Raw genomic sequence first — 57,671 nt, 5'->3', positions numbered from 1 at the left:
GGCATCCCCGCAGCCGTGCCGGGCGAGCGGCTCGGCACGGAGGTCCTGCAGTACCTGCGGACCGGAGTGGAGGCGGGCATGGTGGTCCCGGACGCGGCGGATCCCGGGGTCAAGAGCGTCAAGGTGGTCGTTCGGCCGACCGAGGATCGCTGAGCCACGGGCCGGACCGGGGCCGGGCCGGAACTCGCCACGGGCTGTGTACGATACGCCCGCACAATTGCGCGAATTCGAAGGGCGCCGCCATGCCTGGCCCGCAGACCACCCCGGCACCGTCCGACCCGCCGCACGACCCGGAGGACGCATCCCGGCAGCGCACCCCATGGTCGAAGCGCCGGAAGATCGTCACGGCGGTCGCCGCCGTGGCCGTACTGGGCGCCGTCCTGCCCGACCTGTCCGATCAACAGAAGGAAACCGCTCGGGACACCGCGGCGGACGCGAAGGCGGTCGGCACAAAGCAGTCCCGCGGAACGCAGCACGGTGCGGCGGCCGCCTCCGCCTCCGCCGCGCCGGGCACCGCGGAGCCGACGCGACCGCCGGCCGCCGACTACCGCGGCCAGAACCTGGACGTCGCGTACGGAAAGGCCCGTAAGGCCGGTTTCGTCGTGAACTCTCACGACGCATCCGAGAAGAACAAGTTCATCCGGGGCCGTACGTCGTGGACGGTCTGCTTCCAGGAGACCGGCCGGCCGATCGGCACGAAGCCGACGCTCGACTTCGGCGTCGTGCCGAAGGACGCCCCGTGCCCGAAGGAGGACGGCCGGCCCATACCGTGGCCCACGATGCCCGAACTGGTGTGGAAGACGTGGCGGACGGCCCGCGCCGAGGCCATCGCCCTGGGGGTCCCCGCCGGACGCATCGAGGCACGCAAGGCGTACCGCAACGACAAGCTGCCCGGCGAAGGCGAGTACGACGACTGGCGGGTGTGCGCGCACGACCCGGCCGAGGGCGCGAAGGTCGAGAGCGGCACACGGGTGACGCTCTACCTGTCGTCCAAGGGCAACGGCTGCCCGGAGCCCGACCGGGGCAACGGCACGTCCGTCGACCTGCCCGACCGGGACCGCGACGGCGATCCGGACTACCGTGACCCCTTCCCCGGCGATCGCAACCGCAACACCGCCTTCCCGGACGGGATTCCCCGCCTGGACGACTCCGGCGGCTCCGGCGGCTCATCCGGCGGTTCCCACGGCGGCGGCCGGATCATCTGCCGCCACACCCGTTTGTGCTGAGGGGCGGAGAGGGCACAGACCGCGGTGTCCCTCAGTAGGCCGCGTGGGGCCGGGTGAAGTAGTCCGAGTCCTTGGGGCGGGAGACGTCGCGGCCGGCGGGGCGGGGGGCCGGTATCAGGTGGGGTATGTACTTGGAGCAGTGGATATAGGCCTCCTCTACGGTGAGGTGCACCCACATTTCCGGACTGCGGCCGGGCGCGACGTCGGTGGGCAGGCCGGGGCGGAGACGGCGGAGGTCGCTGTCGTGGTAGAGGTGGGCGACGCCGTTGACGTGGAGCCCCACGTGATGGTGGGTGAAGTCCACGAAGAGCATGCCGAGATGAGGGTTCTCGATCATGTTGCCTGCGCTGGCCAGCACACCATTGCCGCGGAATTCGGGGTAGGCGAGCGTCTGGGCGTCGATCACGTGGACGAAACCCGGCGGCCCGGCCCGGAAGCTGGCGTCGCACTCCCCGTGGGAGTCCGCGGTGGCCAGGAAGACCATGGCCTGGCGACCGATGAATTCCTGCATCTCCGGCGTGAGATGGCGACGCACCTGCTGATCGTAGAACCGGGCGGCGCGGTCCGCAGTGCCCATGTGCTGCTGCAGCTGGTGTTCACCCGCTGATCCGAAGGGCGGCGGAGGCATGGTCACGAAGGGGTCTCCTGGCAGGTGACAGATCGGATTGGAAGGGGGGAGGGGGAGGCGCGGCTCAGGGAGCGGACAGGACGGGGGTCTCGAAGGGGTCGTGATGAATGCGGTCGGGCCGGGTGCCGCTGAGGGTGAGCATCTCCTTGGCGGAGGCGACCATCTGGGCCGGGCCGCTGAGAAAGACGTCGTGCTCGTACCACGGCCCGTATTCGGCCAGTACGTCCGGCAGGGATCCACGGATTCCGGGAATGTACTCGTCGGAGACCGCGCCCCTGATGGTCAGCCAATGGTGCCGCTGGGCCATCCGGAGCATGTCGTCGACCCCGTACAGCTCGGCCCCGGTCCGGGCGCCGAGGAACAGGTGCACTTGCCGGTATCCCCCACGGCGGGCGACCTCTTCGATGAGTGCGCGGACCGGGGCGAGACCGGTGCCGCCGGCCACGAAGACCAGTTCGCCCTGGTCGGCCGCGTCCAGGACCATGTCGCCCATCGGAGGCCCGAGCCGGATGACGTCCCCCACCACCGCCCGGTGCACCAGCGCCTCGCTGACCGAGCCGCCGGGCACGGCGCGCACGTGAAAGGTGAGGGTGCCGTCCTCGCGAGGCGCGTTGGCGACGGAGTAGTAGCGCCACCGCTTGGGCCACCACGGAGTCTCGACGCTCACGTACTGGCCTGCGGCGTACTCATAGGGAATATGGGGACGTACGGTGATTTCGGCGATGCCGTGGCCGCGCGAGATGCGGTGCACGACCGTGGCGGGCCACACGGCGGGCCGTAGCGCCTCGTCCTCCTCGGCTGCACTGATCATGACTTGCGCGACCGCGCCGTACGCCTTCGCCCAGGCCGCGGAGATCTCCGGGGTCCACGCGGAACCCGCGTACCGGGCCAGCGCGGCGAGGAGGCATTCGCCCACGGCCGGGAAATGCGCGGCGGCGGTGCCGAACTTACGGTGATCGCGGCCGAGATGCCCGCAGAAGCGGACGAGGTTTTCGGGGTCGTCGACCAGATCCACGATGCGCAGCAGCGCGCGCAGGAGGCGATCGCGCTGGGCGTCCATGCCGTGCGGGAACATCGGACGGACTTCGGGGTAGCGGGCGAACAGGACCGCGTAGAAGTAGACCGTTATCTCCCCTGCGAGGGGTTCGACCACCGAGAGGGATGTCCTGATGAGGGCTATCTCGTGGTCCGACAACGGCGCTTCGACGGTCTCCGGTCCTCCGGAATGCACAGCATGGACGCCATGGTCGGCGTGGCCGGTATGGACGCCATGGACCGGCGCCGGGTATTCCGAGTATTCCGGGTACTCCGGGTACTCCGGGTACTCCGGGTACTCCGGAGCCGTGCGTGCGGGCGTGCTGCTCGGGCGACCGATCCGGAATCTCAACGGTCCAGCGCTCCCCCAGCGGATCTCGGTCGAGAGCGAGCGGCAAGGAAGTCGAGTGGGGCCGGCATAAGTCCTCATCGGAGTGGGAAGTCGATGAAGCGGACCAGCCGCTTCCGGATGCCCCCCGATCTTGAGGGAGGTTCACGAGGTGAGGAAGAGCCGCATCCGATAGAAGTCGGTGCGAGATCTTGTGGAACCACGCTGGCTGAAAATGATCGGTGTGATGACTTGAAGGCACATATCGAACCGCCCCCGGCGGCACCGGGGTCGCTCGGCGCACCGGTCCGCATCAGCGAAAGGTGCACCCGTGCCCCGGTCTGATCACGAACGCGTGGTCCTGCCCTTTTGCACCTGCTCGCTCCGGCTGGCAGGGAGGGCTGCGGCGGCGCACCATGGGACGGGTGGGTCGGAGGTCCGGCGGGAGGAGCCCGAAGGTGCCGAACGGAGCGGATGACAGGCCGACCACGCCGGCGTGGGTGGTCGACCGCACGGCACCGGCTGCCGAGCGTCCGCTGCGGTATGTGGAACGCCCCCTCGAACCGCTGGGGCCCACAGGCATTCTCGTAGGGGTACGGGCCTGCGGCGTGTGCCGCACCGACCTGCACCTCGCCGAGGGCGACCTGGCGCCACGGGTTCCGCGATGCACCCCGGGCCACGAGATCGTGGGCCGGGTGCTGTCCACGGGGCCCGGGGCCGAGGGCTTCGCGCCGGGCGACCGGGTGGGCGCCGCCTGGCTGGCGGGTACGTGCGGCACCTGCCGGTACTGCCGGGCGGGCCGGGAGAACCTGTGCCCGTACTCGCGCTACACGGGATGGGACGTCCACGGCGGCTACGCACGGCACGCCGTCGTCGACGCCCGCTACGCCTATCACCTGCCCGAGGGCCCGCCGGACGAGGAGCTCGCGCCCCTGCTGTGCGCGGGGATCATCGGCTACCGGGCCCTGGAGCGTGCCGCGCTGCCACCCGGCGGGCGCCTGGGCGTCTACGGGTTCGGCGCCTCCGCCCACCTCACCGCCCAGCTCGCCCTGGCCAGGGGCGCCACCGTCCACGTGATGACCCGAGCGGAGGAAGCGCGCCGCCTGGCGCTCGACCTCGGGGCCGCTTCCGCGACGGGGGCGTACGACGCTCCGCCCGAGCCGCTCGACGCGGCGATCCTCTTCGCACCGGTCGGCGACCTCGTTCCCGTCGCGCTGGCAGCCCTCGACCGCGGTGGCACGCTCGCCGTGGCCGGTATCCACCTGACGGACGTCCCGCCCCTGAACTATCAGCGGCACCTCTTCCAGGAGCGCGCATTGCGCAGCGTCACCGCCAATACCCGTGCCGACGGACGCGCGTACCTTGCCGAGGCGGCGCAGCACCGCCCCGTGGTGCACGTACAGCGCTATCCGTTGAGCAGAGCCGATGACGCGCTCGCGGACTTGGCCGCAGACCGTGTCACCGGAGTAGCGGTCCTCGTCGAGGACTGAGTACTTCCTCCGTCGGAACGTGCGCGCCACCGACCGGCAGCCTCCGGTTGACCGCCCAGACGATCAGCCCGCAGGCCGCGAAGCCGGCCCCGAGGAGGCTGGAGCCCGCCCAGCCGTGGGAGGTGTAGAGGGAGGTGGTCGCGGCCGCGCCGAGGGCGGAGCCGAGCGAGTAGAAGACCATGTAGCTGCCGATGACGGTGCTGAGGCGGTCCGGGTGCGCGGAGGTGAGCATGTGCTGGTTGCTCACGTGCACGGCCTGGACGGCGAAGTCGAGGGCGATGATTCCGATGACGAGGAGCCACAGCGCCCACGTCAGCTGCCCGATCGCCGCCCAGGAGGCGACCAGCAGGACGAGCGCGCAACCGCTGACCGGGATCGCCCGCCCCGCGTCCGCCCACCGTCCCGCGCGGGCCGCGCCGAGCCCACCGGCGAGGCCCGCGATGCCGAAGAGACCGATCTGACTCTCGTTCAGGTGCCACGGCGCGTCCGCCAGCGGCAGGGCCACTCCGCTCCACAGGGTTCCGAACGACGCGAAGAGGAAGAACGTGATGAGCCCGCGCGTCAGGAAGAGGCGCTCCGTGAACAGCCCGCCGAGTGAGGCGAGGGCCTTCTTGTACCCCGGACCCGCGTGTCCGTCGGGGCGCTCGTCGGGCGGCAGTACGGCGAGGACGAGGGCCGCGAGCCCGACCGACAGCGCCGCGAGCACGGCGTAGACGCTCCGCCAGCTCCACACGTCGGCGAGCGCGCCGGTGACGACCCGCGCGCCCAGGATGCCGATCACGACGCCCGAGGTCACGACACCGATATTCCGTCCGCGTTCGGCGGGCGGCGAGATCGACGCGGCGTAGGCCACCGTGGTCTGCACCACCACCGCGAACACCCCGGCCACCGCGAGCCCCAGGAACGCCGTCCACGCGGCCGACGCCGTGGCCGTGAGGGTCATGCCCGCCGCGGTGACCGCCAGGTGCACGGCGATGAGCCGGCGCCTGTCGGCCACCACATCGCCGAGCGGCACCAGCAGCAACAGCCCTGCGATGTAGCCGAACTGGCCGGTCGAGACGATCCACCCGGAGAGATCCGCCGACAGGCCGAGATCGTGTCCCATCGGCTCCAGAACCGGCTGCGCGGCATAGATGCTCGCCACCGCGACACCGCATACCACCGCGAGCAGCAAACGCCGCCACACGTTCATTGCGCCCCATCCCAATCAGTAGCAGATTGCAACCGTTTTGACGGTACGGCATGATGGTTTCAATCTGCAACCCATCGGGAGGTGTCATGCCGCGTACCACCGCGTGCGCCCCGAACTCCGGCTGGACCGACCCCGACTGTCCCGTCGCCCGTACGCTCGACCTCGTCGGCGACAGGTGGAGCCTGCTGGTCGTCCGTGACGCGATGAACGGGGCACGGTCGTTCACCGAGTTCCAGCGACGCACCGGCATCGCCCGCAACATCCTCACGGACCGGCTCCGCAAGCTCGCCGCTCACGGGCTCCTCGTCCAGCGCACCGCGCCGTCGGGCCGCCGCCGGGAATACGTGCTCACCGACGCCGGACGCGACCTCTTCGCGGTCATCCTCACCCTGCGGCAGTGGGGGGAACGCCACGCCTTCGACCCGGGCGAGACCCACTCCACCCTTGTCGACCAGGACGGCAACCCCGTGCCGGGCCTCGCGCCGACCGGCGCCGACGGCGCCCTCGTCGACGCCGACAGCACCCATGTGCGGAAGGCCCGCTAGAAACCGAGAGCTCAACGCACTCTCAAAGGTCGTAAGCTCCGCGAATGCATGTAGTTGCGATCCTCGCGCCCGACGACGTGGCAGCCTTCGACCTGACCATTCCGTGCGAGGTGTTCGCACTCGCGCGGCGGCCCGACGGCACCCCGGCCTATGAGCTCAGGGTCTGTGCCGAGCGGACGGTCACGGCGTCCGCGGGCGCTCAGCAGCCCTTCCGGATCTCGTCGCGCTATCGCCTGGACGACGCGCGCGACGCCGACACGGTGATCGTTCCCGGGGTCAGGCCGGACCGGGCGCCGAGCCCCCGGATCCTGGGGCTGATACGCGACGCGGCCGCCAGGGGCGCGCGCGTGGCGTCGATCTGCACCGGGGCGTTCGTCCTCGCGGCGGCGGGCCTGCTCGACGGGCGCAGGGCGACCACGCACTGGATGTTCGCCGACCGGCTGGCAGGGGACTTCCCGGACGTGGAGGTGGATCCTTCCGTCCTGTTCGTCGACAACGGCCGGATCCTCACCTCCGCCGGCATCGCCGCCGGGCTCGACCTGTGTCTGCACATGGTGCGCAGCGACCTCGGCGCGGCCGCGGCGGCCCGTACCGCACGGATGATCGTCATGGCGCCGCAGCGTGCCGGCGGTCAGGCTCAGTTCATCGAGTACAGCGACCCCGTCGGCGACGCCGACGACCTCGGCCCGACCATGCAGTGGATGCAGGACAACCTCGACAGGCCGCTGACCGTCGCCGACATCGCCGCACAGGCCGTCATGAGCCCCCGCACCCTCGCACGGCGATTCCGCGCCCACACCGGCACGACGCCGCTGCAGTGGCTGCTCAACCGGCGCCTGCAACGGGCGAGAGAGCTGCTGGAGACCACCGACCTGCCGATGGACCGGGTCGCCGCCGCAGCGGGCTTCGGGTCGACCGAGACCCTGCGGCACCACTTCACCCGGCACATCGGCACCACGCCGAAGTCGTACCGAGCGACCTTCAAGGTGGCCGTATCTTACGCCTGACAGTCATTCCTGCCACTGTTCGCCGACTCCGCCCCGCACCAGACTGATCGGCATGCACAGAAGGAATCTTCTACGTTCCGGAATGGCCGCAGCGACCGGTATGGGACTCGGCCTCGGCGCTGCCGCCGCCGGCCCGGCGGCGGCTGCCGCCCCGCACCGCACGCCGCTTCGCGTACACACCGTCCTGTACGACGGTGTGGAGGAGCAGGACTTCGCGGGCCCGGTCGAGGTGTTCGGCATCACCGGAGACCAGCGTGAGATCAAACAGAGCTTCGTCACCGCCGACGGCCCGCGCACGGTGATCACATCGGCCGGCATGCGGATCGACGTGCGGGACCGGTGGGCACCGCGGTCCGCCGATGTGATTGTGGTGCCCGGCGGCGGCTACGGGAAGGGTTCGGGGCTGGACGAGGAGATCCGCCGTGGCGTCCTGCCGAAGGCTCTGGCCGCCGCGAAGCGCCCCGGCCTGATCCTGTCAGGGGTGTGCAGCGGGACGATGCTGCTCTCCGCTGCCGGTATCACCAGGGGCAGGCCTTGCACGACCCACCACATCGCCAAGAAGGACCTGGAGGCGCAGGGCGGAAGGATGGTCCCCGGCCGGGTCGTCGACGACGGTGACCTGGTCACCTGCGGCGGCGTCACCTCCGGCATCGATCTCGCGCTGTGGCTCTTCGAGCGCCTCTACGGACCCGAGGCCGCCTTGTTCGCCGAAGAGGTACTCGAGTACGAACGCCGCGGCACCGTCTGGCGAGCCGCGTAGACCACTCGCAGAGCGCGCCGAACGCTGCGCCCCGCCGGCGCCGGGGCCCGCCGAGCACACGCCCATCGGCCCCAGTTGCACACCCCTTCCCTCCCCGGAGCCCGGAGTGACCGAATTCCTGCTGTCCATCCACGTGCTCGCGGCGATCCTGGTCCTCGGACCGGTCGCGGTGGCCGCCTCGTTGTTCCCCCGCTACGCGCGGCAGGCCGCGTCCGGCAGCGAGGACGAGGGAGTACGCGCCGGCGGAATCGCCGCTCTCCTGCACCGGATCTGCCGCGGCTACGCCGTCGTCGGAATCGCCGTGCCGGTCTTCGGGATCGCCACCGCAGCCCAGCTCGGCGTCCTGGCCGACGCCTGGCTGATCGCATCGCTCATCCTGACCGCGATCGCTGCGGCCATCCTGACGCTGGCCGTGCTGCCGGGCCAGGCGAACCTCCTGGCCCGGTGCCGGGGCACGGCGGAGACCCGGCCGCCCACCTCCGCGCCACGTCTGAGCATGCTCACCGGCGTCTTCAATCTCCTGTGGGCCGTCGTGGTCGTCCTCATGATCGTCCGACCCGGCTCCACGACGGGGGCCTGATCACTCGTGCGTACACTACGGATCGCCGCCCTCGTCGAAGCCGTCTCCCTGTCTGCGCTCCTGGTCAACCTGCTCACTTGGCACGTGCGGGAGATCACCGCGCTGGGTGGACCGACACATGGGATGGCCTACCTGGTCGTCATCGCGACCACCTGGCAGATGGCGAAGTCCTCGCCGGCGGGTGCCCGTCGGCGGGCCCTCATCCCGGGGCTGGGCGGGCTGCTCGTGCTGCGGCACATCGGCGACCGGCTTCCCGCTCACCAACGTGGTCCAGGGGCTTGACAGATGCCCCGGGCCGCCCTGGACACGGTCCGGTTCACGCCGAAACGGGGAGTCCTGGTCCTGGCCGTCCGCGCGGGTGTCACCCTTCCCTGGAAGGACCGCGCGCTGGAGCGTCCCCTGGCTCTGCCCTACTACGCACTGGGCAACCTCCTCCGCCCCCGGCACCGACGTCAGCACCACGCCCTCATCGTCGCCGCGGTCGAGCGTTTCGCCCCCGGCGCGTACACCGACCAGCCGTGGCGGCCACGCAAGGCCCGGGAACGGTCCATCAACCCCGGTCAGTGGTGGCGGTTCGACGCCGCTCCGCACTGCTCCTGCTAGGAGCGCACCACTCCTGCCAGGAACCACCCGGCGCCCGGCCGGGACTGTGACAAGGGCCGGCCCCCACCAGGGGGTCGGCCCGCGTCAGTGGGGCCTCTGATGAGGATCAACCGCATCGTCGGTCGGCACCCCGCGTCCGTGGACGCCGCCCGGCTCACGGCGAACCCCTCCAGGGGCCCGGCACCGTGGTGCCGGGCCCCTGGCCACTTCGGCTCGCTACGCGGCGGCGGGCCCGAGCCTCTTCCAGGGCTTGCCGCCGTTGGACTCGGCCTCGCCCGGGGCGACGGTGGTGTACCACTGGGCGTACCAGTACCAGCCGTCGTGCTTCACGAACGCGGCCGTCGAGGCGGCCGGGTCGCCGCTCACGATGTGGGTCTCCCGGGCCGTCGCGCCGTTGGCGACCTCGACGTCGTGGTCGCCGGTGGCGGAGCGGAGCTTGAACAGCCCGTTGTGCCGGGGGCCGCCGGGTGCCCCCTCGCTGCCGTTGTCGGCGATCGGGACGAGCCTCCACTTCGGTTCGGCGCGTCCGTCACAGCCGACCGAGGCGACGTCCTGGCGGGAGTCGGCCGCGGTCATGCAGCGGTCGCCGCCGGCGATCGTAAAGAGGCCGTCTCCGGCCGGGCGGATCCGCCAGTACTGGTTGGGGTTGGACTCACCGAGCTCCACCAAGTGGACACGGGACTGGTCGGGGTTGTTGTCGATCATCATCGGCCGGCCCGAGGGGCTGTCGCCGTACTCGAACATCCAGCCCTTGTCCCCCTTGTCGTACATCCGCCAGAGCCGTCCGCCGTCGGGCCGGTAGACCTGGCCCTTCGTGTAGTCGGCCGCCTGGCAGCGGTCCCCGGAGGCGGGGGCCGGCGGATCGACGACGCCGACATCGCGGCGCCGGTCACCCGTGCTGCCGAACTCCTTGTCCCCGATCTTGAACGTGACGTTCGCGGGGCCGGTGATCGGCAGGTAGTACTTGAGGTCGATGTCCCGGTACGTGCCCGGCGGCAGGTCCTCGCAGTAGCCGAGCTTGAACGTGAGCCGGTGGAAGTCGCCCTTGAGACCACCGGCGTTGGGGCCGGTGTGCCCGGGCGTGAGTCCCTTGATCTCCTTGTAGTCGTTGTCCTTCACGACCGGCGGAGTCGAGGTCGGGAGGTCGAACGAGATCTCCGTTCCCCGGCCGAGGGGCACCTTGCTGTCATTGGTGATCCGCAGCTTGGGCTGCACCGGGTAGAAGTCGTCCTTCCCGGTCGGGAATTCCACCAGCTCCGCCCTGACGTCGATCACCTCCCTCGGCTGCGCCCGTCCCCCAGCCCTGGCGTTGCCGTACGCACCCGCGCCCTTGAAGGCGTTGTCCAGGCGGGTGGTGAGGTCATAGCCCATGCCCCACTCGCCGTTGGACCGCTTGCCGTAGTCACCGGCGAGCTCCCAGACCATCGCGCCGCCGATGCCCTTGTCCGCGATGTACTTCGCCTTGGCGTCGACGGACCGCTCGTTCTCGGTCGAGAGGAACACCTTCTTGGCGTCGTTCCACAGCCAGGGCGACTCGAGTGCGTCCGAGTACTTCTCGGCGTAGGTGCCGGTCAGCTTCCCGTCCTTCACCCCGTAGGACCCCAGATATCCCGGCGTGACACCGTCCTGGAGGTTCTTGGTGTGCCACAGCGGGTTGGACCCGGCGCCGACCTCGCGGCCGTCCTCGGTGTCGTGCCAGAGGTTGTCGATCCCGACCGCGCCCAGGCCGCAGGACTGCGCGTTGGCGGGCCCCCGGCCCCCGGTGCCCTCGGGGCACTTGGATTGGTCCGGCATCGCAGCGGTCCCCCACAGCCCGTCCGAGCCGCCCTGCACGTCCCGCCAGCCGCGGGAATAGTACGGGATGCCGAGGTTGATGCGGCCGGCCGGGAGGGCGCCGCGGTAGTAGTGGTAGGCCCAGTCGGTGTTGAAGTAGCCGTGCTTCTGGAAGTCCTTGGTGTCGGCCTTCTTGTCGTCGTAGATGCCGGCGTCGGCCAGTTCGTTGTCCTTTCCGTCGTCGTAGAGCGGTGCCTGCGGGCCGACGAACTTGTTCCACGAGCCGTGCAGGTCGTACGTCATGACGTTGACGAAGTCCTGGTACTGCAGCGCCTGCCCGGCGTCGAGCCCGCGCACCAGGTAGCCGGACGAGGACCCGGCGGAGGTGAGCTGGTAGTAGCGCCCCTTGTCGGAGCCGGCCTTGTCGAGCTTCTCGCGCAGCGTCCTGATCAGTGCGTTGTAGCCCTGCTGGAGACCCTTCCGGCGGGGGTTGGAAACGTCCCAGTCCTTGGGGTTGCCCGTGTTGGGCAGGGCCGTCGGGTACTCGTAGTCGATGTCCACACCGTTGAACCCGTACCGGTCCAGGAACCCGGTCACGGAGTCGGCGAACGTGTCGATGCCTGCCTGGTTCACCGAGCCGTCGCCGTTGGTCGTCATGGTGTAGAAGTTCCGCGTGTCCGCCCAGCCGCCGACGGAGATCAGCGTCTTCACGGCCGGGTGCTTCTTCTTGTAGGTGTTCAGCAGGTTGAAGTGCCCCTTGTACGGGAGCGAGGGATCCATGGCGTTCTTCGCGCCGTCCCAGGTCATGCCGGTCGCCGGATTCTTGGCGTCGGACGGGTCGCCGATGGAGATCCGGTCGTCGTCGACACGGGCGAAGGCGTAGTTGATGTGCGACACCTTCGACCAGGGGATGTTGGAGACCAGGTACTTGGGATCCCCGTTCGTGCCCGCCCGCCATCCGGTGAAGTACCCGACGACGCGCCGGGTACGGTCCTTGCCGACCCACTCACGGCCCGAACCGTCGTAGACATCGCAGTAGCGGGCCGATACGCCCTTGGTCGGGGTCATGCCCTCGGGGCGGCAGTCACCGGAGGAGGCGGGTTTGGTACCACGGTCGTCGGCGGAGTCGTCGAAGGGGTCACCGGCGTCGCCGCCGTTCCTGGGCTCGTCCTCACGCGACGGCGTGTCGAGCACCCACTTCTGGGCGTCGCTCCCGTTGCAGCCCCAGAGCTGCAACTGCCGCCCGTCGTCGGACACGGAGCCGGGTACGTCCAGGCACAGGTCGGCGTTGACGTTCTTCAGCTCGTGGGCGTCGGTGCGGGTCCACTTCTGGGCTTCGCTGCCGTTGCAACCCCACAGCTGCACCTTGGTGCCGTACTCCTTCCCGGAGTGGTCCGCGTCCAGGCAGAGGCCCAGCGCCCGGACCGTTCCGTCGCCGGGAAGCGACCAGTTCTGGGCGCTGCTGCCGTTGCAGTCGTGGAGCCGGACGGCGGTGCCGTTGTCGCGGGAACCGTCCCTGACGTCCAGGCACTTGCCCGCCAGGCCCTCGAACTGGCCGGAGGAGATTTCCTTGGGCGGGCGGCGCATGCTGGTCGGGATGCGCAGGGCACCCTCTCCGGCCGAGAAGACCGACCGCCGCACGTCGCCCCAGTCCGTGTCGATCTGTCCGGCAGCGTCGAGGCTCTCGTCGTCCACCGTGCCAGGATTGACCTTCATGGTGACGTAGGCGCCGTTCTTGATGAACACCGTCCCCATGGTCGGCTCCGGAAGCGTATCCGTTGGACCCCGCCATCTGATCTCGGGAACGGGCGCGTAGAACGCCGCATCGAGATCCTTCAAGAAATCGACGCTCCGCAGGGCCGACCAGTTGTCGGCGATCTTCTTCGGACCGTTGATGAGCTTGTCCCCGGTCCCGTCGATGTCGATGCCGACCAAGGCGTACTGGTCCCCCTTGAAGATGTAGGCGTTGTTCCCGTCGACAGCGACTCCGGTGTCCAAGCCGTCGGCGAAGACGGTCCCGCTGAGCGGGCGGAACGCCTCGGAGATCTTCATCGGGCCGGTGGCGACGGTGCCGCCCAGGAGCCCCTGCCTTGCGGCGGCCTTATCGAGCGACAGACGAAGGTATTGGTCACCTCTGAAGAGGAGCAGGTCGTTGGGATGGCCTGGGAGCCGGATCGCGGCGTCGATGCCGTTGACGAACACGGTCCCCCGCAACGCGGGGACGTCCTCGGAGATGCTCCTCACCGCGTCCGGTGCCCCGGACAGCCTCCACGAGGGGCGGCTCTTGCCGCCGATCGTCACGGTCGAATGCCACAGCCGCTGGTAGTTCGGGCCGTTGAAGAGCAGGACGTCGGCGTAGTCGTTGATGGCGACGGCCGCCTGGATAGGTTTGCGTGCCGTCGGACACTGCTCGGAGGAGGACTCCATCGACCGTGGCCCCCGGAGACCGAGGCCGTCACAACCACGGTGCAGGACCGCGAGCCGGAGCCGGTTTTCGTCGTACAGGGGGTCGGTCAGCTGGGCGAAGCGATCGGGATCCTCGGCATTGGCCCGGGCCACCAGGGTGCTGTTTCTGTTCCAGCGGCGAATGGCCGACTCGTCGTTCTGCGAAATGGGATCCTGAGAATTCCCATCGCGGTCAGGCTCCCCTTCGAGTGCTTGGATGACCCTGGTCCTGATGGCATAGTCACGGAACGCCTCCGCGATCATCACGGCCATCACCATCACCCCACCCCCCGCCTCCGTAACTGTCCTATGTGCGGGGGCGGTGGGCACGCCACGGAATTGGGCGATGGCCAGGTTGATGTTGGCCTGGTTGACCAGGGGCCAGTTGTATTCCGTTCCGTTGCCCCCCATCTGGTAATTCTCCGTCCGACCGCGCAGTTCGTTGTAGTTGCTGTTGTAATCGAGCCGCCACGTGCAACCTTCTCCCTGGGTGAAGCGGTCAATCCACCTGCTTTCCTCCTGGGTGTACTGCTCGTTGAGATACCAGACGTCCCGCCTGGTGCCTCTCTCCACGTAGAAGCCCATGATGTATGCGTTTCCCGGCCGGATGATCACCCCGATATCCGTGGTGCGGTCACCCCGTGGCCTCGGCTCCGTATCGAGGGCGAGAATGCTCTCCGCCCCCAGCGGCTGGCCGCCCACGTTCGGCCTGGTGATCCGGAACGGACCCCGGTACGGAGCCGAGTAGAGCCGGTCCAAACGTGCCATCAAGGCCCGGTATGCGGCACTTTGGTCATCCTGTGCGGCAGCCGGCGGCGCCTGGAGAAGCCCCGCGGTCAACGCGAGGACCACCAAGGTCACCACCGCAGCCGCCCAGCCGGCCGGCCCACGCCCCCGTCTTCGCCGGCAGCCCACTGCACCGTTCATCGTCTGTCTCACTCTCCCGCACGGTCGTTCCGGTGGCGGTGGTCGTCCCCGCGCGCAGACGTCCACCACCGTCACCAAGCCTGCGAACGCGAATCGACAGGAGATACACAGCGGATGGATCGTCACAGCGGTGGGCTCAACCGCCCACCGCTGCCGGCCCCCGTACCGCAGTGCTATGTCGCCCACCTGCCGCGTACCTCCGAGCGCGGAAACCAGCACGGCCCGGGGGCCGGGCGGATCAGCCGACGAAGTCCTGCGCCCACCAGTAGTTGCCGTTCGCGTCGATCGTGACGCCGATGCCGGTGTACCGGTGCTGGTCGTTGAGGATGATCTGCTCGTGCGTCGGTTCCTTGATCCAGGCGTCGACCACCGACGGGGCGTCCTTCCAGAAGCCGCGGGCGCCCGCCGCGTTCTCGGCGGTCTCCCTGACCGGGCGGGAGTAGCCGTACTTGCGGAGCGAGGCTCCCGTGTCGACGTAGTGGCCCTGCTGCTGCCGGCGGGCCTGTTCGTCGGCGGAGTCCTGGGCGGCGCGCTCGACGACCGGGTCGTACTCCAGCCGCGCCTTGCCGTGCTGCGCACGGTAGTCGTTGACGAGATCGAAGACCTGGCGCTGCAGCGACTTGGCGTCCGGGTTCGGATTCGGGTTCGGGTTCTGGCCGCCGTCGGAGAACTTCCAGACCTGGGACGCGGTGTAGTTGCAGCTGTAGATCTGCACCGGGGTGCCGTCGTTCACGTTGCCGCCGCGCACGTCCAGGCACTTGTTGGACTGCGGGTTGACCAGGACGTCACCCTGGTAGCGCACCCACTTCTGGGCACCCGAGCCGTTGCAGTCCCACAGCTGGACGGGCGTCCCGTCGGCGGTGCCGCTGGACGCGACGTCCAGGCACTTGCCGAACGCCGTCATCGTGGCGCCGAACTCACCGGGCTGCTCCACGTACATCCACTGCTGGGACTCCGTGCCGTTGCACCCGTAGAGCTGCACCGGGGTGCCGCTGTCCCGGACACCACCGCGGACGTCCAAGCACTTGCCGGCGAGCCCGACGAGCGGACCCGCCTGCGCGGCCGCCTGCGCCGAAGCCGGCAGGGCGGCGACGCCGAGCGCGGCCAGGGCGAGTGTGCCCCATATATGCGACTTCTTCGGGGGCTTGGTGAACGACTTCTTGGTCGACGCCTGCATGGCGGCCCGCTCCTCTGCTTCGAGTGGCCCCGGGGATGTGGCGTGCCCGGGGGGATTACCTCGAGGAGGCTAGGAACGTGCAATAGACAGTCGGTCAACGCCCGACTGACGGTCCGTCGACCGGATCAGGAAGGATCAGCCGGATCGGGCCGGATGGCGGGAGAAGAAGGTGGATGGCAGCGGAATATTCCATTTCTCAGCGGAGAGACGGGTCATCTCGCCTGTGCAGCGAAGGCATCGTACGCGCGCTCATCGAACAGCACGAAGCGGATTTCCTCCACCTTCGTCTCGGCCTGCCGCACCGTCTCCACCGCGATGCGCGCCGCGTCGTCCATCGGCCACCCGTAGGCACCCGTGGAGATGGCCGGGAACGCCACTGTCCGCGCCCCCAGCTCGTCCGCGACCCGCAAGGACTCCCGGTAACAAGAGGCCAGCAGCGATTCGTCGCTGCCGGAAACCTGAAACACAGGGCCCACGGTGTTGAGCGTTTACCCACCCATGTTCAGGCTGCCAGCGCTACGCCCCGAGCCCCCATGGGGAGAGGGAACGTGGTGACGCCCCCTCCGTGTGTCACCAGCTCCGCGGTGCGGGCATCTGCGTCGAAACGGAGCTCTGCCATCTGCACCGTCGCCGGGAAACCCTCGCCGCACTCGAACCGGATTCCCGCCGTGGTCACGTAGACCTCCACGCCCCAGCTGATCAGCTTCTCCCGGCGTTCCACCTCCGTGGACGTGTCCCACCAGCCAGGACAGACGGACATGAACGACAACGAGATCCCGGCCGTCGATGCCGTCGAGGACAAGCTGGTGGATGAGGTCGTCGAGCGGCTGATGGACCGTGCCGACGCCTCGGGAGCGGCTCTGCTGGGCGAGGGCGGGCTGCTGACGGAGGTGACCCGGGCCGTGCTGGAACGGGCCCTGGACGCCGAGATGACCGAGCACCTCGGCTACGAGAGGCACGATCCCGCGGGCCGTGGCTCCGGCAACAGCCGCAACGACACCTCACCGAAGACGGTGCTGACCGACGCCGATGCCGTCACGCTGGCGGCGCCACGGGACCGTGACGGTTTCTTCGAACCGCAGCTGGTGCCCAAGCACGCCCGGCGGCTGGCCGGGTTCAACGAGCAGGTCCTGTCGCTGTACGCGCGCGGCATGAGCGTGCGCGACATCCGCTCCCACCTGGCCGGCACGTACGGGGTCGAGGTCTCGCCGGACCTGATCAGCAAGGTCACCGACGCCGCCGCCGACGAGCTCGACACCTGGCAGAACAGGCCGCTGGACCCGCTCTGGCCGATCATCTACATCGACGCGCTGTGGGTGAAGATCCGCTCCGGATCGGTGGCCTCCAGAGATGACGGTGCTCTCCGAGCTCCGCAACCGCGGGGTCGAGGACGTGTGCATCGTCGCCTGCGACGGCCTGAAGGGCCTGCCCGACGCGATCACCGCGACCTGGCCCAAGGCCACGGTCCGGACCTGTGTGATCCACTTGATCCTTGCGTCGCTGAGATTTGCCTCCAAGCAGCACCACGCAAAGCTGGTCACGGAGTTGAAGGCGATCTACACCGCGCCGAGGAACAGGCCGCCGAGCAGGCACTGGCCGACTTCACCGCAGGTGAGCTTGGTCAGCGGTATCCCGCGATCGTGCGGACCTGGCAGGCCGCCTGGAGCGAGTTCACTCCCTACCTGGCCTTCCCGCCGGATATCAGGGAAGGTTGTCTACTCGACGAACCTGATCGAGTCGATCAATGCACGGCTGCGGAAGGCCACCCGCAACCGCGGGTACTTCCCCTCGGAACAAGCGGCGTTGGAAGTGCTCTACCTCGCCGTCTTCGAGGACCGGCTCAACGCCAGGTGAAATCCGAAGACTTACACAAAGTTCCGTACACGCCCCGGCCGGGCGGGTCAGCCCGCGGGGCTGGGGGACGGAGCGTCGATGCGGTGTGCCGGACGGGCATTGGTGAGTACCAGGGCTGCGCTGGCCTGGCGGTTGAGCGGGGGGACGGAGGCCGTGAGGTGGAGGAAGGCGCGGGAGCAGTCCTTCTTCGGCACTCTGACGAAGGTCACTTCGGTGATGGACGGAAGCATGGCGGCAAGGGCGTCCCGCGTGTCCTTGTCGAGCGAGGTACCGAGGGATTCGGCCAGGTCCAGCAGGGCGATACCGCTGTCTCCCTTCCAGCGCAGGATCAGTGCGGATTCCGGTCCCTTGACGAATTCGACGGTGAGGTCGATGCTGCGTTGCCGTTGGTCCTTGAGGGCGTAGGTGAGGGTCGCGGTGCTGGAGAAAGCCCAGGTGCCCCCCGCCTTGTTCGCGACGAGGTAGAGCGTGAACTCCCCGTTACCGGCCGGCACCACGAGGTCGAAACCCGCTGCCACGCGGTGGGGCGCTCCCGTCCTGATGCCGAACCAGACCCGTTCGACGATCGGTGCCGCGACGGCCGGGGGAAGAGGTGCGACCCGGAGCCGCTGGAGCAGGGCATTGCAGTCCTCGCCGCTGAAGGGGCCCGCGCTGAAGGCGAACTGCCACGCCTTGCCCACTCGTTGTCCGCTGACCGTGACGTGGGCCTTCCCGGTGTCGAAGGTGCCGACGAGGGACAGCGCCGGTGGCTCCTTGGGGAAGAAGTCCGCCTGGGAGACGACTCCGCCGAGGGTGATGCGGGGTTCGTCGAGGACGGTGACGTCGCGGCGCTGGGCGACGCCGAGCGAGTAGTGACGGGCCCGGAGATTGCCGCTGGCGTAGATGTAGCCGATACCGGCGTCGGGGATCGCCCCTCCGGGGAACGCGGTACCGTCCCACACCCCTCCCTTGGGCCCCTTCTTCGCGGCTTCGAGCCGGGCGGTGAAGTCGGTGCTCGGGAGGGATACCTCCGCGTGGAGCCCCACGCCGGATACGGTCAGCGTCGCGGTGGCGGTGATCTGGAGTTCCTCCGTGCTCATCACGCACCTCAGGACCACCTTCTCCAGGGTGAGCGGGCTCTCATCGGGCCCGGGGGCCGTCAGCCGGCCGGCGACGGTGCCCTCGACGGTCAGGGCGAAGGGTCTTTCCTTCCGGTCGGGGACTCGGGCGTCGATGGCGGCGGCAACGCGCGTCACCGAAACGTCGGTCTGTTGTCCGGTCGCGGCGCGCAGCGCTTCCAGGCATCCGTCCAGTGTCTTGCCCCGCTCCTTGACGGCCGGGATGTCAGTGAGCCGTCTCGGTGCCTTCTCCGACGAGAGCCGATAGCGCCCGCCACCGAGGTCGGCGACCAGGTAGGACACGGCCCCGTCCCGCGAGACGAGCCTCAAGGTCTTCGCGGTGTCGCCGGCGAGAGCGGCCTCGTCCGGGGCATCGGGGCCCTCTTTCTCCTCCAGGTCGCTGCCCAGCTTGCGCCGTGCCAGGGCGAGAGCCTCCGGTTCGATGGCCATGGCCCTCACCCCCAGCCCTGGGGGTAGGCGAAGCCGGCTTCGGGAAACCAGTCGCACCACCAGTAGTCGAAGGAAAGCCGTGACGTGTAGTTGCGATGCGGGACCGTTTCCAGCCCCTTGATGTCGCCCACGACGATCCGCGCGATATTGGCGAGCGAGTCGCTCTTCTCATCGAAATAGTGTTTGTGGTTCGCCATCAGGGTGTCCTGGGGGGCGAGCTTGCACGTCGTCTTGAACCTCCGGCCGCCGAACTTCTTGTGCGCCGGGTCGGTCCCGTAGGCCGCGAGCAGGCTGATGGGATCCCAGTCGACGGACCCGACGAAGACGCTGTCGTTGAAGCCCAGGCCGTTGGCCGTGGTGGCCCCGGCACCAGGGCTCCCCAGGAGGACCAGCGCGTCGCACCACTGCGCCCCCGACCTCCCTCCGGTCAGGGATTCCGACCACTTCTGACGTGCCGCGAACCCGACCACCACGCTCCCGTAGCTGTGACCGCTCAGGGTCAGGCGGGGCATCGGCTTCTTGTTGTCCGTGAACAGCTTCTTGAGGAAGTCCACGTCCGCGATCAGGTGCTTGCAGCCGTCTGTCGCCATGAGCTGGGTCGTGCATCCGGGGGAAGACTTGCGGGCCGGCGCCTTGTACCCCATCCATGCCAGCACGCAGACCTTCTTCGTTCCCTTCCTCGGGTTCTGCTTGCACTCCTCGTACAGGTGGAGGGCCGCCTTCGTCACCTGAGAGATGGTGCCGATCCAGTGCGTCGTGCCGGGCACGACGAAGGCGACGCACTCGGCGTCCTCCAGGTTCGTGCCCACTGTGATGACTGCCCGGCCGTACTGGCTGAAGACCTCGGAGTCGTAGTGGAACAGGCGTGGTTCGAGTCTTTTGTCCCTGGCCAGCTTCAGGGCGTCCTGCACATATTCCGCGTTCTTCTTGACGGTGGACTTCGGACTCCCCAGGTCTTTGATCAGCTTTGCGCTGTTCGCCCGGTAGCGCTCTTCGAGAGATGCGATCACGTCTTCTCCCTACACGGTGAGGTGTTCGAGTGCGCCGGTGCCGATCGGACGCCACTCCGCGTTCAGCCGGCAGCCGAGGGTCGTCTTCTTGCGGTCCAGGCGGTGGCCGGTCGCACTGAGGGCGATCCGGTGGCGGTGGGGAACGGGAAGCATGACATGGGCGTGGTCCTCCGCCTCCCGGCCCGTGAGGTCGAGGACGTGGAGTCCGGTGTCGCCGTCCGGTGGCAGGAGTTCGATGCGCATGGCGGTTGCCGTGCCCGGCGTCAGGTGGTGCACACGGGCGGTCAGGAACCCGTCGGTTGCGGCCCGGAAGACGCGCCGGTCCGCCAGCTTGACCGAGTCGCTCCTGCTGAAAGTGGCCGACCGCTGGGTGTACGCCTCGAAGCCGGGCACGTCGTCGTGCCGGTTGGCGAAGAGGCGTGCGGCGTGGTGCACGGAGAGGCCGGTGGCCGTCAGGAGGGGCCAGGCGACGGTGACGAACGTGTTGAGCGTATGCGTGAGCGGACGGCCGCCGGGGCCGGGCAGCTTGGCCGCCAGTTGGAACGCGGTGTCGCGGATGACGGCGACGGAGGCGCTGGCGTCGTCGGACACCGGACGGCTCTCGATGGCACCGGTGGCGTTGGCCCACGTGAGCCTGACGTCGGGCCTCTGCCCCGCCTTGTCGATGTACCAGCGCAGTTCGGCGTTCTTGTCCAGGTCCCGTTTGAGGTCGACCAGGTACCGCGTAGGACGGAAGTCCTTGAAGACGAACCCGGCCGCGAACTTCGACAGGGGGATCCTGTGCTGCCGTGATCCGTTGTTCGTCTTTTCGGTGATGACGATGTCCGGGTGGCCGGTCTTCTTGTTGACGCGAACGCTGTCCAGCCTGAGCACGAGCTTCATGCCCTTGCTCAGTTCGATGCGGGTGCGCTCGCCGGTGGCCACTACGTAGCGTCCGCGCGGGGTACGGGCCTTGGTGAAGGTGACGGTGTCGGTGGGGTCCTTGATGACCTGGGGGACGATGGAACCCGGTTCGTTCGTCAGGTCGTTCGTTCCCTCTCCCACGGGGAGATCCACAGTGATCTCCTGGATCGACGACACGTCGGCGGGAGCCTCGATGGTGAGGGCGAGGTTGACGCTCGTCCCGATCGACAGCGCGGGGGAAGGAACGGTGTAGACCAGCAGGGTCTTGGGGGGCGGTGACATGGCAGCCTATTTCCGGGGCTTGACGCCGAGCCGTCCATTGCCCTCGGCTGTCCGGCAGCCGAAGGGGAACCACGTCGCGTACAGCGTGGCGGTCGGTCCGCCGTTCTCGACGCCGACGCTGATGCCGACGACGTCACCGTCACGGACGGCGGCGGTCAGATGGCCCTCCCGGTCGCCCGGGAGGGAAAGGGTGTTCGGCGCGGCGCTGGATGCGGTGGTCACCCTGAGGGTGGCCTTGCCCGAGGGGTTCTTCGCGGTGGTCGTCCGCAAGGTGGCCAGCAGCAGGCCGCTCGTCGGTGCCGGATCCGTCGTCCAGGAGCATCCCCCCGGCGGGGTGACGACGGGGTTTTTCTCGGGGAAGAGGTTCTGGGGGCTGCCGATGAGCTTCGCCGTGCCGTTGAGTGTGAGCTCGCCGACCCGGAGATCGCCCTGTTCCACGGTCACCAGCACGGCCTGAGTGTCGTGCTTGGGGGCTCTTTCGGCAGTGAGGACGAAGACCGTCTGCTCGAGCATCTGATTCGTGAGGTAGGAGCAGTCACCCGTAGCGGCGTTGCGCCGGTAGCGCGAGTTCTTGCCGTCCTCGCTCAGCCCGTGCTTCATCCGCTCCCCCTTGACGGCCCAGGACATCTGGTAAGAGGGTGCGGTACCACCGCCGTCGTTCCAGTGGAGGGTCGCGGTCTGCCCGCGGCCGACGTGGTAAGGGGCAGCCCGCAGGCCGTGGATGATCCGGTCGTCGGGAGGCGGGCCGAGTACGTGGTCCTCGGCACCGGTCGTCACGGGCCGACCCCCTGCCGAACCGGTGACGGTGGTGGTGACGCACAGGCTGGACGGCGCCGGCCCGGCGAGGGACAGGGCGAAGCCGACGCTCTCACCGCTCACGAGCGTGCCGTCGCCGGACCCGGGCACGGCGGTGAACCGGGTGCCGCCGTCCTCGGCGGTGACGGTCCAGGCTGCGGTGGCGGTGTGCTCCTGGACTTCGAAGGCGGCCGTGCCGCCGGAGTCCGCTCCGTCGCCGGTGAGCGCGAGCGTGATCCGCTCGCAGGTGAAGGGCTCGTTCTCGTAGTTGGTGAAGGTGACGTCGTAGCCGCGGGTCCATGTGCCGGCCCGGGGGGCGGGGGCGAGGTCGCAGAGGACCCGGGCGGGTGCGGTCGTCGTGGTCATGGGCGGATCTCCTGCCGGTCCCCGGAAGGGGGTTTCGAGGGCAGCGGGGGTGTGTGGGTGAGGTAGCCGCTGGTGGCGACGGGCGGGGTGTCGCCGTAGGACACCCGGGCGTCCGCGGGTACCAGCGGCCGGCGCGTCCAGTCGTCCCGCGGCCGGTCCGCGGGGTCCGTGCGCTCGTACCAGTCCCACGTGCCGAGCCAGCCCGTCGGGGCCGGCAGTACGACGGGGAGCGGGCCCGCCTCGCGCCGCTCGGGCGGGGCGGGGCGGCCGGTGAGGAGCAACGGCCCGGCGGGGATGCCGATGCGCAGGTGGGAGAGGATGGCGGAGACCAGGGCCGGGGGCAGCCGCAGCTCCGCCGTGGGCAGGATGCCGGTGCGGGCACTGATCTTGGCGAAGGGGTCCATGAGGAGGACGGGGTAGGCGGCCGCGCTCGGGTCGGCCTCGTCGCGCACGGTCACGGGGGCCGGGCGGGCGGCGAGGGTGAGCGGTCCCTTCTCGATCCACGTGAGCCACGCCGCGGACTTCGGCGGCTCGTGCGCCACGTAGAGGCGCTCGTAGGAGGGCACGGTGCGCGGCTTGCCGTCGACAGCGGTGTAGTAGCCGATGAGACCGTCCAGGCGGTCCCAGGCGGCGCCGAGCGGCACGGGCCACGCGGCGCTCCACAAGGGGTGCTGGTCGCCGGGTGCCGGTCTCTTGAGCGCGGCCTTCCAGTCGTCGCGCAACACGTCGTCCGGTGGGGGACCGTAGACCTCCAGATGGATCCGGGTGCGGACGAGGGCGAGGGGGCGTCCGGCCAGGACGCAGAGGGTACGGTCGCGGTCGGCGACGGGCGGTGCGATGGAGTGCAGGCCGCGGTCGACGGCGGCCATGACCTCGCGGAACCTGCGGGGCTTGGCCCGTTCCTCCGGCTCGGCCCGGCCGGCGCGCTGGTCGGCGTCCTGGTCGACCAGCGCGCGCAGGAACCCGGCCAGGTGGGGGTATGCCGTACCGAAGCGCTCGCCGAACACGTCGCCCGGTGTGAGCCAGGGGGACCCGGGCAGTGGCAGCCAGGTGACGGCCTGCCGCTTGGGTTCCCGCACGGGGCCGATGAGCCGGACCTCCCCCAGCCCTTTCCCGTGCGGGTCGTGGACGAGGAGCGAGTGGGGGGCGGCCGTGTGGGGGTCCCTGTGGGCCAGCAGCCAACCGCACACCGGGGTGTCCCGGGTGAGATCGGGGTCGGTGTACAGGTCGAGGACAGGTTTGGGCTCGGTCGAACGGTGGGGCATGAAGTCGAAGGCGAGACGGGCGGGCTGCACGAGGCGTGGGGGTTGCTGGACGTACGGAGGCCGCCTGCCCCCCTCCACGGGGTGGCGGGGGGTCAGACCGGGCGAGCGGCGCGGTGGAGTCTGTTCCGGTTTCTGCCCCTCCCCCGCGATGACGTCCAGCGCGTGTCCGAAGCGGTCGCTCACGGCCAGCCGGCTCAGGACGAACTGACCGGCGCGGACGGGCTGGAAGTGCGCGGCGTCGGCATCCGGGACCACGGCGTTGTGGGGCCGGAGCAGGTCCTTGAGCTCCGCGGGGAGCGGGTCGCCGGTGAGGCCCGGCCGGCGCTGGGCGGACCAGGCGTGCAGGCCGTCGAGGGCCTGGGTGAGCAGGTCCCACCCCGCCACATGCCCGTTGACCTTCTTCAGTTGCTCGTGCGGGGCTGTGGGGTGGGTTTCGCGATGGTCCTGGACGCGCCTGTGCCAGGTGAACAGCGGCACGGAGGCGAGCAGGGTCCTGCCCCTGGCCGGTTCCTGGAGTTTCACCGGCTTGCGCGTACCGGGGCGCTGGTGGTGGTGGACGCCCTCGAGTGCCCAGTAGTCCTTGTCGTGCGGCTGGGGGTAGAAGTCGACCTGCCAGTGCAGGTGCAGCGGCCGCCAGGGCTGCTGCCACACATGGCTCAGCGCCGGCCACTGGGTGCCCGCGGGGATCGTGGCCCTGTGCTCCTTCATCACGGCCGGCAGCGCGCGGGCCTCGCGGTCAAGGGGGCGTTGCGGAGGTGAGGTGCCGAACGCGGCCAGGGTACGGCTGATCGTCCAGAATTCCGTCAGCACGCGTAGCAGCACGGAGAACGGGATGCGGACGGAGGGGGAATCGAGCGCCTGCTTCAGCTTGGCGAAGTCCGGCGGTTCGGGCGCGGGTTGCGGGCTCGCCTCGCGGTTGTTGACGGTGATCTTGGGGATGAGCTGGGCCGGCATCCGGCAGGGCAGCCACGCGTCGGCGGTGGGCGGCGTGTCCTTCTCCATGGCCGCACCGTGGAGAAGCAACACAGGTTCGGCGGCCTCGAAGAACGGGGGGCGTGGTACGCGCCTGGCGGCCCAGCCGCGGCGCAGCCATACGAGGCGGTCCTTGTCCTTCTCGTCCTTTCGCAGTATGTCTTCCACGCTCTTGCGGGCCGCGGCCACGGCGAGGGCCGCGTCCCGGGTCCGCTGTGCCAGGCTGTCCTTCCGCCCGATGTCCAGCTGCTGCTTACAGGCGGCGGCGAACGCCTCGGGCGGGTCCTGCAGACCGCCCATCCACCACAGGTCGTAGAGGTGCCCGCGCAGCGCCGCCTGCCGGCGCTCCGCCCGGTCCAGGGTCTCCTGGCACTGGTTGAGCTTCTCCAAGGCCTGGCGTTCCCGCGAGGTCGGGCCGCCGTGTCCGTCGCCCGGGGGTGGCACGATCTGCCAGGCGTATCCGCCGCATGTGCTGTGGAACCACGTCCGGTGCTCGGCTTCGTCCAGGGCGCGGGCGCCGAGGGTCATGTCGCCGTCGAGGGCCTCGAGCTCACCGCTCTGGAAGGCGTTCATCAGGAGCACGGCCTCGTCGAGCTTCCTGCCTTCCCAGCGGTCCGAGGACACATCGTCCGCCGCCCTGCTCTCGTTGCCAGGGCCTTCCTTCCGGACGCTGTCCCTGACCAGGGCCGCGGTCGCGTCCGCGGGGCCGTGGCCGATGGCCAGCTTGACCTCCGCGCCGCCGGCGGGTCTGCGGGAGACCGGGGCGGCCTTCAGGCCCCAACGCAGCCCCAGCACCGCGCCGGTGTAGACGGATCGCTGCGGCACCGGGCCGTCCGGTGCGCGCCAGCGCAGCAGCTTGAGCGTCTCGGCATAGCGGTCCCGTGGTTCGGTGAGCTGTTGCCACGCCGCTGTACAAGGGTCATGGGATCCGTAGAAGAACTCCAGGAGGTCGGCGGCCTGCTTCTGGTGCAGCGGATCGTCCTGCGGGTTGTTGTGCCAGCCGAAGACGAGATAGTCCAGGGTTCCGTTCGGCAGGGTGTCCTTCCGGTCGGTGCCGACGCGGTCGTGCATCGAGAAGACGTCGGCGTTGTAGGGCTGGTACGCGGCGAATTCGGGGATGCCGGGGCCGGCCGCGGTCAGCCGCACCCGGTCGGCGTGCGGGTCCTCGGCCCAGGGGCCGCCGGCCAGGTCGTGCCGGCGGCCGATGTAGAGGCCGGGCCCGAACGGCGAGGTGCCGCCCTTCTGGCCGGGCTTGGTCCGCCGGGTGCTCGCGAAGTCGCTTTCGATGACCCAGCCCGCGGCCTTGGGGGCACTGTCGCGGTCGCTGTCGGGGCGGAAGTAGCGGATCACCAGCCAGCGATTGGGAGCCACCGGGTGGACGGGGGTGGTGGCCGTGCCGTCCTTGGCGTGGGCGCGGGCGGCCATCAGGGCGTCGGGGAGCTGCCAGTGGACGTAGACCCCGAGCTGTTTCTGGTGGGTCTTGAAGGGGACCTGTCCGGGGTCGGAGCGGGGCGCGAAAAGCAGCGGGGCGCTGTAGAAGAGTTCCTGGCCGACTGTTTCGCTCATGACGAGCGCTTCGACGTCGACAGGTACGACGAGTGGGTCGGGGTGGTCAGCCATGGCGGTCTCCGAGGACGGGCTGGACGGTCAGCCGGTGCGCGCTGTTGAAGAGCTGGGCCGCGAGGGTGGCGGGGGTGAGCTTGATGCCCTGTTGCGGGGCGCCGGTGTCGCGGAGTGTCTTCTCCAGTGCCTGCACCAGTGTTCTGACGCCGGTGCGGTCGTCGATGTTGAGCACTTCCGCGGCGCGGGGGAAGGCTTTGCCGTTCTTGCCGGCCGGTGCGCGGGTCAGCGCGTAGACACCGGTGAGCCGGCCGGCCGGGGAACCGATCCTCTTGCCCGGCGCGGCCGTGATGCGGCGGAGTCCCAGAGTGCCGTTGTCGGCCCGGGAGTCGAGCCCGAAGTTCAGGGCCTGGGGCGGCTCGCAGAGGGTGACCTTGGCGGGGACGCCCGTGAACAGCAGCAGGAGGGTGTCCGGTGCCGGGCGGCGGGCAAGGACCTTCATAGCCGGTGTCGCCTCGTACGTCAGGTCGGGCCAGTCCCTGATCAGGGCCGAGCGGACGAGCAGGCCCAGGACGGGGGGCGGCGCCTCCCCATCCCCCGTCGTCTCCAGCAGGCGGGCGGTGAATTCCCGGTCGAGGGTGGTGGCGGTCCCGAGGGCCGCGGCTCCGGCGTACAGCGCGTCCAGCCAGTACCGGTCCACGTGGAACAGCCGAAGGCTTTCCGGCGGGAGCATGCGCATGTCCGGGACGAGGAAGGGGAAGGGCAGGGAGTCCAGCAGCTTGGTCCGGTCGAGACCGGCCGCGGCGAGTTCGTCCGCGCACGCCCGCGCAGTCTCCGACAGGGTGGCGGTGAACAGCTCGTGTGCTGTCGCCTCCGCGTCTTCGGAGAGGAACGCGGACAGGGCGGCCTGCCAGCCCTCCTCACTGCCGGGGGACGCCGGTGCGTGGTCGCCGCCCTCCCCCGTGACCGGTTTCTTCTTGAGGCCTTGCGTGATCCTGGTCCCGATATCGTGATTCTTGACGAGGTCGTTGAAGCGGGCGACGGCCGGACCGCCGTTCGTCTGCCCGCCGGCGCCCTGCACGGCGACGAGGTCCTGAAGTGCGGTCATGGCCCTGCTCCGCGAGCGGCCCAGTCCCTTCGCCAGGTCGTAGTTCGCCAGGGCCAGGAGCCGGCCGGCTTCGAACGCCGCGGCGTAGCTGACGTCGAAGACGGCGTCGTCCTTCAGGTGGATCAGGGACGCCGCCGCGGAGCCGAACGAGGGCGAGCCCGCACGGGGGTCCTGGGCCGGGTGGGCGGTGAATGGTCCGCGGTACCAGCAGATGCTCTGTTCGCCCGAGGGCAGCCGGTGCCGCAGCGCCACGTACCCGTGGGTGCGGCGCTGCCGCACCCGCTCCCGTACGGGGTCGCCCCCCGTGACGGGCGGAGTGGGCAGCCGCAGCACAGGCTCCTTCTGTGCGTTCTCCGCCAGCCGTTCGGCCAGCGCGTGGAAGTCGGCCGGGTTCTCCGTGCAGACGAACGACCAGGACCACAGGGATACGAAGCGCACTGCCGCGAACCGCTTGCTGTCGACGGGCCCGCCGAGGAAGTCGTACGTGCCGTGTCCGTCGAGCGAGACCAGGTGCGCGGTGTACGGCACGCCCTGGCTGCGGGGAAAGCGGTTGCCGAGCACCACGGCGAACCGGCCCCTCCGCAGACCGCGTTCGGCCGCCTGTACGTCGGCGCCACGGGGGACGGGGACGATGTCCACGTCGCGTGCGTGCGCGAGGAACGGCAGCTCCCGGCGGCGGGGCAGCAGCTCGAGCAGCGCCTCGCGCCGCACGTCGAGGGTGCGGCAGGACGTCGCGGCCACCGCCGGCGGCACGTCGTCCAGCAGCGGGAGCAGGACGGGACCCTGCTGGTCGCTCTTGCCGGCGACCTCGGAGACCTGCCGTACAGGGGCGTACTCCCCCCGGACGTCGTCCTTGCGCAGGTCGTGGTCGGTGACCAGCAACAGGGCGAGCCAGGGAAGCCGTGGGGCGTCCTCCTTCGTGCTCCCGCCCAGGAGCCGGGCCCAGGGCAGGGACGACTGGTTCACGGTGATGTGCGGCAGCGCTCCCCGGTAGTCGCCCATGGTGTCGGGCGGCGGGTAGACGCCGAGGACGCATGCCGGGTCGAGGGTGAACCGGGGGGCGTCCACGACGACTTGCCGGGTGGCCTCCGGCAGGGCGTTCTTCGCACCACTCGCGTCCTCCACCGTGTGGGTGACGTGCAGGGTGTAGGTGCCTGCCGTCATGACCGGCGTCAGGTCGTCCCGCAGGTGGAGCTGGTGCTGGGGGACCGGAGGGGTCTGGGTCACGTGGTCACCTCGCGCCGTTCACGAGAGCGGGGTCGTCCTGGAGGTACGACCACAGGCGGCCGGCGTAGCCGTCGAGCTTTCCGGGCCTGGGCGGGCTTCCGGTGCCGGGCGGTGTCATGCCCTCGTGAGCGAGTGCCGTCACGAGTGCCTCGCGGGCCTTGAGGGCGGATGGGGTGGCCAGCTCGGTGGCCAGGTCGGCGCGGCTGCCGCGAACCGGGGAGTTCCACTGCGGTCCGGCGGTGGGGGCCCGCACCGGTCCTGCGATCTCCTTGCTGAGCAGGTCCTGTTCGGCCACCGGCCCGAGCGAGGTGCCGCGTAGTTTGGGCCCGGGCACGACGACCCGTACGCCCAGCAGCCGGTCGGACAGCAATTCCTCGGTCCGCCCGTCGGGAACGGGCGGCTTGGTGTCGGGCTTGTCGAGGGGTTTGTCCCACAGGCTGGCCGGAACGCTGCCTGTCACCGCGGTGATGTCCCAGGCTGCCAGGTTCTCGGTCTCGGTGCCGCCTCCGCCGGTATGACGGCGGACGGTCACGGTGTGCTCGGACTGCCGGCCTCTGAGGTTCATGGGCCGGATGGAGACCGGGTCGCGGGTCAGCCTCCGGTCGTCAGCGACACCGTCGGTGGTGATGTCGGTGGCCGGGGTGCCGCCTCGGTGGACCTTGCTGATCGGCACCTTCGAGGAAGTGGCGAAGGTGAAACCTTCGGTGGAGGCCGTCCAGACCGCTTTCCCCTCCGGGCCGCCGGACTGCGACGCCGCCGCTCCCGGCGCCGGCAGCAGGCCGGTCACCGCCCGTACCTCGAGCGGTTTCGCCCCGAGCACGGTGTCCGTGAACTGAGGCCACTTCAGCCAGTCGGGCCGGCCCGGACGGTCCTCCCCGAACCGCATCCGTACCGTTCCCACCCCTGCGGGGAGCCTGAGCTCGGCGACGCCCCCGGTCGGCGGGCCCCAGACGAACAGATCGACCTCGAGTTTCAGCCGGAGCGTCTTGAGCCACAGGTCGGCCTCCACCTGGACGGTCACGCCCACACTGAGGTCGAAGAAGAACGGCTGCCATTGGATCACCGCGTTGACCCGGGCCCGGAACCACGCCTTGACCCGGCCCGCGTGGAAGTCCGCCTGCCACAGGCCCCCGACCATGAAGGCCGACGGCGTCAGCGCGGCATAGCACTCACCCCGGACGGACAGGGACGAGGAGACCCCCCACTGGTAGCCGATCCGCTGCACCTCCGGGTAGTGGGCCCGCTTCGCGTAGCCGGGGTGGTAGCCCCCCAGCGACACGACGAAGTCCCCGGCATGCGGTGAGGGGGCGAGCCAGGTGCAGTAGGCGAAACCGCCCTTCGGCTTGCACTCCGGGGAGATGATGAACGAACTCCGGTCGAGTTCGCCCTCCAGCGACAGTTCCCCGCGGCGCGCCGCGTACTCGGCCTTGAGAGCCAGGGTCGCCCGGGCGTACACCGTACGTCCCGCGCCTTTCGGGAACTGGGCGGTGGCCGTTCCCAGCAGGCTGAGCACGAATTGGTCGCCGGCCTGGAGGAGCAGCAGTGCCCGTGCGTCGACGAGGCCGAAACAGGTGAAGGTCAGGCCGGCCGCCAGACAGATCCGCCCCGGCGCGGGGTGGACGACCTTGGCGAGGTCGGCGAGTACCGCGGCGGGGTCCCGGGGTTTGTCACTGTCCTTGCGGTCCAGGCCCGCGACGAGCGGGAACGAGGAGACCTCCGAGAGCGCGGGACGGTCCACCCTCATGTTGTAGCCGAAGCCACCCATCAGCCCGGTGACCTGGAACGGCGGAGGTCCCACGCGCAGCCCGCCCAGCTCACCGTAGACGAAGAGCGCCACGCTGCGGTCCTTCTTCTGGGCATAGAAACCCGCGGCCGCGATGGACAGGTGGGGCAGCTTCGTACCGACGCCGGTGATGGTGGCCGTGACCAGGCCGCCCACCTTGAGCTCGTACTCCTTCGGCGGCGGCAGGCGCAGGAAAGCCCCCGAGAGGCTCACCGGACCGGCCGAGAAGTCCAGACCCAGCCCGTCCAGACAGCCGACCGCACTGTAACGGCCGTCGAGGCTGACCCCCACCCCCAGCCCCAGCGACTGCAGCGAAACAACCGACAGGCTCACCCCGCCGTCGACCAGCAGCCACGCCCGGCCGCGCGCTGCGGCAAGCCCGATCCGCCGCAGGCGCAGTGGGCCCAGTGAGGCGTCGACGTTCCGCCAGCGGGCACCGGCGGTCGGGGCGGGCTCCAGGCCGGCGGTGCCGGGGCCTGCGCCGTCCGGCTGCCAGGGCTCGACGGCGGTGCGCTTCCCGTCGAGAGGAGCGTTCAAGGCATGGCTGCGGCCTAGAAGCCTGACGGTCGCGCCGATACCGCCACGGCCGGACAGCCCGTTCTTGGGCAGCAGCAGTGCCTTCGCCCCGGGTCCCGGGGCGAACTTCTCGATCAGCGCGTTGATCTCCTGGGCGTCCTTCCCGTTCACCCCCGTGGCCGAGGAACACAGCTGGAGCTGAATTCCTTCCAGCCCGGCCGTGCCACGGGGAATCTCGGCTCCCACCACGGGGAGGTCCGTGAGTCCTTTGTCCACGGGGATGTCGGCGAGCAGCACCCACTGGGACGTGCTTGGTTTGTCGGTCATTCACCCGCTCCCGCTGCAGCGGCGGGGGTCGGAACGACCTCAGCCGGTCGGACGATTCATGTGTGTCTATGAGCACTCAAGAGCGGCCAGGCTGGCATGGACGGAGTCGCCTGGGATCTGATGCCTCGCCGGAGGGAAGGGCTGTTTCATGCGGACGGCGCACATGCCGTCGCCTCATGTCACCCCGATGCGCCGCCGATAGTGCTCTCCCTCCCGCCGCGGGACATGCTGAGCAGATGACGACCGAAGACGCCGGGCCCCCGGCCACCGCCCCCCTCGCGGACGACACGCCACGCCCCAGGGGATGCGTCCTGCGCATTCCACCGACCTCCCAGGAGAAGGAGTACGGCAGCCCTGTCTGCTTCGCCGAGGTGATCGGCCAGCGCGTGGGCTTCTGGTATCAGAAGGTCGTCGGCAAAAACGCCGTCTGGCTGACCGACGGGGAGCAGTACGTCGACGGGGACGGAGAGAAACAGCGCACGGTCGTCCCGCCGTACAAGGACTTCTGGTGGAATCTGTGGCCACGCGTCGCCCGGACCCTGCCGGACGAGAAGGCCGCGGCCGCCTTCCTCCTCCAACAGAAGGCCCACATCGTCTTCTGGGACGAGCGGCTGAAGAACCACGCATACGTCTCGATCGACCCCCACAAACTGCGCTACCGCGGCGACGACCTCGATCGCAAGCCCCTGAGCGAACTGATCGGGAGAAGTGTGGCCGAAGGCCACCAGGAGGTGAGAGGACCCACGAGCATCTTCATGGTCGAGAAGGACGACGACAGCGACTGGGTCTTCCTGATCAGCAGGTTCTACATGAGAGGCGAACCGGGTCGGTATCTCGCCACGTGCCACAACACACGGACGAAACACAGAAAGGACTCGGACATCGGCCTGGCGGACACCACAGTCACCACGGCCTTCCGGGACGCTTCCGGAACCATCGTCGTACACACCCTGTCGGGCACGTACACGGGGACCGTCACCGGCAACGACAGCAGTGGTTACGAGCTCGCACTGACGAAAAGGCCCGCAGCATGACCACCGACGCGCCCACCGGCCTGGCAGAGTCGGGCCAGATGCTCCTCTGGGGCTGGAACGGGATCAATCTGATCGAGGGCTTCGACACGCTCACACCCGACAGCACCCCTCCCCCACAACTCCCGGCCCGGTGGACACAGCGGTACGACAACATCGTCAGGGGCACGCCGGTGGGCGGCCCCGCCTTCGACAACCGGTCCGGCCTGCTCTACCGAGTCGAAGGCGGGCTGGAACAGATCCTGTCGCTCATCGAGTACCGTCTGGACAGGCCGACCGGAACGTTGGCGCGAGCGGGGGAAATCAGCCGCCTCGGAGCCTTCACGCCCCGATGTGCAGCGACGTACTCCCGTGCCACCGACGCCCTTTGCGTGGCCAACGCCCTCATGGGGACGCGTGCAGAGCCCTTCAGGGACTACCGTGCACAACTGGGCACGCGCAAGGGGGTCACCCCTCTCGAGAAGAAGATCGGCGACGAACCGGTGTGGGCCTTCGACACCAGATACGACCCCGGTCCCCCCGCGGTGAACCACGTCTATGCGGCGACCGCCCGCAGCCTCGTCACCTTCAGGATCCAGCGCGAAGCGCCCTCTCTCGACCGGGAGCCGGCGGACGACACGGTGATCACGGAGTCGTACGAGCTCGGCGGCGGCTGCGCGGTGGGAGTGAGCCCACTGCACAGCCGGGTCTTCCTGGCTCGTGACACGGCCTCCGACACCAAGAGGACCTGGCCCGCCACGGACACCATCACCAGGCTCGTCTACACCGAGGAGATCGAGCCCCAGATCAAGTCCTTCCCCATTCCCTCTCCCTGGGTGGGGGTCGGATACATGGGATCACCCAGGTTCTGCTTCGTCCGCCGCGGCAGCGTGGAGTACGTCTGCTACCCCGTGTTCCAGACGGACAAGAATCGATACGGCGTTCTCTGCTTCGATACGACCGCAGACACCCTCTCCAGCAGCGATGTCATCCAAATCCCTCTGCTGACCGCCGGAGTGGGCGGCCGGCCGACCTACCCCGTCCTTCTCTCTCCGCACGTGGAACCCGGGCTCCTGTGTATCGCGGTCACCGGCGAGGACGCACCCGACCTCTGGGTCGGCACGGTGAGCCCGGCAACGCGCAAGGCCGTCGTGGCCAGGACAGCCATCTGGGGAGGAAGAGAGCAACCACTCTGGGTCAGCGGCGGTACATGGGTGGACGACTGACGCGATTGTCCCGTCTCATTGGATCTAGCTCTCGGTCAGTGCTCTGAGCAGGCATGACGCATTGTGCGGTGAGACGGATCGGGGCCGGTGTCTCAGTTCATCGTGCCCGCGAAGGTCATTTCGTGAGCTGTGCTGCTGTTCGTGCCATCTCGGCAGTGATGGCCCATCGCTCGTGGTCCCTCCACTCGCCGTTGATGTACTGGAAGGCAGCCGAGTAGCCCTCGCGCTGGAAGCCCAGGCGTTTGACGAGGTTCAGCGAGGAGGTGTTGTCCGGTTGGATGTTCGCCTCCAGCCGGTGCAGTTCCAGCGGGCCGAAGGCGAGCTGGACCACGAGCCTCAGCCCTTCGGTCATATAGCCACGGCCGGTCGTAGGGGCATAGGAGGTATAGCCCAGGGTTCCGCTCTGGAGGGTGCCCCTGACGATGTTGTTGATGTTGATGCCGCCGACGATCGTGCCGGTGTCGCGCCGGCAGATCACGAAGCCCTCATGGGTGGGCTGCTCGAACCGCTCAAGGTAGCTCTCGAACGCTTCCACTGTGTTCTCGCGGGCGCCCAGCCAGCGGCGAAGCATCTCGGCGCTCTCCTGGGCCAGCGCTGTGAGCTCGTCGTAGTCCTGGCGGCGGACGTGGCGTATGACCACCCGCGGCCCTCGCAGGAGGTAACTGGTGATTGCCATCCAGGGATCCTATGCGGCCTGTTCGTGCACGCGTCCGAGGGCTCGTGCACCCTCCATGTGAGAAAGAGGACAGGCCTCCTGCGGGCCGACCCTGACGCCCAGCCGGTCCAACTCAACCGCTCAAGGGCAAGCTCAAGGGCTCAGTCACGTTTGGGTGTGATGCCGTCCGCCGGTCTTGCCGCGGGCGCGGGCGGCGGCCAGGCCGTCGTTGGTGGCGGCGCGTACGAACTCGTGGTGCAGGGCGGCGAAGACGGACATCATGCTGAAGAAGTCGCGTCCTTCGAGGGTGTTGCTGTCGATGTCCTGCTCGACGGCATGGAGCCGGATGCCACGTTCTCGCAGGTCGGTACCGACGCCGTGGCGCAGACGGCCACTGTCCACCATCAGCCCGCGTCTGTCCCCCGGCAGGAGCGGACTCCCGACACCTCTCCCAGGGCCGGGGATATGCCGATCGCCGTCTACCGGCTCGAAGGCCCCCTCCTCTTCACCACCGCTCAACGCCTGCTCGACCACTGACGCCACCGGGCTCCTCGGCCTCAGCCAGACCATCGACACCCACCGCCGCCGCAGCGCCCACCTCCTGTTCTCCGGCCTTTCCCAGCCCCTGCACCGCCAGCTCGCCCCCCTCGTCGCTCCCGACACACTCCACCCACAACCGCGCCTTCACCTCGCTCACAGCGGCGACCGGCCGACTACGCGCATCGCCGTTATCGCCTCCGCCCTGGACCGCATCCGCGAGGAAAGCCAGACATGGGAGGCGATCAAGGCATCCGGCCGCCACAGCGACGGAAGCCCTCTGACAGCCGGCGGACTACCCGGCGCCGAAGCGGCGTTCGCCAACCTTTCCTGGTACGCGTTCCGCAACGTGCTACGCCATGCCGCGGCCGTGCTGGAGCGCTGTCGGCCTGCTGATCCCGTCGAGCCGCAGGACGCTGTCGCCCTCGACCGTCTCGCGGGCGCCCTGGCCCTCGGGGAGGAGGTCCTCCTGACCCCCGGCCCACCCCAACGCCCCGTGCGCCACGATCTGGCCGAGCGCCGCAGCCGGATCGCGCAGGCCGCCGCCACGCATTCACCCCAGCAGTCCCAGGCCCTTGGCGCCTCACCCCCGGGTATCCGGCCGATCCCGCCCCGGCCCACCTACGCCCCGGGCCGAGCAGGTGGGCATGAGCAGTGATCCGATCCGCATCACCCGCGGGCCCGGCGGTGAGGTCGAAGTCGACGGCGTCCTGGAGGAGTCCGCCGCCGCCATCCTATCCCGGGCCGGGTTCGACTCCTGGCCCACGTTGCGCGGCTCCTGGATCCGGTTGCCGTTCGACATGGGTCATTCCGGGGAGAACGAACACGCCAGCTGGGCCGCGGACATGCTCAGCGCCGGTCGGCGACCTTCCGGACCCCGAACCCATCGACCAGGCCTACCTCTCGCGGGCCTTCGGCTACGCCGAGGAAGCGCTCCCCGCATACCCCGTGTCGTAGATTGCGTCCCGCACGGTCCAGGTGGTCCACATCTTGACCTTGGTGGTCTCCGGCGGTCGGCCGCGGTCTGCGGCGGGGGCTACCGGGGCCGCCCCTTCGCCATATTCCGGTAGCCGGGGTGGACGCCGGGCGTGAGGCCCTGTTGGTTACGGCGGTCCTCGGTGCTGCGCCGCCGCTCGACGAGCCCCTTGCCGTCCAGGTGGTCGACCAGCGTCACGACCCGGCTGGGCACCACGCCCAGGTCCGCGGCGAGCGCCCGCCGGCTGAGGCCGGGACGGGTGGCGATCATGCGCAGCAGTCCGGCGTCCGGCGCAAGGTGAGACCGAGGGCGGCGTCGCCGGCAACTTCCTGGGTGGCGCGATGGTCGCCCGGCGCCCTCGCGTCGTCTTCGGCACCGCCGCCGCCCTGCTCGCGGCGGCCACCCTGCTCCTGCCCGTGGTGGGCGGCATCACCGCCGCCCTCATGGCCCTGGCCGCGTGGGCCCACTTCGCCCGGCACCTCACCTGGACGGGCGACGCCCGGTCCTGAGGGCCCACGGGCACGACGTCTCGGCTCCGGTTCCCGCAGGTGCGGACTTTTCACCGCACGAAAGTGCGCACCATGGAGTTTTTCATCGCCGGATGGCAAGGATTTGGAATACGTGCGGGGGGCTGAAAGGCTTATTGACATCATCCGCGAGGCGGCCGACGCTTGACGCCATGGCGTATTCCGTGCCGACCGGCATTCCCGTTCTGGACATCGATCCGTTCGCCGAGGAATTCCAGCGCGACCCCGACACGTTCCACGAGCGGCTTCGGGAAGCCGGCCCGGTGGTCTTCCTGGAGCCCTACCGCGTGTGGGCGGTGGCCCGGTACGCCGAGGTCCTCGAGGTGCTGCGGGACCACGAAAGGTTCTCTTCGGCCGCGGGGGTCGGGCTCGCCAACTTCCTGCACGAGGAGCCGTGGCGGACCCCGAGCCTGCTGGTGGAGGCGGATCCGCCGGCGCACGCCCGGCCCCGGCGGATCACCGCGCGCGCGATGTCGGCGCGGGCGATCGAGCGTATGCGGCCGGAGTTCGAGCGGCACGCCGAGGAGCTGGTGGCCGCGGTCGTGGCGCGCGGGCGGTTCGACGGGGTCACCGACGTGGCGCAGGCGTACCTGCTGCGGGCGTTCCCGGAGGCGTTCGGGCTGGCCCCGGGGGACGGGGAGAAGCTGCTCCGGTACGGGGACATGGCGTTCAACCTGTTCGGCCCGCGCAACCGGCTCGCCCAGGAGTCGCTGGCCGCGGGCATGCCGATGCACGAGTGGTTCGCCGAGCAGTGCAAGCGCGGTTCGCTGTCCGCCGACGGCTTCGGCGCGGCCGTCTACGCCGCCGTCGACCGCGGCGAGGCCACCGAGGACGAGGCGGGCCTATTGGTGCGCTCCCTGATATCGGCGGGCCTCGACTCCACCATTGACGCCATCTCCTGGACGCTGCATCTGCTCGCCAATTCACCGGCGGAATGGGCGGCGTTGCGCGACGATTCCGCACTGGCCCGTCCGGCCTTCGAGGAAGCCCTGCGGTACTACACCCCCATCCAGCATTTCTTCCGTACCACCACCCGCGAAGTGCGACTGGCCGGCACGGTGATACCGGCCGAGGAGAAGATCCTGTGCTTTCTCGGCGCCGCCAACCGCGACCCCCGCGAATGGGACGCCCCCGACCGCTTCGACATCCGGCGGCGGGCCGTGACCCATCTGGCCTTCGGGTCGGGCATCCACGCCTGCGTGGGCGCGGCGGTCGCCCGGCTCGAAGCGGAGTGCCTGCTCACCGCGCTGGCCCGGCAGGCCCGTACCCTCGAATCGGCCGGCCCGCCGCGCCCGCGCCGCCACAATATCCTCAGGTCCCTGGCCGGCCTGCCCCTGCAGGTCCGTGCCGCCACGCCGGCCCGGGTCACCGGCCGACGATGACGACCTCGTACTCGTCGGCGGTCGGATGGATGCCGGTGTCGGCCTTGGCGTTGATGACGGCCAGGCGGTCGCCGAAGGGGACGGCGGTCGTCGGGAAGTGGAAGGCGTCGTGCGTGATGACGTCCTCGACCGTCCCGGACGTCAGGTCGTCGTTCAGCCGGACCCGTGACACCTGGTTGATCCAGTTCTGCACGACCCACAGGTGCCGGCCTTCCAGCACGAGGCCGTCCGCCTTGGGTACGTCGACACCCTCGATCGTCCGGCTGGCGCCGGTCGCCGGGTCGACGGTGTAGAGCCTGCCGTTGGCCGTGTGCGAGACGATCAGCGGTGTTCCGGCGTCGGGTGCGACGATCCCGTTCAGGTTGAAGTCGCCGCTGATCTCGGCTGCCGGGCCGGTGACCGGCAAGGTGCTCGCCGGCCCGAGTTCCCCGGCCGGGCTGATCGGCACGAAGTACAGGACGGCGCTCGACGAGTCGCTGAAGTAGGCACCGTGCCGGTTGACGAAGACCTTGTTGACCAGCGTCGACGCCAGATCGCCGGTCTTGCCGAGCTGGTACGTGGCGACGGTCGCGCCGGTCTCGATGTCGTACACGTACGCCCAGCCGAGACCACCGCCGACGAACAGCCACCCGTGCCGGAGATCGGCCCACAGGCCCATGGCCAGCCGGCCGTCCGGGGCGTCGATGAACAGCTCGGCGGTTCCGCGCCCGAGGTCTCCCCGGAAGATGTCGCCGCGCCACAGGTCGCCGCAGTAGAAGGTGTGGCCCGCTCCCTTGGCGATCCCCTGGGCCGACGTGGCTCCGGGGAGCACGATGACGTCGGTGGCCGGCGCTCCGGCCTCGGTGCCGCCCGTCACCGGAACGTCCCGGCGATGGTCATCGGTAGCTTCAGAGCAGCCAGTCGCATCGGTACCTCCGGCTCGTTCCCCAGTGCCGCGAAGATCGGGTCGTTCCCGTCGTCCTGATGACCGCCGTACGGACAACGTTTGCGACAGCTGACGACTCGGACAAGCCCTGGGCGTGCGGCCGATGTACCGCACGAAAGTGCGCACCACGGCCCGCGCGTCGCGCCACACTTATGCATCTGCACGCGGAGCGGAGCCCTGCCTACGCTGGCTCCATGCCGACTCCCAGCCCATCACCCCCGACACGGGCCCAGGCCGCGACGATTGTGACGGAGGCGTCGAACGACCCCGGCTGGGGCATGTTCGTCTGGCTGGCCATGACCGTCGGCGCCGAGCCCGGCGAGTTGTGCGTCCTGCGCTGGGACGACGTCGACTTCACCACCGGTGTGCTCGTCGTCCGGTCGAGGGGCGACCAGGGACGCATCGTCCTCGACGCGGAGACGATCACTCTGCTGCGCTCCTACCTGGCCCACTGCGCCGCACAAGCCGCCATCCTCGGCATCGAGCGGCACCCCGGCGCCTACGTCTTCTCGCCGTCGCCGGACGGCCGGACCGCGCCGGAGCCCGACCCGGTCATGGAGCGCTATGCCCGGATGTGCGCGCGCCTCGGCTGGACCACGCACCTCGGCCTGCTGCCGCACTACTCCGCGGCCGAGCTCATCACGGCCGGTGTCGACGTGCGCGCCTTCAACTGGCGGTTGAAACGCGGGCTTTCGCGCATCCAGCGGCGGCCGAAGGCATGACGCGCGCCGAAGGGCCCGCGCTGACGCCGAAGAGACCACGTCGGCGTTGAAGAGCTCGCGTTGACGTTCGGAGCCGGGTCCCGACCGCCCCCGGTGGGCGGCCGGGACCCGGCCCGGGTCAGCTGGAGGGCTCGGACGGGCGGAGCCCTGCGGGGGCGTTGGAGGCGCCGGCCGTCTGCGGGTCCCGGGACCGTACGAAGATCAGCGCGGCCACCGCGGCGACGGCGGCGACGGCGGCGAACAACGTGTAGGCGCGGGTGAACCCGTCGACCGAGGGCGTGCTGGTGAGACCCGCGGCGGCGACGGTGGAGCCGACTCCGACCAGTACGGCGGAGCCGATCGGGTTGAAGGTGTAGACGATGGCCGACACCAGCCCGGCCTCGTGCTGGGCGACTCCGGCGAGGGCGGCGGTGGTCGCGGCGACGAACATCGAGCCGGCGCCCACCGCGAACAGGAAGGCGCCGGGCAGGGCTTGGGCGTAGACGCTGCCGTGCGCCGAAAGGCCGATGAGGAGGCCGTTGCCGACGGCGACCAGGGCCAGGCCGCCGAAGGCGACGGGGCGGGTGCCGATGCTGCCGACCAGGCGGCCGCCCACGGTCGCCCCGATCACGGTGGCCACGGCCACGGGGAGGAAGAACAGACCGGTCGCCAGTGCGCTGTAGTCGCGGAAGTGCTGGAGGTACTGCGACGTGATGAACAGGTCCCCGCCGGCCACCCCGGCCGCGGTGAGCATGAGGAACGCGCCGGTCGCGACCGGGCCGCGCGCCAGCACGCCCGCGCGCATCAGGGGATTCGGCACGACGCGTTCGACGAACGCGAACACCCCGTACAGGACGACGGCGGCCGCTATGGGCACCAGCGTGCCGGTATCCGCCCAGCCGTGGTTACCGGCGTTGATCATGCCGTAGATGAACGAGCCCGTGGCGGCGGTGGCGGTCACCGCGCCCAGCACGTCGACGCGCCGGTCGGCGCTCTGCGTCCGGCGCTCCGGCACCAGGGCCCTGATGGCGGCCAGCAGGCCCACGCCGATCGGGATGTTGATGAAGAAGACCCAGCGCCAGCCGGGGCCGCTCGTGAGCAGCCCGCCGGCGAGCAGTCCCACGGCGAAGCCGATGCCGCCGAGGGAGGACCACACGCCCAGCGCCTTGTTGCGTTCGGGGCCGTGGAACATGGCGGTGAGGGCCCGCAGCGCGGCCGGGGACAGCAACGCGGCCCCGACGCCCTGGCAGGCGCGGCCGGCGATCAGCATGTCCTCGCCCTGCGCCAGGCCGTTGGCCAGCGAGGCCAGGATGAAGACCACCAGGCCGGTCAGGACCATGGAACGCGCGCCGAAGATATCGGCGAGCCGGCCACCGAGCAGCAGCAGCCCGCCGAGGAACAGCACGTAGATGCTGACCGCCCAGGTGAAGGCCACGCGCCCCAGGCCCAGGTCGGTGCTGAGGGCGGGCAGGGCGACGTTGATCACGGTGGCGTCCAGCATCAGCATGAACTGCGCCATGCATATCACCGCGAGCGCTTTCCAGCGGCGCGGGTCCGCGGACTCCTCCGCCTCGTCCGTGTCACGCACCGGATCTTGAGGGTCGTGCATCACCGGCTCCTCACTCGAAAATCCGACGGCAACACCCAGGATTTCCCGGGGTGTTGCCCTGATGGCTCGTGCAGTACGGTTTGTCACGACCTACGTTGCGGGCACTCCCGGCTCGGATGTCACTGGGTGGCCAGCCATTCCTCCACGCCGCGCCGTTCGACGCCCAGGCCGAGGAGGACCTTCGCACCGACTCCGTGCTGCTCGGCGAGCACTCCGAGCAGGAGGTGTTCCGTGCCGACGTGCTCGTGGCCGAGTCGTTGCGCTTCCAGCAGGCTGAGTTCGACGGACCGCTTGCCCCGCGGGGTGTAGGGGATCTGCTCGGGCACGTTGTCCCTGCGCGGGCCGAGTACCTCGCCCATCGCCGTGCGCAACTGCTCCGGCGTCGTCTTCTCGAGCAGGTACTTCGCCGCCAGCCCTGCCGGCTGGCTCAGCAGGCCGAGGACGAGGTGCTCCGTGCCGAGGTAGTCGTGCCCGGCGGCGCGCGCTTCCTCCTGGCTCGCGGTGATGACCGCCCGTGCGCGGGGGGTGAACCGCTCGTAGGTCGCCGGGTCGAGCGTGCCCACGGCCAGCATGCCCGCGGTCGTGGGCTTGTGTACGAATCGCTTCTGGGCGGCCTGCCTGGTCACCCCCATGGTGCTGCCGATGTCGGCCCAGGTGAGGCCTTCCTTGCGCGCGGCGTCCACGAAGTATCCGACCAGCTGATCGGCGACGTCGCCGATCAGCTCGGACATGACGATCGCGTCGGAGAGGTGGACGAGCGCGTCGCCGTCCGGGTGAAGCCTGGTCACGCGATGGACCAGATCGCCGAGTGTCACTGGTTCGTCCATGAGGCAACCCTAGGTTGACAAGCGGGCGCTTGTCAACCTCAGGATGACAAGGCGTTCAGCCCTTCCTGCGCCGTTGCTCGACCATCCGGTCGAGCTCGTCGACACTGGCGGCGCTCTGGAGCTCCTCCTCGCTGATCTCCAGGCCGAGCTGCTCGGACAGGTAGACGGACAGCTCCACCACCGAGAGCGAGTCGATGCCCGCGTCCTCCAGGCTGGTTCCGGGACGCAGGGCCGCGTCGTCCAGCTGGAGGTCGACGGTCAGAATGCGCTTGAGATCCTCGTTCACCTTGGTTTCCCTCCCGGCCCCGTTACACGGAACCGCCACCGGCGACGATCAACGCGCCGCGCTGGTACCGGTCGCGGCAGGCACGGCGCTGCAGCTTGCCGCTCGACGTCTTCGGCAGGGTGCCGCGCCGCAGGAACACGACGTCGTGGACGGAGAGGTCATGGTGCGCCGCGACGGCGCGGCGCACCATGACCCGCAGTTCGCCGAAATCCGCGTTCGCGTCCGGCCGTGTCTCGGCGGCGATCACGACCTGCTCCTCCTCGCCGGTGTCGACCGAGAACGCGACGACGTTGCCGGGCCGCACCGCCGGAACCTCTTCCTCGACGGTCAGCTCGATGTCGGCCGGATGGTGGTTGCGTCCGTCGATGATGATGAGGTCCTTCCGCCGGCCCGCGATGAACAGCGACCGACAGTGGAAGAAGCCCAGATCTCCGGTGCGCAGCCAGCCTCCCTCTCCGCCGAGAACCACGTCGAAGACCTCGTCCGCGCGCTCGTCCTGCGCCCAGTAGCCCGCGCAGACGTTCTCGCCGCGCACCCAGATCTCCCCGACCTCCGCCGGTCCCGCCTGCTGCCCGGTCACCGGGTCCACGATCCGGACGTCCTGGTCCATGGGGGCCCCGCAGCCCACCATGGTGAGCCCTCGCGGGTCCCCGTCGTCGATCCGCCGGACCCGGCCGGCGTTCAGCTCGGCGCGATCGAAGGTGCAGACGAGCGGCTCCCGGTCCACGGGGACGGCGGTCACGATGAGCGTCGCTTCCGCCAGGCCGTAGACGGGGGTGTGGGCGGAAGGCCGGAAACCGTACGGTGCGAAGGCCTCGGTGAAGCGGGCCAGCGACCGCGCCCGCACGGGCTCGGCACCGTTGCCGGCGTAGACCAGCCGGGACAGGTCCAGTCCGGCGCGCTCCTCCGCGGGGACCCGGTCCACGCACGTGTCGAATCCGAAGTTGGGGCACAGCACGTGCGTCGCCGCGTGGTCGCTCAGCAGCCGCAGCCAGCGCCGCGGCTCCCTCACGAACGCGAGGGGCGTCATCTGGACGACCGGGAACCCGCGTGTCAGCGGCAGGATCACGGCGAACACGAGGCCCATGTCGTGGAAGAACGGACTCCAGCTCACCATCGTGGAGTGCTCGTCGAAGCGCAGCCGGGCGACGAGCTGGCTCGCTGCCGCGGCCATGTTCCGGTGAGTCACGCGGACGCCCGCGGGGTGCCTCGTCGAACCGGAGGTGTACTGGAGATAGGCCGTCGCCCCGGGCAGGGAATCCACTGGAGCCCACGGCGTGGCCGGGTCGGGCCCGGCTTCGTCGGGGCAGATGATCCGTACCGGTGCGGCCAGTGGAATCTTGGCCACCGTTTCGCGGGCCGACCGCGGTGTGATCGCCACCTCGCAACCGCAGTCGTCCATCGCGAGCGCTATCCGGTCGTTGTGGCGGTAGGAGGCCGGCGCGGACAGCGGTACGGCGATCACTCCGGAGTAGAGGCAGGCGACGAACCCGACGATGAAGTCCACGCCGGTCGGACAGAGGATCGCGGCCCGGTCCCCGGGGCTGGCGATCCGCCGGAGTCGCGTGCCCACGGCGTGGACCCGCGCGGCCAGTTCCCCGTAGGTCAGGTGCCGGGCCCGTCCTTGCGGCTCGGTGGAGTAGTCCATGAACGTCATCGCCGTCCGGCCGGGTCGGGCTTCGGCGCGACACCGGACGGCCGCGGGAATCCCGCCGGCCTGTGCGGTCCAGGTGGTTTCCGGGAGGGCACTCACTTCCGGCCGCCTCCAGTGGTGCGGGAGCGCCCGGTGTCGAGCATGCGGCCGGCGATGGTGCGCAGCAGGATGTTCGACGTTCCCTCGTAGATCTGGCCGATCATCGCGTCCCGGTAGAACTTCTCGACGGGATACGCGGTGCTGAACCCGTTGCCCCCGAAGGTCTGGACCGCCTGCGACGCCGCCCGCTCGGCCATCTGCGAGGCGAAGTACTTCGCCATTGCGCAACGCGAGAGGAGCTCGGGGACGCGGGCACCGCTGTCGGCGAGGCGCGCCGCGTCGTACACCAGCAGCCGCGCCGCCTCGATCTCCGTCGCCACCTGCGCGAGCGGGAGCTGCACGCCCTGGAAGGCGGCGATGGGCCGACCGAACTGCCGGCGCTGCCGGGCGTACTCGACGGCCGCATCGAGGGCGCCGGTGGCCAGCCCCGTCATCTGTGCACCGATGCCGATGCGGCCGATGTTCAGCGTGTCGATGGCGATGTCATAACCGTCCCCTTCCTCGCCCAGCATGTGGTCCCGCGGGACGCGCACGCCGTCGAACCGGACCTCGCAGGTGGAACTGGCCCGGATCCCGAGCTTCTCCTCGTTCGGTCCGACGGCCAGCCCGGGCGCGTCCCGCGGCACCAGGAAGGCCGAAATGCCGTACACGCCGTGCTCGGGCGAGGCGTTGGCGAACACGACGAAGACGCCGGCTTCCCGCGCGTTGGTGATCCAGATCTTCCGCCCGTCCAGCACGTAGTCGTCGCCGTCGCGGCGCGCCCGTGCCCGCAGGGCGAACGCGTCGCTGCCGGACTCGGGTTCCGTGAGCGCGTAGGCACCGACGAGGTCGCGCGCCAGCCGCGGCAGGTACCGCTCCTGCTGCGCGGGACTGCCCCAGCGGATGAGCGCGGTGTTGACCAGGACGTTCTGCACGTCGACACAGACCGCCACCGCTGGATCGACCCTGGCGAGCTCGGCGATGGCCAGGGCGCTCATGAAGACCGAACCGCCTCCGCCGTCGTGGCGGTCCGGGATCTGGATGCCCATCAGCCCGAGGGCGAACAGCTCGTCCACCAGGTCGCGCGGCATGAGGGCGTCGCGGTCCATCTGCGCCACCCGTGGCCGGAGCTTCTCGTCCGCCCACCTGCGGACGGTATCCAGCAGCGCTTCCTCTTCTTCCAGGAGCCCGGCGCGCCGGATCCTGCCGGACGAAGCTTCCATGACATGCCCCTCATTGGAATGCGGACAGGCCCAGGACGGACCGGGCCACCACCAGCTTGTGTATTTCGGTCGTTCCCTCTGCGATCGTCAGTGCCCGGGCGTCCCGGAAGTAGCGTTCGAGCGGGTAGTCCGGTGACAGGCCGTTGGCGCCGTGCACCTGGATCGCGTCCGACGTCACCCGCACCGCCATCTCGGTCGCGTACGCCTTGGCCATCGAGGCCTCGCGGTCCGAGCGCCGGTCCTCCTGGATCGAGGTCAGGGCGCGGTGGATGAGCAGGCGCGAGGCGTCGATCTCGGCGGCCATGGTGTAGATCTTGTCCTGAATGAGCTGGAACTCCCCGATGAGGCGGCCGAACTGACGCCGCCTCCTGGCGTAGGCCACCGATGCCTCCAGAGCCGCCCGGGCGATGCCGAGGGAGACGACCGCCATCCGGCAGCGCGCCCACTGCAGCGTCCTGAAGACGAGCTGCATGTTCTTGAACGAGCCCGCCGGACCCAGGCAGTTCTCCCGCGGGACGCGGCAGTCCTCGAAGACCATCTCGGACGTCACGAACGCCGTGAGCCCGAGCTTGGGCAGATCTCTGGTCCGGTAGGGGGACCGTTCGCGCTCGACGATGACCGGTCTGATCTCCTCCTGCCCGTTCTCCGCGACGACCCGGCACAGGACGATCGCGTAGTCCGATATGTCACCGTTCGAGATCCAGCGCTTGCACCCGTTGACGACGTACTCGTCGCCGCGCGGAACCGCCCGGGTCTCCATCGCCGCGTTGTTCGACCCGTGGTCCGGCTCGGTGGACGCCAGGCAGCCGACCTTCCGGCCGTCCAGCAGGCCCGGTACCGCCCGTTCCCGCAGGCCCGGCGGGCCCGCCGCCGCGATGTAACGGGCGCAGGCGTACGAGACCATCAGGCAGCCCTCCAGCGAGGGGAACACCCGGGCCAGCTCCTCGCTCGCCAGGGCGCCGGCCACTTCGTCCGGCGCGCCGTCCGCCATCGGATAGCCGTGCCCGCGCAGCGTCTTCACGATCTCCGGCAGCCTGTCGAGCGGCAGGTGATCGTCCGTGTAGCGGTCGCCGAGCGGTCTGACGTCCGCTTCCAAGCCTGCGCGCAGGGAAGCCAGATGGTCGTCCGGCGCCGTCGCCGGTCCCGTGTTCGTCCTCACGAGCCCTCTTTCCGGCCGTCGCCGAGGCGCTTGATCCGGGCGGTCAGGGCCTCGGCGAACAGGCCTGGTGACGAGTCGAGGAAGAAGTGGCCGCCCGGCAGGGTGGTGGCCGAGAAGCCGCCCGTGGTGTGCTCGCGCCAGGCCTCCAGGGCGGGGCGCGGCACGGTCCAGTCCTCGCTGCCGCCGAACGCCGCGACCGGGCAGCCGAGCGGGCGCCCCGGCTTGTGGTCGTAGGTCTCGTCGAGGCCGAGGTCCGCGCGCACCACGGGCAGCATCACGTCGACGAGTTCCTCGTTGTCGAGCAGGTCGTTGTGCCGGCCGGCCAGGCGGTGGAGCCCTTCGATCAGCCCGGCCCGGGACAGCTGGTGCAGCGGGGGACGGGCCGACCGCAGGTGCGGGGCCCTGGCCGCGGCGACGAACAGGGCCTCCGGCCCGGGCAGGCCCCGCCGGGCGAGCTCGTGCGCGGTCTCGAAGCCGATCAGCGCCCCGACGCTGTACCCGAGCAGCACGAACGGCCGGCGGATCCAGTCGGTGATGACGTCCGTGACCTGTCCGACGAGCGGCCCGAGGCGGGTCATCGGCGCCTCGGCGAGCCGGCGGCCGTGGCCCGGCAACTCGACGGCGCACACCTCGACATCGCCGGGGAGTTCCGCCGCCAGCCCTCTGAAGACCGACGCCCGGCCGCCGGAGTAGGGCAGGCAGACGAGTCGCAGGCTCGCGTCCGGGTTCGGACGCGAGCACTGGATCCATTTCCGGCGGTCGGTCCGGCTCGCGACCCGGGCCCGCCGGCCCGGATTGCGAGCCTGATCCCGCTCCTGTGGCTCCTGCATCGGACGGCTAGGACGCCGGCCCGGCGGTCCGCGCGCCGCCCGCGCCGAACCGCTCCACGAAGCGGGTGATCGACTCCTCGGGAATCATCACGCCGTCACACTGCGGGGGCCCGCCCACGTAGCCGTTCTTGCGCAGGACCTCGACGTGCCGGTAGGCCACGTCCGGCTGGGACGGCCCCGTCACCGGCCCTATGCCCTCCTGCGCGACGAGCACGTTGGACAGCACGGAGCTGGTGATCTGCGTCGTGCTGAAGGCGTCCGGGGTGTTCGCCGCGAACCAGTCGACGCCCTCTTCGCCGGCCAACTCGTACATCAGCGGCGGCCAGCCGAACACCTTCTGCATCGGCGTGGCGCACTCGATCACGTCGCCCTGGCCGAACAGCAGGTCGCCCTTCTCCTCGATCCTGGCCAGCGCGACGTCCCGGTCGTAGCACGGCGGAATCGAGTCGTCGACCAGCATCGTGCCGGGCCTGAGCCGGGCCACGTCCACGATGTCCGGCGCGTTGGTGTCCGCGCTGATCACCGTCGCCTCGTAGAACTCCTCCGGCAGGCTGGACGTCCCCCCGATGATCTGGATCTCACCGGTGTAGCCGATCACGTTGCGCACCTCGTCGGCGGCCTTCCTGAGCCGGCCGGTGAGCCCCGCCGCGGGGCCCCTGGGGCTGTCGCTCGTCGCGGCGTAGGGGTCGCACAGGATGAGCTTGCGCGGGTGCGGCAGGTGCGTCAGCAGCAGGTGCATGGACGCCCTGCCCACGGAACCGACCCCGAGGATGCCCAGCACCTCGTTCTCCATGCGGCGCCCGGTCATCTGCAGCATGTTCTCCACGTTCAGCAGCACCGACGCGGACGTGGTGTCGTGGCCGCTGGTGACCGGAGGGAGATCTGTGCGGTCCTTGACGGCGGCCGCGACGCCGCGGCCGTAGTCCGTGGCGGAGACCAGCAGCCCGCTGAGGGAGATGTTCCGCGCCCCGAGGCGGGCCCCCATCTCGACCCCGCTGACGATCGTCTCGACCAGCCTGTCCCGGTGCAGGTACAGTTCCGCCGTGTCGAGGCGCGGAACCATGATCGTGGCGATGCGTCCCAGGTTGGTCTCGATGATGCCGCACAGATGGGGAAGGTCCAGGGCCATGAGCCGGCCCGCGACGTCACCGGGGTCGATGCCCGCCCGCTCGAACAGGCCCGCCGGCGTGGCCAGCACGCCCACACCGTCCACCCGCGGGATCCGGCCGGCCGAGTACAGCGTCAGCAGATCGCGCCGCTCGGTGCGGACGCTGCCCGGTTTCACCTCACCACTTCCCGTCGCACCGCTCGCTTTCCCGTCCGCCGCCGGGCCTTCGCCGCCGCTGTCCCCGCCGCCGAGCGCCGCCGAGAGCTCGGCGATGGTGGGGTGGGCGAACAGGAAGCGCACGCCGAGCTGCTTGCCGACCGTGTCGGAGATCTTCGACACGAGGTTCACGGCCTGCAGGGAGTCCTCGCTGAGCTCGAAGAAGCTGTCGTGGACGCCCACTTCTTTCAGCCCCAGCACGTCGCACCAGTGCTGGGCCAGCTGTTCCTCCAGCGGCGTGCGCGGCGCGACCGGTCCGCGGGCGGCGTCGGGTTCGGGGATGCCGGGGCCCGCCAGGGCGTCACGGTCGATCTTGCCGTTGGCCGTGAGCGGCAGCTTGTCGCGCACGATCACCGTCTTGGGAACCATGTACTCGGGCAGCTTGTCGCGGACGAACGTCCGCAGCTCGCCCGTCCCGGGCGGCTCCTCGCCGGCCGCGACCACGTACGCCACGAGCCGCTTGCCGCCGCCCCCGTCGTCCACGGCCAGGACGACCGCCTCGCGCACCGCCCGGTGCTCTCGGATGGTGCTCTCGATCTCGCCGAGTTCGATCCGGTAGCCGCCGATCTTCACTTGGAAGTCCTCCCTGCCCAGTATGTCGATGCTGCCGTCGGGAAGACGGCGGCCGATGTCACCGGTCCGGTACAGGCGCTCGCCGGTCCGCGGATGGGTGATGAACGCCTCGCTCGTCGTCTCCTCGTCCTGCCAGTAGCCGTCGGCCACACCCGTGCCGCCGATGTACAGACCGCCCGGCACCCAGAGCGGCCGCGTGTCGAGTTCGCGGTCGAGGACGTGGATCTGCTGGTTGGCCAGCGGCTTGCCGTACGGGATGCTCGTCCGGGCCGGGTCCACCTCGTGGATCTCGTGCATGATCGACCAGATCGAGGCCTCGGTCGCGCCGCCCAGGCTGATCACCCGCACGCCGGGCACCAGCCGCCGCAGACGGTCGGGAAGGGTGACGGGAATCCAGTCGCCGCTGAGCAGGGCCACCCGGAGCGACGCGGGGACGTCCATCCGGACGCCCTCGGCGTACTGGACCAGCAGGCCCATGAAACCGGGCACGGAGTTCCACACTGTGACGCGCCCCTGCCGCATCATGTCGATCCAGTGGGCGGGGTCCCGCAGCCCGGAGTCGTCGGGCAGCACGAGCCGCCCGCCGGCCGCGAGCGTCCCGAACACGTCGTAGACCGAGAGGTCGAAGCTCAGCGAGGACAGGCCGAACACGCCGTCCTCGGGGCCGATCCCGAACCGCCGGTTGACGTCGGCGATCGTGTTGAGCGCGCTCCGGTGCGAGATCATCACGCCCTTCGGCACGCCCGTCGACCCGGAGGTGTAGATCACGTACGCCAGGTCGTCCTCGCGCTGGACCGGATCGAGCGGTTCTTCGGAGACGTCTTCGAGGAGCTGGGTGTCGACGCGCAGCCGCCGGGTGTTCGCGGGCCATTCGACGCGCTTGTCGACGCCCTCCTGCGTGAGCACGATCCCGACCCCGGCGGCCTTGAGGATGCTGTGCAGCCGCTCGCGCGGCAGCGACGCGTCGAGCGGCAGGTACGCCGCCCCCGATTTGAGCACGCCGAGCACGGCCGGCACCTGCGCCCAGCCCTTGTCCATCACCACGCCCACCAGCGCGTTGGGCCGGGCACCCCGGTCGCGCAACCAGCGCCCGAGACGGGTGGCGTGCCGGTCGAGCTCCCCGTAGGTGATCGTTCCGGTCGTCGACACGACCGCCGGCCGGTCCGGTCGCTCCGCCGCGCGTGCCACGAACGGGTCGTGCAGGAGCCCCTCGGGGACCGGCGCGGCCGTGGAGTTCGCCTCGGACTCCCGCACCCGGTGGGCCTCGGGCACGATGTGCCGGCGGTCGCGCTCCTCCCAGCTGCCCGGCACCTCGGCGAGCCGGCGCACGTGCCGCACGAAGGCGTCCAGCATGTCCTCGGCGAGCCCGGGCGGGAACACCGAGTCCAGGACGTCCCAGGTGAACTCGAGCCCGCCCTTGCGGACGGCGCTGCGCACCTCCAGGTACACCTGCGGGGTCTGGCTGACGGTGTAGCCGAGCTCGCCGAGCCCCGAAATGTCGACGCTGCTCATCTCGACGCTGTTGAACACGACGTACGTGTTGCGGCGCGGAGTCCCGCCGTACGCCTTCGCCAGCTCGCGCATCACCTGGACCCCGCTGACGTAGCGGCAGTGCTCCAGGTCCTCGATGAGCTGCCGCTGCAGGCGCCGGGCGCGTTCGAGGAACGTCGCCCCGGCGGACGCCGTCACGCGGAGGTGGTTCGGCAGGGCGAAGCTGCCGACGATCCCGCCGACGTCCTCGTGCACCGGCAACCGGTCCCAGAACGGCGCGTTGATGCTGAACTCCTCGGTCTTGCTCCAGAGTGCGGCGACGTCGCAGAAGGCGGTCAGCAGCGCGGCGCCCGGCATCAGGCCGGACTCCTGCACCCGTGACTTGAACCGCACCCAGGAACCGGGCTCGAGTATCCGCGCGGTCAGCGCCTTCGACACCATGGGTCCGTCGGCGCGCGCGACCTGGATCGGCAGTTCGGGCGGCGGGGGAAGCGTCGGCAGCCGCCGCCGCCAGTAGTCGAGCGCCCGCTCGTGGACGGGCGTGCCCTTCAGAGCCGTCTTGGCGACGACGTAGTCCCGGGTCGTCAGCTCGACCGGCGGCAGCTCCTCGCCGCTGTTGAGCAGCGAGAGCTCCCGCCAGATCTGCATCAGGCTCAGCGAGTCTGCGATGAGGAGGCTGGAGCCGAGGTGGAGGCGCGTGCGGTCGCCGTCCAGCAGCGTCGCGCGCATCCGGAACAGCGGCCAGGTGTCCCGGGCGAACATCTCCCGCGGCATCTCCAGGCGGAACTCCTCCAGCCGTGCCGTCACCTCGTCGGCCGGCCGGCCGCGCAGGTCGAGCACCTCGACCTCGTACTCCGGCACTTCCGGCAGGATCCGGTTCCGCCCGTCCGGAAGCACGACGGCGCGCAGCATGGCATGCCGCCGGATCAGGTGCCGCCAGGCGGCCACGAACCGGTCCATGTCGAGCGCGACCGTGTCGACCTCGATGTAGCCGTTGCCCGCGAGGTTGCCGATCTCGAACGCGTCGCGTCCCCCGGCCCAGATCGCCTGCTGCATGTCCGTGAGCGGGAACGGCTCGTGCAGCTTCCCGGGCGCCGGGACGACCTTCGGGATGGTCCACCCCGACGCGCGCTCGCGGAGCGTCGCGAGGATCTCGTCCTTGTGTTCCCGCAGCGCCGTCCGCAGCTTCTCCGTGAGGACGTTCTTGGGGGCGCGAACGCGCAGTTCGTCCCCGTCGGCCCAGAGGCTCACACCCCGTCGTGAGAGGTCCGCAAGCAACTCCTGCACGGTTCCCATTGCCCTGCCTCCAGGTGACGTCAGAGAATCTCGAACTCTTCCCAGGACCCGGCTTCCGCGCCGTCTTCCCGTGGTGGTGGCGCGGCGCCGGCCGTGGTGCCGGCGAGCATCCGCGCGGCAAGCTGCCGCACGCTGGCGCCTTCGAGCGCGGCGGCCAGCGGCATCGATATGCCGAGCTCCACCTCGACCTGGTTCTTCATGCCGACCGCGACCAGGGAATCCAGGCCGACGTCGGTGAGCGGCATGTCGGCGTCGAGCTGCTCCGGCTTCATGTCGAGGGCTCGCGCGATCGCGCGGTGCAGGTACGACTCGAACAGCTCCTGACGCTCCGCCGGATCGGCGGCGAGCAGATCACCGGCGGTGAGGGTGCGCGCTCCGTCGGCCGCCGGCGCCGGCCCGGCGCCGGCCACGAGCTCGGACGTCAGCCGGGATTCCGCCGTTGCCGCCGCCCAGCGCTGCCAGTCGACCAGTGCCACGGCGACCTGCGCCGCCTCGATGCCGAACAGCAGCGGCAGCCAGCGGGTGCCACCGGCCGGCGCGATGCCCTTGACTCCGGCGCGCTCGACGAACCGGCCGACGCCCTCGGGCCGCACCGACAGCCCCGTGTCCTCCCACGGTCCCCAGGCGATGCTCAGCGCCGGCCGGCCCTGCGAGGCCCGCAGCGAGGCCAGCGCGTCGAGGAAGGTGTTGGCCGCCGCGTAGTTCCCCTGCCCCGGCGACCCGAGGACCCCGGCGAGCGAGGAGAACATCACGAAGAAGTCCAGCGGCAGGCCGGCCGTCAGGCGGTGCAGGTTCCACGCCCCGGCGACCTTGGGTTCGAGGACGGCCAGCAGACGCGCCGGGTCGAGGGTGCCGAGGGTGGCGTCGTCGAGGACACCGGCCGCGTGCACGACGCCCCGGACGGGCGGCATGGACGCCGCCGCGTCGGCGAGGACCCGTGCGAGGGCCGGCTCATCGCTGACGTCGGCACGCACCACGCGGACCTCGGCGCCCGCACCGCGCAGCGCCCGCAGTTCCTGGCCTGCGGTGTCATCGGCATCCCTGCGGCCGATGAGTACGAGATGGCGCGCGCCCTGGTCGGCGAGCCATCGGCCCACGAGCAGTCCCAGTGCGCCGAGGCCGCCGGTGATGACGTACGTCGCGTCCTGGCGTACGGCATCGGCGGGCGCGGTGCGCGGCGATGCCCGGCGGCCCAGCCGCGCCGTATGACGCACTCCGCCCCGGACGGCCACCTGCGTCTCCGCGTCGTCGGCCCGCAGCTCGTCGGCGATCCACCGCGCGGCCGCCGGGCCCTGGGAAGGATCGAGGTCCACCAGCGTGGGCCGCAGCTCGGGGTGCTCGACCGCGGCCACCCTGCCGAGCCCCCAGACGGGCGCGTGAGCGACCGACACCGGGGACGGCGAGCCGTCGACGGCGTGGACGCCGCTGGTCATGAGCCAAAGACGCGTTGTCGCATCCGCCGGTGCGGCTGCTGCGAGCGCGTGGATCAGGTGCAGCACGTGGACGACGCCCCGCTGTTGTGCGGCGCGGAGCGCGGCCGGCCGGAGACCGGCGGGGTCCTCACCGTTCCCGGTCGCGGCATCGAGGCTCCAGAGGTGCGCCACCCCTTTCAGCGAACCCAGCCTTTCCCGCGCCGCGTCCACCGCTCGGCGCACCTCGTCGCCGTGCCCGGGGCGGATCACGAGCCGGTCGGGATCCGAGTCGTCATAGCCGTCTCCGGCCGTCACCAGGACGGCCCGCTCGCCGTCCTCGGTGAGACGCGCCGCCACCGCCGCCCCCACACCGCCTCCGTCGGCGAAGAACAGCCAGCCGCCGCCGGACCGGTCCGGTCGCCGGGGGACGCCACGCTCCTGGCGTTGCCAGCGCACTTCGTAGAGCGCGCGGTCGAGCGTCGTCGACGCGGGCAGCCACGCGTCACCGTCGAGCTGCCTGAGGTGGACGCCCTCCAGGACGGCGACGCTCGTTCCTTCGTCGTCGGCCAGCACGACGTCCCCGACCACGCCGGCCGGAAGGCCTTCGCGGCCCGGAGTGGCTTCGCCGCCCGAGACGGCTTCGCCTCCCGGAGCGGCTTTGTTCCCCGAGCGGATGCGGGCATGGGCCCAGAGGCGGTCCTGCTTGCCCACCCCCGCCGGCCGCGCGATCATCCGGTCGATCGCGAGCGGGACGAAGAGGCGCCGCTCGTCGACCCCGTCATCGCCGGGTAAGGCGGCGGCCAGGGCCTGAAGGGCGGCATCGAGGAACACCGGATGGATGCCGTAGGCGCCGGTCTCGGACGCCACCCCGGCCGGCGCGGCAACAGAGGCGAGCATCTCCCGGTCACCCCGCCACAGCTGGTCGACCGCCCGGAACGCCGGGCCGTAGCCGAGCCCCCGCAGTCCCAGGGACTCGTAGAAGCCGGCCGGCGCGACCGGGTCCGGGCAGCGCTTGCGGACGGCATCCAGGTCCAGTACCGGAAGATCCGCCGCGGCCGGCGCCTCGGGCACGATGGTGCCGGTCATGTGCAGCGTCCACTCCGGCTGGCGGCCGCTGTCGTCCGCTGGACGGGCATACGCGCGGACGCTCGCACCACCCTCCGCGGCGGACACCCGCAGCTGGACCGTGGCCGTGCCGGCGTCGTCCAGCGCGAGCATGCGCGGGAACTCGACCCCCGTGAGCACACCGGAACTCGCGCCGGACACCTGTGCCGCTGCCGCCCGCGCCATCTCCAGCCAGGCGGCGCCGGGAAGCACGGCGACGCCCTGGACCCGGTGGTCGTCGAGGACGGGCTGCGCCGCCACGTTCACGGCGCTCTCCCAGAGATGGCTCCCCGCCGCGCCGGCGAGCTGCAGGTGGTGCCCGAGCAGGGGATGGCCGCCGGCCGAGCCGGGGAGGTGCGGCAGCGCACCCGTCGAGGGCAGCCAGCTGCGCTCGCGCTGCCAGGGGTAGCCCGGCAGCCGCACCGGGCGCCGGGGCTCGGGGTGCAACGCGGTCCAGTCCGGCTCGAAACCGGTGGCGTACAGCGCGCCGAGCGACGCCAGCATGACGTCACGCGGCGATGCGTCGCGGCGCAGCGACGGCAGGAGCGTGGTCTCCCGGCCCCGGGCCCGGGCGCTCTGCGCGATCGCGGGGAGCAGCCCGGGGTGCGGCGACAGCTCGACGAACACGTCGTGGCCGTCGTCGAGGAGTCCGTCGACCGCCGCGGCGAAGAGCACGGGGGTCCGGATGTTCTCGGCCCAGTACCCGCCGTCGAGGGCGCGGCCGTCGCCGGTACCGCCCGTCACCGTCGAATACATCGGCAGCCGCGGCGACATCGGCTTCAGGCCGGACAGCGCGCCGGCGAGGTCGTCCATGAGGGGTTCCATCTGCGGGCTGTGCGACGCGAAGTCGACCGACTGCAGGATCCGGCAGAAGACCCCTCGCTCCTGCAGTCCGGCCGTGACCTCCTCGACGACGTCCGCGTCGCCGGAAATCACCGTCGACGTCGGGGCGTTGACCGCCGCCACCGATACGCGGCTTTCCAGGCCGCGCAGCTCGTCGCGGACGGCGTCAGCGGGGAGTTCGACGACGGCCATCCGTCCCCGGCCCGAGACGGTGCGGATCACCCGGCCGCGCCGGCAGATCACGGCCACGGCGTCCTTCAGGCTGAGCGCGCCCGACAGGTGCGCCGCCGCGACCTCGCCCATGCTGTGGCCGACCACGGCGTCCGGCACGATGCCGCGCGATCGCCACACGTTCGCCAGCGCGACCTGGACGGCGAACAACGCCGGCTGGCAGAAGTCGGGCTCGTCGAGGCGGGACGCCTCCTGACCGGCCCAGAGCTGCCCGATCAGCGACCAGCCGGCCTCGTCCCGCACCAGGCGGTCGCACTCCTCCAGCGTGGCGAGCAGCGCCGGCTCCTCGCGCAGCGCCGGGTCGAGCGGCCACCAGACCGGTCCCTGTCCCGAGCAGACGAAGGCCAGCCGGCGGCCGCGGCGCCGGGCCGCGTCGCCCGAGACCGTGCCGGGGCCGGGGTCGCCGGCGAGGAAGGCCCGGAGCTGCTCCGCGGCACCGGCGCGGGAGCCGGCGACGACCGCCAGGCGGTGGCGGTGGTGCGAGCGGCGGGTACTGGCGGTATGGGCCATGTCGGCGAAGGCGGGACGGGCATCGTCCTCGCCCGTGAGCACGTCCAGGTGCCGTTCCGCTGTCCGCCGCAGCGATTCGGGGCTCCGGGCCGAGAGGGGGAGCAGTACGGTGCCGTCCGTGTGCGGATGGCCGCTGCCGCCGTGGGAACGGACGGGCGGCGCCTCCTCGAGCACGATGTGGGCGCCGGTCCCGCCGAAGCCGAACGAACTGACACCCGCCCGGACCGGCCCCTCGCGCTCCGGCCACGGCTCGCGGCCACGCGCGACCCGCAGCCGCAGTGCCGCGAAGTCGATCTGCGGATTGGGGTTCTCGACGTGCAGGCTGGCGGGGATCTGACGGTGCTCGACCATCAGGACCGTCTTGATCACGCCCGCGATCCCGGCGGCGGCCTCCAGGTGGCCGATGTTCGACTTCACCGATCCGATGACGCACGGGCGCTCCGGCGGGCGGTCGCCCACGACGCTCCCCAGGGCCCGGGCCTCCATCATGTCGCCGAGGAGCGTCCCCGTGCCGTGCGCCTCGACGTAGTCGATGTCGCTCGGCGCGACGCCGCTGTGCCGGTGCGCGGCGCGCAGCAGGTCCTCCTGGGACCGGCCGTTCGGCGCCATCAGCCCGTTGGTGCGCCCGTCCTGCCCGACCGCGCCGCCGCGGATCACCGCCCGGATCGCGTCGTGGTCGGCCAGCGCGCGCTCCAGCGGCTTGAGCACCACGATGCCCGCGCCCTCGCCGCGGACGTAGCCGTCGGCGGAGGCGTCGAACGTCTTGCAGCGGCCGTCCGGGGCCATGACGCCGGCCTTGGTGAAGTTGATCGCGAAGGCCGGCGACAGGATCAGGTTCACGCCGCCGGCGAGCGCGAGCTGCGACTGCCCGCTCCACAGACTCTGGCACGCGGTGTGCAGGGCCACCAGGGAGGACGAGCAGGCCGTGTCGACGGCGAGGCTCGGGCCGCGCAGGTCGAGCACGTACGAGATGCGGTTGGCCGCCACGCTGAGGGCGACGCCCGTTCCCCAGTACGCGTCGATGCCGTCCAGCCGGGGCGCCTGCAGCAGGGCGTAGTCGTAGCTGCTGATGCCGATGAAGACGCCGGTGTCGGTGCCGGCGAGCGCCGTGGACACCTGGCCGGCGTCTTCGAGAGCCTCCCAGGCGACCTCCAGCAGCAGCCGCTGCTGCGGGTCGACGGCGCTCGCCTCGCGCGGTGAGATGCCGAAGAACTCGCGGTCGAAGCGGTCGACCCCGTCCAGAAAGCCGCCCCAGCGCGTGATCATCTTTCCCGGGGCGGCGGGGTCGGGGTCGTAGAGTTCGCCGGCGTTCCAGCGATCGGGCGGCACTTCGCTGATCGCATCCACCCCGTCGAGCAGAAGCTGCCAGAACTCGTCAGGGTTGCCGGCACGGGGAAACCGGCACCCCATGCCGATGATCGCGATGGGCTCCATGCGACACGCACTCCTGTTTGCTCGTCAGTCGTCGTGCGGACTCCCGCCGATGCCGGCGACGTGCTCGGCCAGCGCGGCGATGGTGGGGTACTCCCAAGTCAGCGTCTCCGACAGCGTGACTCCCAGCGCTTTCGCGAGATCGCCGATCAGCGCGACGCTCGACCTCGAGCCGAGGCCGTTGGCGACGAAGGACTCGTCCACGTCGACCTGCTCGGGAACGATCCGCAGCATGCCGGCGATCCGGGCGACCAGCCAGTCTTCGATCTGCTGCCGGCCGACAGGCATCCCGTCCACGCTCCGTTCCTCTTCCGTGGTCGTGAAAACGGACGGTGCAACGGTGGGGCAGTTCGGGTCCTCCCCAAACTTCACGAAACCGGCGGGTGCGGGCAAGCCCCGGGGGAGCGATCGATGTGCCGCACGAAAGCGCGCACCGCGGCGCGCATGTTCCGGCCCGCCCCTGCATCCTCACGGCACCACAGGTGCCGCACCGGTCGGCTTCCTACGGCTGCCCGGGTCGCAGCAGGAAGAACCTGCCCTGCCACAGCCGGTACAGTTCGCGCCTGACGCTCTCGTCGAGCCCGCCCACCGCCGCCGCGAGCGATGCCAGCGAGCGCACG

44 protein-coding genes and 2 pseudogenes (2 of these 46 running past the window's edge) are annotated in these 57,671 nt (G+C 70.4%); 16 read left to right on the top strand and 30 right to left on the bottom strand.

The genetic code is table 11. From position 1 onward, the window contains the following. Both FGW37_RS30835 and FGW37_RS30830 read left to right on the top strand, forming a co-directional pair. Positions 1 to 153, top strand: partial view of an Orn/Lys/Arg family decarboxylase gene (locus FGW37_RS30835; RefSeq protein WP_179084073.1) — the 3' end only. 597 nt of this gene lie to the left of the window's left edge; only the last 153 of its 750 coding nucleotides appear in the window; its start codon lies off the left edge, out of view; its stop codon occupies positions 151 to 153. Between the two features lie 89 nt (positions 154 to 242). Continuing rightward, positions 243 to 1,226, top strand: a complete 984-nt coding sequence (locus FGW37_RS30830) for a PASTA domain-containing protein (RefSeq protein WP_179084072.1) — start codon at positions 243 to 245, stop codon at positions 1,224 to 1,226. 31 nt (positions 1,227 to 1,257) lie between these two features. Here the strand turns inward: FGW37_RS30830 and FGW37_RS30825 are convergent, their stop codons facing one another. Together FGW37_RS30825 and FGW37_RS30820 are read right to left on the bottom strand one after the other, a co-directional pair. Next, a complete protein-coding gene (locus tag FGW37_RS30825) occupies positions 1,258 to 1,854 on the bottom strand; it encodes a pyridoxamine 5'-phosphate oxidase family protein (RefSeq protein WP_179085008.1) in 597 nt (198 codons plus the stop codon). Between the two features lie 64 nt (positions 1,855 to 1,918). Next, positions 1,919 to 3,085, bottom strand: a complete 1,167-nt coding sequence (locus FGW37_RS30820; RefSeq protein WP_179084071.1) for a globin domain-containing protein — start codon at positions 3,083 to 3,085, stop codon at positions 1,919 to 1,921. 590 nt (positions 3,086 to 3,675) lie between these two features. On the opposite strand from FGW37_RS30820, the gene FGW37_RS30815 reads away from it, so the two are divergent. Beyond that, positions 3,676 to 4,707, top strand: coding sequence for a zinc-binding alcohol dehydrogenase family protein (locus FGW37_RS30815; RefSeq protein ID WP_246430654.1), 1,032 nt, complete (start codon positions 3,676 to 3,678; stop codon positions 4,705 to 4,707). On the opposite strand, the gene FGW37_RS30810 is transcribed toward FGW37_RS30815, so the two are convergent. Next, positions 4,676 to 5,899, bottom strand: coding sequence for an MFS transporter (locus FGW37_RS30810; protein ID WP_179084069.1), 1,224 nt, complete (start codon positions 5,897 to 5,899; stop codon positions 4,676 to 4,678). The genes FGW37_RS30815 and FGW37_RS30810 overlap by 32 nt on opposite strands. 86 nt (positions 5,900 to 5,985) lie before the next feature. On the opposite strand from FGW37_RS30810, the gene FGW37_RS30805 reads away from it, so the two are divergent. From FGW37_RS30805 to FGW37_RS30780, 6 genes are all read left to right on the top strand, one after another. Continuing rightward, complete coding sequence (locus FGW37_RS30805) at positions 5,986 to 6,444, top strand: winged helix-turn-helix transcriptional regulator (protein WP_179084068.1); 459 nt, start codon at positions 5,986 to 5,988, stop codon at positions 6,442 to 6,444. A 44-nt stretch (positions 6,445 to 6,488) separates the two neighbouring features. Then, entirely contained in the window at positions 6,489 to 7,451 is a 963-nt protein-coding gene (locus tag FGW37_RS30800) for a GlxA family transcriptional regulator (RefSeq protein WP_179084067.1), read from the top strand. A gap of 82 nt (positions 7,452 to 7,533) precedes the next feature. Further along, positions 7,534 to 8,211: a DJ-1/PfpI family protein gene (locus tag FGW37_RS30795; RefSeq protein WP_246430653.1), complete on the top strand. Its 678-nt coding sequence runs from the start codon at positions 7,534 to 7,536 to the stop codon at positions 8,209 to 8,211. A gap of 106 nt (positions 8,212 to 8,317) precedes the next feature. Continuing rightward, on the top strand, positions 8,318 to 8,791 hold the full coding sequence (locus tag FGW37_RS30790) for a DUF2269 family protein (protein ID WP_179084065.1): 474 nt from the start codon (positions 8,318 to 8,320) through the stop codon (positions 8,789 to 8,791). 6 nt (positions 8,792 to 8,797) lie between these two features. Next, positions 8,798 to 9,073: a DUF3817 domain-containing protein gene (locus FGW37_RS30785; protein ID WP_179084064.1), complete on the top strand. Its 276-nt coding sequence runs from the start codon at positions 8,798 to 8,800 to the stop codon at positions 9,071 to 9,073. Positions 9,074 to 9,076: 3 nt separating this feature from the next. After that, a complete protein-coding gene (locus FGW37_RS30780) occupies positions 9,077 to 9,394 on the top strand; it encodes a hypothetical protein (RefSeq protein WP_179084063.1) in 318 nt (105 codons plus the stop codon). 216 nt (positions 9,395 to 9,610) lie between these two features. Here the strand turns inward: FGW37_RS30780 and FGW37_RS30775 are convergent, their stop codons facing one another. From FGW37_RS30775 to FGW37_RS33610, 4 genes and pseudogenes are all read right to left on the bottom strand, one after another. After that, positions 9,611 to 14,380 (bottom strand): glycosyl hydrolase family 18 protein, encoded by a 4,770-nt coding sequence (locus FGW37_RS30775; protein WP_179084062.1) that lies wholly within the window; start codon positions 14,378 to 14,380, stop codon positions 9,611 to 9,613. Positions 14,381 to 14,777: 397 nt separating this feature from the next. Then, positions 14,778 to 15,716 (bottom strand): CAP domain-containing protein, encoded by a 939-nt coding sequence (locus FGW37_RS30770; RefSeq protein WP_179084061.1) that lies wholly within the window; start codon positions 15,714 to 15,716, stop codon positions 14,778 to 14,780. Between the two features lie 212 nt (positions 15,717 to 15,928). After that, positions 15,929 to 16,201: pseudogene (locus FGW37_RS33615) on the bottom strand (macro domain-containing protein); the annotation flags it as partial. A 17-nt stretch (positions 16,202 to 16,218) separates the two neighbouring features. Next, complete coding sequence (locus FGW37_RS33610) at positions 16,219 to 16,476, bottom strand: hypothetical protein (RefSeq protein WP_246430652.1); 258 nt, start codon at positions 16,474 to 16,476, stop codon at positions 16,219 to 16,221. Here FGW37_RS33610 and FGW37_RS33925 point away from each other — a divergent pair. Then, positions 16,475 to 17,002: pseudogene (locus FGW37_RS33925) on the top strand (transposase); the annotation flags it as partial. The gene FGW37_RS33610 and the pseudogene FGW37_RS33925 sit on opposite strands and share 2 nt — an antisense overlap. 64 nt (positions 17,003 to 17,066) lie before the next feature. After that, on the top strand, positions 17,067 to 17,570 hold the full coding sequence (locus tag FGW37_RS33920; protein WP_281394910.1) for a transposase: 504 nt from the start codon (positions 17,067 to 17,069) through the stop codon (positions 17,568 to 17,570). 47 nt (positions 17,571 to 17,617) lie between these two features. On the opposite strand, the gene FGW37_RS30755 is transcribed toward FGW37_RS33920, so the two are convergent. Genes FGW37_RS30755 through FGW37_RS30725 form a run of 7 tightly spaced genes read right to left on the bottom strand, consistent with a single transcriptional unit; the run spans position 17,618 to position 31,231 of the window. After that, positions 17,618 to 19,117 carry a hypothetical protein gene (locus tag FGW37_RS30755; protein ID WP_179084060.1) on the bottom strand — a complete coding sequence of 500 codons (1,500 nt, stop codon included), beginning with the start codon at positions 19,115 to 19,117 and terminating at the stop codon, positions 17,618 to 17,620. A 5-nt stretch (positions 19,118 to 19,122) separates the two neighbouring features. After that, positions 19,123 to 20,127 (bottom strand): alpha/beta hydrolase, encoded by a 1,005-nt coding sequence (locus FGW37_RS30750; RefSeq protein ID WP_179084059.1) that lies wholly within the window; start codon positions 20,125 to 20,127, stop codon positions 19,123 to 19,125. Positions 20,128 to 20,136: 9 nt separating this feature from the next. Next, positions 20,137 to 21,312, bottom strand: a complete 1,176-nt coding sequence (locus tag FGW37_RS30745; RefSeq protein ID WP_179084058.1) for a hypothetical protein — start codon at positions 21,310 to 21,312, stop codon at positions 20,137 to 20,139. Positions 21,313 to 21,318: 6 nt separating this feature from the next. Beyond that, complete coding sequence (locus FGW37_RS30740; RefSeq protein WP_179084057.1) at positions 21,319 to 22,473, bottom strand: hypothetical protein; 1,155 nt, start codon at positions 22,471 to 22,473, stop codon at positions 21,319 to 21,321. Next, on the bottom strand, positions 22,470 to 26,330 hold the full coding sequence (locus FGW37_RS30735) for a hypothetical protein (protein ID WP_179084056.1): 3,861 nt from the start codon (positions 26,328 to 26,330) through the stop codon (positions 22,470 to 22,472). The genes FGW37_RS30740 and FGW37_RS30735 overlap by 4 nt, the downstream gene beginning before the upstream one ends. Then, on the bottom strand, positions 26,323 to 28,605 hold the full coding sequence (locus FGW37_RS30730; RefSeq protein WP_179084055.1) for a hypothetical protein: 2,283 nt from the start codon (positions 28,603 to 28,605) through the stop codon (positions 26,323 to 26,325). The genes FGW37_RS30735 and FGW37_RS30730 overlap by 8 nt, the downstream gene beginning before the upstream one ends. 4 nt (positions 28,606 to 28,609) lie before the next feature. After that, positions 28,610 to 31,231: a DUF6603 domain-containing protein gene (locus FGW37_RS30725; RefSeq protein WP_179084054.1), complete on the bottom strand. Its 2,622-nt coding sequence runs from the start codon at positions 31,229 to 31,231 to the stop codon at positions 28,610 to 28,612. Between the two features lie 236 nt (positions 31,232 to 31,467). Here FGW37_RS30725 and FGW37_RS30720 point away from each other — a divergent pair, with 236 nt between their 5' ends. Then, positions 31,468 to 32,265, top strand: a complete 798-nt coding sequence (locus FGW37_RS30720) for a hypothetical protein (RefSeq protein ID WP_179084053.1) — start codon at positions 31,468 to 31,470, stop codon at positions 32,263 to 32,265. After that, on the top strand, positions 32,262 to 33,467 hold the full coding sequence (locus tag FGW37_RS30715) for a hypothetical protein (protein ID WP_179084052.1): 1,206 nt from the start codon (positions 32,262 to 32,264) through the stop codon (positions 33,465 to 33,467). Before FGW37_RS30720 ends, FGW37_RS30715 begins: the two co-directional genes overlap by 4 nt. 115 nt (positions 33,468 to 33,582) lie before the next feature. On the opposite strand, the gene FGW37_RS30710 is transcribed toward FGW37_RS30715, so the two are convergent. The 4 genes from FGW37_RS30710 to FGW37_RS30695 form a co-directional block, all read right to left on the bottom strand. Continuing rightward, positions 33,583 to 34,143, bottom strand: a complete 561-nt coding sequence (locus FGW37_RS30710) for a GNAT family N-acetyltransferase (protein ID WP_179084051.1) — start codon at positions 34,141 to 34,143, stop codon at positions 33,583 to 33,585. A gap of 144 nt (positions 34,144 to 34,287) precedes the next feature. Continuing rightward, entirely contained in the window at positions 34,288 to 34,527 is a 240-nt protein-coding gene (locus tag FGW37_RS33605; RefSeq protein WP_246430651.1) for a recombinase family protein, read from the bottom strand. A 484-nt stretch (positions 34,528 to 35,011) separates the two neighbouring features. Beyond that, positions 35,012 to 35,212, bottom strand: a complete 201-nt coding sequence (locus FGW37_RS30700) for a hypothetical protein (RefSeq protein WP_179084049.1) — start codon at positions 35,210 to 35,212, stop codon at positions 35,012 to 35,014. Between the two features lie 483 nt (positions 35,213 to 35,695). Beyond that, positions 35,696 to 35,911 (bottom strand): MarR family transcriptional regulator, encoded by a 216-nt coding sequence (locus FGW37_RS30695; RefSeq protein ID WP_425506670.1) that lies wholly within the window; start codon positions 35,909 to 35,911, stop codon positions 35,696 to 35,698. A 65-nt stretch (positions 35,912 to 35,976) separates the two neighbouring features. Between FGW37_RS30695 and FGW37_RS30690 the strand changes: the two genes are divergently transcribed. Next, positions 35,977 to 36,144: a hypothetical protein gene (locus tag FGW37_RS30690; RefSeq protein WP_425506621.1), complete on the top strand. Its 168-nt coding sequence runs from the start codon at positions 35,977 to 35,979 to the stop codon at positions 36,142 to 36,144. A gap of 170 nt (positions 36,145 to 36,314) precedes the next feature. After that, a complete protein-coding gene (locus tag FGW37_RS30685; RefSeq protein ID WP_179084047.1) occupies positions 36,315 to 37,544 on the top strand; it encodes a cytochrome P450 in 1,230 nt (409 codons plus the stop codon). Here the strand turns inward: FGW37_RS30685 and FGW37_RS30680 are convergent. Next, positions 37,528 to 38,400, bottom strand: a complete 873-nt coding sequence (locus tag FGW37_RS30680) for an SMP-30/gluconolactonase/LRE family protein (protein ID WP_179084046.1) — start codon at positions 38,398 to 38,400, stop codon at positions 37,528 to 37,530. The genes FGW37_RS30685 and FGW37_RS30680 overlap by 17 nt on opposite strands. A 263-nt stretch (positions 38,401 to 38,663) precedes the next feature. Here FGW37_RS30680 and FGW37_RS30675 point away from each other — a divergent pair, with 263 nt between their 5' ends. Further along, positions 38,664 to 39,191, top strand: coding sequence for a site-specific integrase (locus FGW37_RS30675; protein WP_179084045.1), 528 nt, complete (start codon positions 38,664 to 38,666; stop codon positions 39,189 to 39,191). A gap of 118 nt (positions 39,192 to 39,309) precedes the next feature. On the opposite strand, the gene FGW37_RS30670 is transcribed toward FGW37_RS30675, so the two are convergent. From FGW37_RS30670 to FGW37_RS30620, 11 genes are all read right to left on the bottom strand, one after another. Beyond that, a complete protein-coding gene (locus FGW37_RS30670) occupies positions 39,310 to 40,779 on the bottom strand; it encodes an MFS transporter (RefSeq protein ID WP_179084044.1) in 1,470 nt (489 codons plus the stop codon). A 119-nt stretch (positions 40,780 to 40,898) separates the two neighbouring features. After that, the gene (locus FGW37_RS30665) at positions 40,899 to 41,606 is read right to left on the bottom strand and encodes a Clp protease N-terminal domain-containing protein (RefSeq protein WP_179084043.1); all 708 of its coding nucleotides are present in this window, start codon (positions 41,604 to 41,606) and stop codon (positions 40,899 to 40,901) included. A gap of 55 nt (positions 41,607 to 41,661) precedes the next feature. Beyond that, on the bottom strand, positions 41,662 to 41,892 hold the full coding sequence (locus FGW37_RS30660; RefSeq protein ID WP_179084042.1) for an acyl carrier protein: 231 nt from the start codon (positions 41,890 to 41,892) through the stop codon (positions 41,662 to 41,664). Positions 41,893 to 41,914: 22 nt separating this feature from the next. Beyond that, positions 41,915 to 43,645: a fatty acyl-AMP ligase gene (locus FGW37_RS30655; protein ID WP_281394909.1), complete on the bottom strand. Its 1,731-nt coding sequence runs from the start codon at positions 43,643 to 43,645 to the stop codon at positions 41,915 to 41,917. Then, entirely contained in the window at positions 43,642 to 44,847 is a 1,206-nt protein-coding gene (locus tag FGW37_RS30650; protein ID WP_179084040.1) for an acyl-CoA dehydrogenase family protein, read from the bottom strand. The genes FGW37_RS30655 and FGW37_RS30650 overlap by 4 nt, the downstream gene beginning before the upstream one ends. A 10-nt stretch (positions 44,848 to 44,857) precedes the next feature. Further along, entirely contained in the window at positions 44,858 to 46,006 is a 1,149-nt protein-coding gene (locus FGW37_RS30645; protein WP_179084039.1) for an acyl-CoA dehydrogenase family protein, read from the bottom strand. Continuing rightward, positions 46,003 to 46,836, bottom strand: a complete 834-nt coding sequence (locus tag FGW37_RS30640) for a thioesterase II family protein (protein WP_179084038.1) — start codon at positions 46,834 to 46,836, stop codon at positions 46,003 to 46,005. Before FGW37_RS30640 ends, FGW37_RS30645 begins: the two co-directional genes overlap by 4 nt. Before the next feature lie 7 nt (positions 46,837 to 46,843). Next, entirely contained in the window at positions 46,844 to 51,520 is a 4,677-nt protein-coding gene (locus tag FGW37_RS30635) for a non-ribosomal peptide synthetase (protein ID WP_179084037.1), read from the bottom strand. 20 nt (positions 51,521 to 51,540) lie between these two features. Then, entirely contained in the window at positions 51,541 to 57,054 is a 5,514-nt protein-coding gene (locus tag FGW37_RS30630) for a type I polyketide synthase (RefSeq protein WP_179084036.1), read from the bottom strand. Between the two features lie 24 nt (positions 57,055 to 57,078). Further along, a complete protein-coding gene (locus FGW37_RS30625; protein WP_246430880.1) occupies positions 57,079 to 57,339 on the bottom strand; it encodes an acyl carrier protein in 261 nt (86 codons plus the stop codon). 214 nt (positions 57,340 to 57,553) lie between these two features. Further along, positions 57,554 to 57,671: the 3' end of a carbamoyltransferase family protein gene (locus FGW37_RS30620; RefSeq protein WP_179084034.1), read on the bottom strand. It continues 1,898 nt past the right edge of the window; only the last 118 of its 2,016 coding nucleotides appear in the window; its start codon lies off the right edge, out of view; its stop codon occupies positions 57,554 to 57,556.

The sequence above is a fragment of the Streptomyces rectiverticillatus genome (assembly GCF_013394065.1).
Lineage (GTDB): Bacteria > Actinomycetota > Actinomycetes > Streptomycetales > Streptomycetaceae > Streptomyces > Streptomyces rectiverticillatus.
Note: the sequence above shows the minus strand (reverse complement) of the source record. Positions and strands in the feature narration are given on the sequence as shown.

Coding starts and splice junctions, on each gene's coding strand:
- FGW37_RS30830 (WP_179084072.1), top strand. CDS start 243: ATGCCTGGCCCGCAGACCACCCCGGCACCGTCCGACCCGCCGCACGAC.
- FGW37_RS30825 (WP_179085008.1), bottom strand. CDS start 1,854: ATGCCTCCGCCGCCCTTCGGATCAGCGGGTGAACACCAGCTGCAGCAG.
- FGW37_RS30810 (WP_179084069.1), bottom strand. CDS start 5,899: ATGAACGTGTGGCGGCGTTTGCTGCTCGCGGTGGTATGCGGTGTCGCG.
- FGW37_RS30805 (WP_179084068.1), top strand. CDS start 5,986: ATGCCGCGTACCACCGCGTGCGCCCCGAACTCCGGCTGGACCGACCCC.
- FGW37_RS30800 (WP_179084067.1), top strand. CDS start 6,489: ATGCATGTAGTTGCGATCCTCGCGCCCGACGACGTGGCAGCCTTCGAC.
- FGW37_RS30795 (WP_246430653.1), top strand. CDS start 7,534: ATGGCCGCAGCGACCGGTATGGGACTCGGCCTCGGCGCTGCCGCCGCC.
- FGW37_RS30780 (WP_179084063.1), top strand. CDS start 9,077: ATGCCCCGGGCCGCCCTGGACACGGTCCGGTTCACGCCGAAACGGGGA.
- FGW37_RS30775 (WP_179084062.1), bottom strand. CDS start 14,380: ATGGCACGTTTGGACCGGCTCTACTCGGCTCCGTACCGGGGTCCGTTC.
- FGW37_RS30770 (WP_179084061.1), bottom strand. CDS start 15,716: ATGCAGGCGTCGACCAAGAAGTCGTTCACCAAGCCCCCGAAGAAGTCG.
- FGW37_RS33610 (WP_246430652.1), bottom strand. CDS start 16,476: ATGTCCGTCTGTCCTGGCTGGTGGGACACGTCCACGGAGGTGGAACGC.
- FGW37_RS33920 (WP_281394910.1), top strand. CDS start 17,067: ATGACGGTGCTCTCCGAGCTCCGCAACCGCGGGGTCGAGGACGTGTGC.
- FGW37_RS30755 (WP_179084060.1), bottom strand. CDS start 19,117: ATGGCCATCGAACCGGAGGCTCTCGCCCTGGCACGGCGCAAGCTGGGC.
- FGW37_RS30745 (WP_179084058.1), bottom strand. CDS start 21,312: ATGTCACCGCCCCCCAAGACCCTGCTGGTCTACACCGTTCCTTCCCCC.
- FGW37_RS30740 (WP_179084057.1), bottom strand. CDS start 22,473: ATGACCACGACGACCGCACCCGCCCGGGTCCTCTGCGACCTCGCCCCC.
- FGW37_RS30735 (WP_179084056.1), bottom strand. CDS start 26,330: ATGGCTGACCACCCCGACCCACTCGTCGTACCTGTCGACGTCGAAGCG.
- FGW37_RS30725 (WP_179084054.1), bottom strand. CDS start 31,231: ATGACCGACAAACCAAGCACGTCCCAGTGGGTGCTGCTCGCCGACATC.
- FGW37_RS30720 (WP_179084053.1), top strand. CDS start 31,468: ATGACGACCGAAGACGCCGGGCCCCCGGCCACCGCCCCCCTCGCGGAC.
- FGW37_RS30715 (WP_179084052.1), top strand. CDS start 32,262: ATGACCACCGACGCGCCCACCGGCCTGGCAGAGTCGGGCCAGATGCTC.
- FGW37_RS30710 (WP_179084051.1), bottom strand. CDS start 34,143: ATGGCAATCACCAGTTACCTCCTGCGAGGGCCGCGGGTGGTCATACGC.
- FGW37_RS33605 (WP_246430651.1), bottom strand. CDS start 34,527: ATGGTGGACAGTGGCCGTCTGCGCCACGGCGTCGGTACCGACCTGCGA.
- FGW37_RS30700 (WP_179084049.1), bottom strand. CDS start 35,212: ATGCGTGGCGGCGGCCTGCGCGATCCGGCTGCGGCGCTCGGCCAGATC.
- FGW37_RS30690 (WP_425506621.1), top strand. CDS start 35,977: ATGGTCGCCCGGCGCCCTCGCGTCGTCTTCGGCACCGCCGCCGCCCTG.
- FGW37_RS30685 (WP_179084047.1), top strand. CDS start 36,315: ATGGCGTATTCCGTGCCGACCGGCATTCCCGTTCTGGACATCGATCCG.
- FGW37_RS30675 (WP_179084045.1), top strand. CDS start 38,664: ATGCCGACTCCCAGCCCATCACCCCCGACACGGGCCCAGGCCGCGACG.
- FGW37_RS30670 (WP_179084044.1), bottom strand. CDS start 40,779: ATGCACGACCCTCAAGATCCGGTGCGTGACACGGACGAGGCGGAGGAG.
- FGW37_RS30665 (WP_179084043.1), bottom strand. CDS start 41,606: ATGGACGAACCAGTGACACTCGGCGATCTGGTCCATCGCGTGACCAGG.
- FGW37_RS30650 (WP_179084040.1), bottom strand. CDS start 44,847: ATGGAAGCTTCGTCCGGCAGGATCCGGCGCGCCGGGCTCCTGGAAGAA.
- FGW37_RS30640 (WP_179084038.1), bottom strand. CDS start 46,836: ATGCAGGAGCCACAGGAGCGGGATCAGGCTCGCAATCCGGGCCGGCGG.
- FGW37_RS30635 (WP_179084037.1), bottom strand. CDS start 51,520: ATGGGAACCGTGCAGGAGTTGCTTGCGGACCTCTCACGACGGGGTGTG.
- FGW37_RS30630 (WP_179084036.1), bottom strand. CDS start 57,054: ATGGAGCCCATCGCGATCATCGGCATGGGGTGCCGGTTTCCCCGTGCC.
- FGW37_RS30625 (WP_246430880.1), bottom strand. CDS start 57,339: ATGCCTGTCGGCCGGCAGCAGATCGAAGACTGGCTGGTCGCCCGGATC.